The sequence below is a fragment of the Sinorhizobium sp. 22678 genome, from assembly GCF_052044265.1.
GTDB lineage: Bacteria > Pseudomonadota > Alphaproteobacteria > Rhizobiales > Rhizobiaceae > Sinorhizobium > Sinorhizobium meliloti_A.
The window spans coordinates 1-57,090 of sequence record NZ_JBQEMS010000019.1; the positions used below are offsets into that span (position 1 = coordinate 1).

Genomic DNA, 57,090 nt, shown 5'->3' on the forward strand with positions numbered 1-57,090 from the left:
CAAGTTCGCGCGCCATTTCTTTGATCGGCACTTTGCGTTCGACAAAGTGGAAGAGGCGGCGTCGATCAGTCAGATTCAGCTGCGAATAGCGTCGGGACATTCCAAAATCTCCAATTCCCACCGTGCGGCCGAGTTGATGTCCTCAAGGCTCATCGTGTGAGTAACGAAGCGCCAACTGGATTTCGCCCTTCATCGCGTCCTCGGCTCCGCACCTTGACGCCGTCGAATCCCATTCCGTGTCCGACCGCCACAAGCTGGAACGGCCGCGTCGAATCTCCTGTCCCGCACCGAACACGCCGATGATAACGGGCTGCCCCATCCGCGTGGGGATGACATTGACGTTGCCGATGCCCTCAAAGGGAATGGTCGACCCAATCGCGACCGCCGCCGGCCTGCTCCGGCTCGGCAGTGACGGCCCATAGGTCGCGCGCCATCTGCCGGAGCAGCAGCGCCTCCGCCCAACGGTCGGTCGTGTCGTTTCCATCCCTCCCGGTGATCGCATATGGCTTAGGACCGAGTTCGCAGGTGAAGACGAGCTCGGCGTCATCGGCCGCGCGGGACCGCCAGTTCCGAAAACCGTAGCTCCACCACTCCAAAAAGAGATCGACCCAGGGACGGTGATGCGCAAAGGAGATCTCGATCTGCACCTGTTCGCGCGAGGCGACGCGACCATGGAAAGCCTGAGCATTCCGGAGGATGCGCCGGATCATTGCGTGATTTTCCGCATCAACCGGGAAGGCAAACTCGCGGCCGACCAGGAAATGCGAAAGATCGGCCAGAAGCGGCAGATCGGGCCTGTGGTCCAGCAGATCCAACGTGAAGAACAGGTCCGTAGTCATCCGGTCTCGATGCGTTTCGATGAACACCGGAAAGCCCGCATCTTCGGCCAGCCGCATCCACCCGTCGAGCAGCGGCAGGCAGTCCTCGATCCGGCGGAGGCGGATGTCGGGCTGGAGATTGATGTGGCTTGTCGGGAACTCCGCGGCAAGCTCCAGCGGCAGGCGCAGATCGTCGACGGAGCGGGGGAAGCAGACGCCTTCGATCTTCAGGCCGCTGCCGCGGATGGCCTCGTTGAGGCGCACGACATCGCGTCGATTGGTATAATGAGCGCTGATCCCATCGAACCCAGCCCCCGAAATCGCTGCGATGTTTTCATCGAGACTGCGCTCGTGTCCGTCGGTGTGCCGGCGTTCCATGGCCCAGAGCGACTGGAAAATCAGCAGCTTCTGCATCATGCCGCCCGTGCGCTCTTCAACAGCGCCTTGAGGTTCAAGCCTGGGTCAGCCAATGCTGCGAGGCCCGGCTTCGTTCCAGAGGCAATCAACATCTCGGCCAGTTTGATGTCCTTGGCCAAGCCATTGCCGATCCCAAGGCCCGCCGCAGCCACAAGGCGCCCATCGTCCAGGTAGAACTCAAGCTCGCCCGCCGCGGCTGAACGAACGACGCTCTGGTGCGCAGGCTGCGGGAGCCCTGCGACCTGGAGCCCAAGGTCGTACTGATCGGACCAGAACCACGGGATGGCGGCAAAAGTCTCGGTGGCACCGGCCATGTTCCGGGCCGCGGTCTCGGCCTGCGTCCTCGCGTTCCGCCAGCTTTCAAACCGAGTGTGTCCGCCATCTGGTTGCGCCACCGCCGCACAATCGCCTGCGGCGAAAACATTTGGTGCGCTGGTGCGGAGACAAGCGTCGGTTAGGATTCCGTTCTTCGTGGCCAACCCGGCCGCCTCCGCCAGGGCGGTTTCAGGCAAAACGCCGATGGCACTGACAATAAGATCGGCGGGCACCATACTTCCATCGGTCAGAGCAACCCCATCGTCGCTGATTGCCACGACCCCCCGACCCAGGTAGAACCGCACGCCTTCGGCCGCATGCCTAGCATGCAGCTTTTCGGCAAAGCGCGGAGGGACGACGCGGCCCAGAGGTTTCGGCGCGGCTTCGATCACGCTAACCGCGACCTCTTTTCCGCGCAGTACCGAGGCAAGCTCCATTCCGATGAGACCGCCGCCGATGATCGCAACGCTACGCCCTGGCGCAACATTGGCGAAAATCGCCTCGGCGTCGGCATGGGTTCGGAAGTCGTGCGCGAGTTCCGCGCCTGGGCATGCGAGCCGTCTCGGACGTGCGCCCGTGGCGAAGAGCAGCTTCTCGAACCTCGACACCCGCCCGTCGCTTAAGGTCAGGGTTCCGGCGTCGGCATCCAGCTTCGAGGCCGACACACCCTGAAGATAGTCGATGCCGGCCGCCTCTAGCGCTTCCTTCGCGCATATCAATTTCATCTGCACCGCACCACTCATGGGTTTCGACAGCGGCGGCCGTTCATAGGGCAGATGGGGCTCGGCTCCGATCAGCGTGATGGATCCGGAATAGCCTGCTTCGCGCAGCGCGAATGCTGCTCGGGTGCCGCATTCCCCGGCACCGATGATGAAGATACCGTCCATCGCATTCTCCACGTGAAGATGAACCGGCGCATACAGGGCAGGTGCGCCGGTCAGGGGGATCAGTTCTTCTGGCTGTACCGGTCCATGTTCTGGGGCGTGACCAGTTCGAAGGGCACCCAGACCTCCCTGTCGACGCCCTTCCCCTGAGCGAGCGCGACGGCAGCATCCACCGCACTTGCCGACTGTCCCTTGGCATTCTGGAACACCGTCACGTCCAGATCCCCCGCCGCCATTGCCGCAAGCGCATCCTGAGTCGCATCGATGCCGACGACGATCACATTGTCCATCGACACCCCGCGGCCTTGAGCGCTTGAATCGCGCCGATCGCCATCTCGTCATTGTTGGCGAAGATCACGTCGATCGGGCGACCGGCGGTGACCCAGTTCGTGGTCAGATCCATCGCATTCGTGCGCGTCCAGGCGGCGGACTGCTCGTCGGCGATAGTCACGCCCTTACAATCGCCTGCTGCCAGCGTCTCCTTGACCGATGACGTGCGATCGCGCGACGCTTGGTGAGCCAGGTCGCCCATTAATATGTAGGCCTGCGCATCGCTCGCCTTGCCATTTTTCTTCAACAGTTCACAGGCGGCTTCGGCACCGAGCCTTCCCGAGTCGGTCTCCTTCGAACCGACATAGACCTGCTTCTCAGGCAGCTGATCGAGATTTTCCGGCTCGAGATTGAGGTAGACGAGCGGAATCCCTGCTTTGCTCGCAGCCTTGCTTATGCCCGCGGCGGCTGACGTATCCGCCAAGGTCATGATGATTGCGTCCACCCCCGAGGCGATGAAGTTGTCCACCTGGCTGCGCTGTTTGGAAATGTCTGTCTGAGCATCCTCGATCTGAAGATTGACCCCGCTCACCTTGGAAGCTCTTGCATCGAGCCCCTCGCGCAGCAGCGTCTGAAAGTTGTTGTCGAAGCTCTGCATCGACACGCCGATCGTCTCGGCCGATGCCGTACCCGCGATCAGGGCGGTCAGGGCAGCCGCCGCAAAACTCGTTTTCATCTCATCCTCCCATCGGGCGCCGGACCACCCAGTTCAATCCCCGGAGGCCGGTGCGGCCCAGCCGATGACGCGCAGCTAAGCGAGCGCGACGCGAACCTCTCCGTCGATCACTTCCGCCGGATAGGTTCTCAGGTTCTCGCAGGCGGGAAGCCGGATGGCCTCGCCCGTGCGATAGTCGAAGGCGCCGGAATGCTTGGGACATTCCACCTCGAAATCCATGACCAAGCCGTCCGCGAGATGGATCGCCTCGTGCGTGCAGAGCCCTGCCGTGCAGTAAACGCGGTCGTCCGGCCCGCGATAGATCGCGTAGGTGCGCCCGCCATGGTCGAAGCGGATGGCCCCTTCCTGTTCGATATCGTCAAGCTTGCAGGCTGAAACCCAGGTCATTCGGCAGCCTCCCTGATTCCGACGCGCGCCTTGCGGGCCGCGAGTTTTTCCTTCCGCCTGCGGTAGCGTTCCTGCATCCGTGCCTCGCCCTCCGCGGAGCCGTCGTGCCAGGTGCCGAACCACTTATCGAGCGGGATCAGGGCATCGCCGTAGTTCACCTCAAAATACTTGTGGTGCAGGTAGTGAGTATAGGCGTGGCTATCGACCAGCTTGTCCTCGCCGATCTCCACCTTGTCGAAGCCGACATGGCCGGGAATGGCTCCGAAGCCCGCATAATGGAGTTGATAGAGCATCAGCACCGGATTGGAGGGCAGGATCAGGTGGTAGAAGGCCGTTCCGAAATAGAGCAGATGCTCGACCGGATGCATCGATAGCGAGGACCAGGGCGAAGGGTTGACTGAATTGTGGTGGACCGAATGCACCCACTTGTAGAGCAAAGGAGTGTGGATGAGCCGGTGAATGCAGAAGAAATGGAACTCGTGCACGATCGGCACCACCAGCGCGACTAAAGCGAGCGTCCAGGGATTTTCCGTAAAGTCGAGCCAGGGCGCATAACCGTTGGCATAGGCCCACAGCATGGCGACCTCGACTGCGGTCCAGATGGTCACGCCCGAGAGGAATGTACGCAGGATGTTGTCGAGGTTCTGGTTTTCGAACAAGAATGCCTTGCTTTTCTGATCGGCCGGGAACCTGCCGTTGTACTTGAAGCGGTTTTCCTGCCGCTTCAAGACATAGAGATGCAACTCGAAAGCGCCGTAGAATAGAAACACGGAGACAGCGTTCACGACGTAAAGCCAGGCGATCCAGTCGATGCCGAGTGTCTGGATCCTTTCCACCGGCGGGATCACCCAGGCCCAGTAGGCCACTGCCGATGCAGCGAAGATTATATTCCAGGGAAAGAAGTAGTGCGGCAGCCACTTCAGGACTGCCATGAGCTGCGGCGGAAAGACGAACAGGGGGGCGGTTTCGACCGGTTGGTTCGGCGCCCAGTCACCGCGCTTGTTGCGCGTTCCATAGTTGAGATCGTCCATAGAGCTCTCCTTCGGGCGGTGGATTGAAGGTCCCGCGCCCGTTCGAATTTTGGCGGTGGAAGGAGAGATGAAGTCGCGCCTTGATCCATGCGCTGCTTGCAATTCCGGCTCCCCTTCTTGCCAAGAAGTTAGCAGGAGGGTTTCCGAGCTCCGAAACCTTCTTTGATCTAATTAGATCAAAGGCCTTCAGGGGTGATGGTGATGAAGCGAATGGGGGCGTAATCCGGTTCGATCGCCGTCAAGCCGATGCGACGCAGGATCAGATCGAGCGCACGTTGGGCCTGGACCTCGGGCGCTTGATCCAACACGACATCCATAATGCCCTCGCGCAGGGCGGCGCGCGTGTATTCGGTCAGTTCGTGCCCGACGAACAGTACATCCCGGCCGCGCCGATGACGGCGAAGCACATCGATCAGGGCGGAGTTCGCGCCGCCGGCATTATAGAGGCCGACCAGATTCGGATAGATTTCAAGTGCAGTGGACAGGGTTTCGGCGCTGTAGTGTTCTTCGTCGCGGGTGAAGCCGAGCCATTCGAAGGCAATGTGGCCGGGGTTATCGCGAAAGTAGTCGGAGAACCCACGGATGCGATCGCGGTGTACCTGATAGATGGGATGGCATAGCGCAACGGCCGGCCCCTCTGCCCGCGCCATGCGGGCAATGAAGTGAGCCGCAGTCCGCCCGGCCGCGTAATTGTCGATGCCGACGAACTCCCCCTTGTCCACGGAGGCTCGGGTCACGACATGGACGACCGGCAGGCCCCTCTCGACAACCGCCTCCACGGCCGCGCTGATTACCGGACTGCTGGGTACGGCAAGGATCAGACCGGCGCGCGTGAGGTCCGCGGACAGGATCCGCCTTGCGATCTCTTCCGGCTTCATCTCTTCGGCGAAGCGGCGGTGTACGACCACCAGAGGATCGAGCGTGTCCGCAATTCTTTCGAACGCCTTGGAAAGCCGCCGATAGAAGGTCGTCTCGGGGCGAACCAGCAGCACTTCGATGCGCAGCAATCCTCGATGAACCTCGGGAAGCGTGCGCGGGTAGTTCAGTGTGCGCGCGGCAACGACCACCTTCTCGACCAGTTCCGGGCGAACACCTCCGCGCCCGTTCAGGACCCGCTCGACCGTTGCGGTCCCCACGCCCGCATGGCGGGCGATGTCGCGATAATTCGGTTTGCTCACTTTCCGGCACCCTCTAATAGGCTGACACGGCCATGGTCGATTCCATGCGCGTGTCCGGTTGCTCATACACGTGAGCCCGCAAGCCTCACAGAGGTATGCAGGGAAGTCAAAAGCGGGGGGCGAATGGAGATGGCCGCGGGAAATTTGGTCACGTGACATGTCTGCCTTATTGCAGATGCTAGCGGCGAGATCTCCTTGGGTCGAAGGCAGCCGTTCTTCAGTTCTTCCCGAGGCGTGTGCAGGAATTGTTGCGAGGATTGTCACGCTTCTGGGCTGAAAAGATCGCATAATGTATCGACTGGAAGAGGAACCAGCGAAGTCGTTTCGGGCGTGGCGCTGACCGTAACAACATCATTTTTTTCACGCGAAGGTCGTAAGCGTGGCGTGATGGCAGCCTACCGGCACTACCCTCGAGTGGGTAGCGTCCACCAAGTGCTAGGTGGACACTATCGCAGTACCAGATGTGGGGAACGATTGAAGCGGTCGACAAAACTGGTCGCTGGAAGCGCAGCTGTCCAGCAGTTCGTTAACGGAGGTGGCGCGCCGGCGATCGTCCCCGAACGGATCAAGGCAAAGAAAACGAGTTGATGCGACCACCTAGATCCCGCTTCAATCCAGCATGACCATGTGCGCCGGAGCCTGCTCCTCAAAGAACTTGGAGAAGGAAGCGATCCGCGGCGGAAGGGCCTGGTAGGGTGGATAGTAAAGGGTTAACCACAAATCCGGCGGTGCCCAGCCCCTGAAGACGGGTACGAGTCGCCCTGTACGAAGATGCTCGAAAATGTGAAATCCTGGCAGCATGGCGACACCCGCGCCATTCGCGGCCATATCGGCGAGCACTTCACCATTGTTGGCGCTGAATGCCCGGCCAGCCGAAATCGTTATGCTCGATCCGCCGTCCGACAGCAACCAGTTCTCACGTCGGCTATCGCCACTGTAGGCGAGGCAGTCGTCCGGGGTCAGTTCGTTCGGGTGCCGCATGTCGACGAACCTGCTCCCGGGAGCGGCAACCAGGATGCGCGGCACAACCCTGATCTTACGCCAGATGGTGAATTTGTCCGACGGCTGCGACGAGATGCGGATCGCCAGATCGTAGTCGTCATCGACGATATTCACCATTCCATCCGAAAGCGAGATCTCGAAACTCATCTTAGGATACCGTTCCTTGAACGCTGAAAGGATCGGCGGCAGCACCGCCTTACCGAACCACGTCGGCGCGCTGATCCGGAGCCGCCCCTCATCGGCTTTGTGGGCGTTCATTACTTCACGCCGTGCGTTTTCGATCGTTTTGACAGCGGGCTGGAGCTGCGCGGCAAAGATCGCGCCGTCCGTCGTCAGAGATACCTGCCTCGTCGTCCGGACGAACAGTTGCACGCCAAGCTCCGCCTCGAGCGCTGCGATGGCGCGCGTGACTGCCGCCGGTGTCATATCGAGCTCGCGGGCAACCTGGGCGAAGTTACGCTTCTCGGCGGCGAGGAGGAAGGTTCTGAGGGCTTTGTAGTCGTTCATGGTATTGTTTCAAAAACTGCAATTCAATCGTAAGGAATATTGCAATTCCTGGCAGCGATCAACGGGTCTAAATTCATATCAACACCTAAGCATCAACGCTAATTCAAAGGCACCGATATGATCAAGGACATCAAGGGACTGCATCACGTGACTTCGATGGCATCGGACGCGCGGCAGAACAACCGCTTCTTTACTGACACGCTTGGTCTGCGGCGCGTCAAGCAGACGGTCAACTTCGATGACCCGAGCGTCTATCACCTGTACTACGGTGATGAGACCGGGTCGGCCGGGACAGTGATGACCTACTTCCCGTTCCCGAACATGATGCTAAGCCGCCCCGGCGTGGGCGAGGTCGGCGAAATCCAGTTCTCGGTGCCGAAGGGCTCGCTGAAGTTCTGGCAGGATCGCTTCACCGCTCAAGGCGTGGACGGTCTGGAACTGGACACCGTCTTCGGCGCGAACCGGCTTCGCTTCATGGGTCCGGACGGCGATGCTCTTGCCCTCATCGAATCCTCCGACGACAAACGGGCTCCTTGGCTTGCCGATGGAATTCCCGACGATGCGGCCATCCGCGGTTTTGCCGGTGCTCGATTCAGCCTTCATGACACTGCTGCGACCGAGGAGCTGCTTGGCTTCATGGGCTATCAGCGCGCCGAAATGAAAGGCGATGTGACCCGCTTCATCATCCCCAATGGCAACGGGGCGGATACCATAGATCTCGCAGCATTGCCGAAGACGCCTTTTGCGCGCCAGGGCGCAGGTTCGGTGCACCACATCGCGTTTGCCGTCGACAATCGAGAGAAGCAGCTTGCGGTGCGCAAGGCCCTGATGGAGACGGGATATCAGGTCACGCCCGTCATCAATCGCGATTACTTTTGGGCCATCTACTTCCGCACCCCTGGCGGAGTGCTGTTCGAGGTCGCCACGAACGAGCCCGGGTTCAACCGGGACGAGGATACCGCGCATCTCGGGGAGGCTCTCAAGCTCCCGAGCCGATACGAGGACTACCGGGATGAGATCCAGGCCAACCTTGTGCCGCTGGCGGCATGAGCAGCAATCTCCCGACAAAGCCGCGGAGCGCCGCGAACCACTGTGTTTGCGGCGCGTTCAGTGCGTCCTGCGCGAACGGCCATAGCAATGGGCGATGTGGGCGTTCAGGGCGAGTGCGATATGTGCGACGAGCGACTGGTCCACCTCATACTCGCCAATCAAGGGAAGTAGTGCCGCGCCGATGTCCCGCACCGTCGGATCGTCGATGCCGCGACAGACAGCCAGATCGTCGACAGGGGGTTCACCTGTCTGCTCCGCAAGCTCGGCCAGATGCTTACGTGGGAGATGGATCACGAGTGCTTCGAACTGTCCGCGCACGGCGATCGCAGCGCCATTCGCCAGGTTGACGAGACAGATGGATCCTTCGGGATAGATCCTGAGCGGAGATGGCGGTCGATCCTGCCAGATGTCGGAATGCTCGACATCGGTCAGGTAGAGCACGATGAGAAACGCGTCGTGGGCCGGGATTACGACAGCAGGATCATGCTCCGCGTAGTCGCGAGCGACGTGGGCCATCGTCATCTCGGTGTCGCGAAGAGGTCGCGTCACGAGAGTGCGAGCACTGCCTGCCTGGAACCATTCGCGCATCTTGTCGGCGACCGCCGATGTTTGACTCACAATGAACTCGTTTGAAAAGGGCCTGAAAGTCGGAAGGAGGTTCCGGCCGCTGGTTTAGCCGTTTTCCGTTCAATCCACCGTTGTGGCGCGCCCGGTCATATTAGGATAGTGAAGTACCTCGATCTTTCCGGGAGGTGGTGGGGAAAGAAACGGTTTAGTCGAACTGGAAGGTAGCGTGTTTGCTGAGGAAATCCACCACTCCCTTGGAAAATCCCGCCAACGAATCGACCGACAGCTTCGGCTGCCCGTTCGACAAGCTCTACAGGAACCAAACAATTCGCGGCGCGGGCCTGACCGTCTTGCGCAAGGGGTCACGGGACGCCTTCCTGCAGCAGGTCTCCACCCCCGCCAGCGACCGCGGATTTGCGGTTGGCGTCTCGACGCTTCCAGGCCATACCCGCCGCATTTTTCATGAGCACCACGCGACAACGCATGTCTTCGACCACGACTCTATCTACATCCGCAGTCTGGGAGAGGACTATAAGGCCGATCTCGCTGCTCCCTTCGATTTTCTTCTCCTCGAGATTTCTCCCGACTCTCTTGCCCTGATCGCCGAGGAAGCCGATATCCCGACAGTATCGGCGCTGAACACTATCACCGCCCATCCGGATCCCGTTCTCGCCAATCTGGTGCGCGCTCTGATTCCTGCGCTCGAACATCCGGAGAAGGCCAGCAGGCTGTTTGTCGATCAACTGACGGCAGCCATCGGAACCCATGTCGTGCAACAATATGGCGAGCGTGTCGTCTCAAGCGGATTGAGATCGCGAAAACTGTCCCGCGCGCAGGAGAATGTCGCCAAGTCGCTCATCCTGGACAATCTGCACGGCAGCGTGTCGATCGCGGAGCTCGCGGAGGCTTGCAGGCTTTCCCGCGGTTACTTCATCCACGCATTCCGCGAAACGACGGGCATGACACCTTATCAATGGCTGCTACGCGAGAGGATTAACCGGGCACGGACGCTGTTGCTTGAGACGGACGCCTCTCTCTCCGAAGTGGCGATTTCCTGCGGCTTCTCGGATCAGAGCCACTTTACTCGCGTGTTCACGAATGTCGTTGGCACGACGCCCGGTCTCTGGCGGCGAACCGCGTGACGCATGGACCTGCTTGGCCCACGCCAGATTTGCCTGTCTTTTGTTCTACGCATCTGACTATCTGACAAGACCTTCCCCCAACGTCGCGCGAAAATCCGTTGCATCGGGTGAGCGGCGGGCGCTTCCCGTGACAGAAACGGGGAAGGTGACCCGGTGGGGATTATTGCAACATCCGCAATTCATTCGCAATTAATATTGCAATTCCGCGCTTACGGCCATCGCGATAGATTTCTATTCAGCAGCCAAGACAACGCGTGAACGGTCCACAGAGAGCCAGAGACACTCGAAGGATTGCAGAGCGAGCGTCGTACCGCGGCGTCCGATCAACCGCTGCTGCCCATTTCTGACACCGCGGAAGCGGTTCAACCAACCGAAGAGGAATTGACCATGTCCAAGCTCGAAGTCCTTACCCCGGCAAACAGCCAGCTCATCTTCATCGACCAGCAGCCGCAGATGGCGTTCGGTGTCCAGTCGATCGATCGCCAGACGCTGAAGAACAATGTGGTCGGCCTCGCCAAGGCTGCCAGGATCTTCAACATCCCGACCACGATCACCACGGTCGAGACGCAGTCCTTTTCGGGCAACACGTTTCCGGAGCTGCTTGCCGTCTTCCCGGAGAACGACATCCTCGAGCGCACTTCGATGAACTCCTGGGACGATCAGAACGTCCGCGACGCGCTGGCGAAGAACGCCGCCAACGGTCGAAAGAAGATCGTCGTCTCCGGTCTATGGACTGAGGTCTGCAACACCACCTTCGCCCTCTCTGCCCTTCACGATGTCCCCGAATACGAGATCTACATGGTCGCAGACGCCTCCGGTGGCACGTCGTCTGACGCGCACAAATACGCAATGGACCGCATGGTGCAGGCAGGCGTGATCCCGGTCACCTGGCAGCAGGTTCTGCTCGAATGGCAGCGCGACTGGGCTCGCAAGGAGACCTACGATGCGGTCACCACGCTCGTGAAGGAACACTCCGGCGCATACGGCATGGGCATCGACTACGCCTACACGATGGTCCACGGCGCGGAAGAACGCGTCAAGCACGGCAAGCGCATCGGCCCGAACCCCGCAAAGTAAGGGTCTGATCAGGCCGCTCCGATCACCTCGTCGGAGCGGCTTTTTCGCAACAGGAGATCATCCCGTGAAAGTTTACTTCCTATCGCTTGGCGCAGGTCTGCTTGTCGGCATCGTCTACAGCCTGCTCAACGTCCGATCACCCGCGCCGCCCGTTGTTGCTCTGGTCGGTCTCCTCGGAATTCTTGTCGGCGAACAGGTCATCCCGCTCGCGAAGTCGCTCTGGACCAAGGAGCCGGCCGCCAGTTCCTGGATCTATCAGATCAAGCCACACGTGTTCGGTCACCTGCCAAAGGGCAGTGACCGCATCGACATCGCCCGTCAGGCAAAGTCGAAAGTAGAGGAGTGGAGCTGATGACGACGCGTCGATCCTTTCTCGGAGGCGCGTCGAGCTTGGCGCTTTCGAACCTATTCTCGCCGGCGAAAGCCGCTAATCCCGACCAGACCGGAGTAGACATCATGCATCCCGACCTGATCCTCCACAATGGCCGCGTGACGACCCTTGACCGGACCAATCCGAATGCGACGGCAATCGCCATCAAGGATGGGCTGTTCCTGGAAGTCGGATCCGACAGCGAGATCATGGCGCTGGCTGGTTCCAGCACGAAAATCGTCGACCTCAAGGGCAAGCGTGTTCTACCCGGTCTGATCGACAATCATACCCACGTCGTCCGCGGCGGCCTAAACTACAACATGGAACTGCGCTGGGACGGCGTGCGCTCGCTTGCAGATGCGATGGACATGCTAAAGCGCCAAGTGGCTATCACGCCCGCGCCGCAATGGGTCCGTGTCGTCGGCGGCTTCACCGAACATCAATTCGCGGAAAAGCGCCTCCCGACCATCGAGGAGATCAATGCCGTCGCGCCCGACACGCCGGTCTTCCTTCTGCACCTTTATGACCGTGCGCTGCTCAATGGGGCAGCTCTCCGCGCGGTCGGCTACACCCGTGACACGCCGAACCCGCCCGGCGGCGAGATCACCCGAGATGCCAACGGCAACCCGACCGGCTTGCTGCTGGCCAAGCCGAATGCAGGCATTCTGTACTCGACGCTGGCCAAAGGCCCCAAGCTTCCCTTGGACTACCAAGTCAACTCGACCCGCCATTTCATGCGCGAACTGAACCGCCTTGGCGTGACGGGCGTGATCGACGCGGGTGGCGGCTTCCAGAACTATCCGGACGACTACGAGGTCATTCAGAAACTGTCTGACGATAACCAGATGACTGTTCGGCTGGCCTACAACCTGTTCACCCAGAAGCCCAAGGAAGAGAAGCAGGACTTCCTGAAGTGGACGCAGTCGGTCAAATACAAGCAGGGCAACGATTACTTCCGCCACAACGGTGCGGGCGAGATGCTGGTCTTCTCCGCCGCCGACTTCGAGGACTTCCGCCAACCCCGTCCAGAGATGGCTCCGGAAATGGAAGGTGAACTGGAAGAGGTCGTCCGCGTTCTGGCTGAAAACCGCTGGCCATGGCGCCTGCATGCCACCTATGACGAGACGATCTCCCGCGCGCTCGACGTGTTCGAGAAGGTCAACAACGATATCCCGCTCGAAGGACTGAACTGGTTCTTCGACCATGCCGAAACCATCTCGGACCGCTCAATCGACCGTATAGCAGCACTTGGCGGCGGCGTCGCTACCCAGCATCGCATGGCCTATCAGGGCGAATATTTCGTTGAGCGGTACGGTCATGGTGTTGCGGAAGCGACACCTCCGATGCGCCGCATGCTCGACAAGGGAGTAAACGTCTCGGCCGGCACTGATGCAACCCGCGTCGCCTCCTACAATCCGTGGGTCTCGCTGTCGTGGATGGTAACTGGCAAGACGGTCGGCGGCATGCAGCTCTACCCTCGGGCAAACTGCCTCGACCGCGAGACGGCGCTGCGAATGTGGACCGAAAAGGTCACCTGGTTCTCCAACGAGGAAGGCAAGAAGGGCCGCATCGAAAAAGGGCAGTTCGCCGACCTCGTGGTGCCGGACAAGGACTTCTTCTTCTGCGCCGAGGACGAGATCTCCTTCATCGTCTCGGAGCTGACCATGGTCGGCGGCAAGATCGTCTATGGCGCGGGCGACTTCAAGACACTCGACGAGAACGACATCCCGCCGGCGATGCCCGACTGGTCTCCGGTGCGCAAGTTCGGCGGTTACGCGGCCTGGGGCGAACCGCAAAAAGCGGGTGCCCGCTCACTCCGCCGCACCGCGATCTCCACATGCGGATGTGCAAGTGATTGCGGCGTGCACGGCCACGACCATGCTGGGGCCTGGACCTCGAAGCTTCCGATCGCGGACCTCAAGGGCTTCTTCGGGGCTCTCGGGTGCTCCTGCTGGGCAGTCTGATCAGCTTGTAGCTCGGGTGGCCCACCGACACCCGAGCGTCACTCCATAATTGCTGATTTTGCAATTAAATCGAAACAATTGCTGCAATTGTTGGCATGGCGGCTCCCAGCCAATATCGCTCCATCAAAAGCAGCCGCTCGACGGCGAACATGCAGGAGCTGAAATGACCTACCAATCTCACACGTCAAGTCCAATCCGGAGCAATCTGGCACGCGTCATCGGCTCTCCGGTTACTCGGACGGTGTCACTGTCGGCTCTTTGCGCAGCCTACGTCCAAGGCCCGCTCACCAAGATCTTCGACTTTAATGGTACCCTGGCCGAAATGGACCACTTCGGTCTCCACCCAGCCGCTTTTTTCGCAGTCGCTGTCATCGTCTTCGAACTGACGGCCTCCGCCATGGTGATCTCGGGCTTTCTGCGCTGGGCAGGTGCTCTGGCGCTGGCTGGCTTCACGCTTCTCGCGACCTTCATCGCTTTGCGCTTCTGGGAGATGGCACCGGGAATGGATCGCATGATGGCGACCAACGCCTTCTTCGAGCACCTCGGCCTCGCAGGCGCATTCGTCTTTGTTGCAGCATTCGACCTCACCAAGGGAGCAGGCAAGTGAGCGCCGCAAAATCATTCGGGGGAACCTTTGCGCCCCTTGCCCAGCCAGTCTTCGCAGTTCTGTGGACCGCGACCGTCCTCGGCAATACCGGAAGCTTTATGCGCGATGTCGCCAGCTCTTGGCTCATGACAGACCTGTCCGCATCGCCGGCCGCCGTGGCCATGGTTCAGGCGGCGGGCACCCTCCCGATCTTCCTGCTCGCCATCCCTGCAGGCGTTCTCACCGACATCCTCGATCGCCGCAAATTCCTGATCGCGATCCAACTCCTGCTGGCATCCGTGAGCATCTCGTTGATGGTTCTCTCCCAGACAGGCATGCTGTCGGTGAGCGCCTTGATCGGACTGACGTTCCTCGGCGGGATTGGCGCCGCGTTGATGGGGCCGACATGGCAGGCGATTGTGCCGGAATTGGTGAAGCGCGAGGACGTGAAGAGCGCGGTGGCGCTGAACTCGCTCGGCATCAACATCGCCCGCTCGATCGGGCCCGCTGCGGGCGGCCTGCTTCTCGCAGCCTTCGGAGCCGGGATCACCTATGGCGCGGACGTTGCGAGCTACATCGTGGTCATCGCAGCTCTCGTCTGGTGGCCGAGGGCCAAGAATGCGAACGACGCGCTCCAAGAGAACTTCTTCGGTGCGTTTCGGGCCGGACTTCGCTACACTCGCTCGAGCACGCCACTGCACCTCGTCCTCTTGCGCGCCGCGATCTTCTTCGCCTTCGCCAGCGCTGTCTGGGCGCTCCTCCCGCTCGTTGCCCGCCAACTGCTCGGTGGCGATGCCAGCTTTTACGGTATCCTGCTCGGTGCCGTCGGTGCGGGCGCGATCGGTGGTGCTCTGGTGATGCCGAAACTGCGCGGACGCCTGAGCTCTGACGGCCTGCTTCTCGGCGCCGCGCTGATTACCGCAGCCGTCATGGGAGTCCTTGCTCTCGCTCCACCGAAGTGGGTCGCCATCATCGTCCTCCTCTTTCTCGGTGGTGCATGGATCACCGCACTGACAACACTCAATGGCACTGCGCAGTCTGTGCTGCCGAACTGGGTGCGCGGCCGCGGTCTTGCCGTCTATCTCACCGTCTTCAACGGCGCGATGACGGCCGGAAGCCTCGGCTGGGGTGCGGTCGGCGAGGCTGTCGGCATCCAGTCCACCTTGATCATCGGAGCCATCGGCCTTCTGATCGCCGGGTTCATTATGCACCGCGTGAAGCTTCCGGCCGGCGATATCGACATGGTGCCGTCGAACCACTGGCCCGAGCCTCTTGTCGCCGAACCCGTCGCATATGATCGTGGCCCAGTTCTCATCCTGATCGAGTACAAGGTCGAGAAGCAGCACCGCAGTGCTTTCCTGCATGCCATCGACCATCTTTCCAAGGAACGTCGCCGCGATGGTGCCTACGGATGGGGTGTCACCGAGGACTCGGCCGAGCCGGAGAAGATCGTCGAGTGGTTCATGGTGGAATCCTGGGCTGAACATCTTCGCCAGCACAGGCGGGTGTCGAATGCCGACGCCGATCTACAGGGCAAGGTTCTTGCCTACCATACAGGTCCCGACAGGCCCGTCGTCCGCCACTTCCTGACCATCAATCGTCTTGGCGCTGCGTAACGAAACAGGGAGGCGGACCAGTACGACTGTCTGATAATTGCAGAAACGGCAATTGATTCGAAATCGTTACTGCAATTGTTGATCGGCGCGCTTCAAGACAACATGGATCCGTTAGAAGAACACAGGGTCTGCGATACAAGCAACGATGATGCCGCTTTCCGTAGTTTCCGTAGCCCCGCTTTCGAAATGCCCGCCTCCCTTCCATTGTAGCCAACGCTGCATCCCCCGAAGCCAATTCAAAAGGAAACAAGCAATGAGCACTGTAATCACCAACGACGGCGTCGAAATCTTCTACAAGGACTGGGGGCGCAAGGACGCACAGCCCATCGTCTTCCACCACGGCTGGCCGCTGTCATCCGACGACTGGGATGCCCAGATGCTGTTCTTCCTTTCCAAAGGCTATCGCGTCGTCGCTCACGACCGTCGTGGTCACGGCCGTTCCGCCCAGGTCGCTGATGGTCATGATATGGACCACTACGCCGCCGACGCTTTTGCTGTCGCCGAACATCTCGACCTGAAGAACGCGGTTCATATTGGTCACTCAACGGGCGGCGGCGAAGTCGCTCGTTACGTTGCTAAGTACGGCCAGAGGGCCGGCCGCGTAGCCAAGGCCGTTCTCGTTTCCGCAGTCCCGCCGCTGATGCTCAAAACCGAAGCCAACCCGGAAGGCCTGCCAATGGAAGTCTTTGACGGTTTCCGCTCTGCGCTTGCCGCTAACCGCGCACAGTTCTTCCGCGACGTTCCTGCCGGTCCATTTTACGGCTTCAACCGCGAAGGCGCCCAGGTTCAGGAAGGCGTGATCCAGAACTGGTGGCGTCAGGGCATGATGGGTGGCGTAAAGGCGCATCATGACGGCATCAAGGCCTTCTCGGAAACCGACCAGACCGAAGACCTGAAGGCGATCACGGTTCCGACGCTCGTTCTGCACGGTGAAGACGACCAGATCGTCCCTATCGCAGACTCTGCGCTGAAGTCTGCCAAGCTTCTGAAGAGCAGCACGCTCAAGACGTATCCCGGCTTCTCGCACGGCATGCTCACGGTCAATGCCGACGTGCTGAACGCCGATCTTTTAGGCTTCGTCCAGAGCTGATCCACTACAGACGACGGTTGCGGCTCTCTTGCATCCGTTGTCTGAGGGATCAACCACAATTTAAGCTGAGGTGACCATGACATCGCCACGTGAAGGCACGGCAAGCCTGATTGCCGCGGTACTCGAACCGATGGCGGTGCGGCTCGAGTTCCTCGGCGAGGTGACCGACGCAGAGCGGCCGCGAGCTTTTAAGAACTCGCGCCTGTCTTGCTCGGCGATAACATGTTTTTTCAGTGGCTCATGGACCCTCATGTCCATGGCTGCGTACTCCAATATTAACGCAGTTCAAAGCACCTGAGAATATCGCTTTCTCGTCGGAGAACGGGTGTCCCCCCTGGTCTATCGCGCCATCAGAGGCGTAGTAGGTGCGTAAACCGCGCTACTTCGGCTACTCTCGTTCTCCACGAGCGCGTGCCCGACGATCAGATAAAGGCCAATCATCAACATCGATAGAAGCATGATGCTCAGGGGCAGGCCGGTGGATGCTCTCTGCTCCGGCAGCGCAAAATCGTCTCTGTCGCCCATCACCAACTCCTTTTCGACATCACCTCGCAAGGGATTGTCGTAAGGCGAGCGAACCCTCAGCGCGACGACGCGAGGTAGCAGCGCTGAGGAACTCACTCACACGAGCGGCTGACGAGGGGGCCGCTCGGGGGGCAACTCCAATTTACGTCGATGGTTTCCGTCTGCTACCTGCTTAGGACCTTTGCGCCTACGAGGCTCAGACTAAAGTCCTAGCGCGCCTAATTCAAAAGAACGAGGAACCGCAGGATACCGTTCGGCGTTCGATATCATTCAGCTGCGCAAGGGGGGATAATGGAAGCGGTTACGATACTACTCGCCGACGACGAAGCGATGTTGCTCTTGGATTTCGAAAGTGTGCTCACCGACGCCGGATTTCTCGTCACAGCGGTATCGAGTGGATTCAAAGCCATCGAGATATTGAGGGCTGGGACCTCAGTCGTCGATGGCATAGTTACTGACATACGCTTTTGCCAACCTCCTGACGGCTGGCAAGTCGCGCGTGTTGCTCGCGAGATCGATCCGGACATGCCGATCGTCTACATCAGCGGGCACGCTGCTCTTGAATGGGCGTCAAATGGAGTTCCGGGCAGCATCATGCTCGAAAAGCCATTTACGTCAGCGCAACTGCTAACGGCCGTGTCCCAGTTGCTCAACGCCAGACCACCCCGTGCTGTTCAAACTGACCTCTGATGAGCAACCGACAATCAGCACGAAGTTATCCGCCGCTTGGCGCAACGAACTATGCCACGTTCCTAGGCTGCCGCTTTTAGCCGGTCCCCCTTTGATAAAGCTCTACCAGCCTGGCTGCCAAATCGGCCGCCTGGGGGCAATCATAGGTCATTCTTCTGGCTTTGATCTCCTCGTCGAACAGGCTCTGCAACAATTCAATATCGCTCGGCGTCAGAACCCTAGGATCGATTGCATGAAACTGAGAGGTCATTAGCCGGTCTCCTTTCTCGGGGAAGGAATGCGGAACTCGGCGAGGCACCCGGGTAATTCCGGCAGCGCGGCAAGCATTGTAGGCGGAAGAATGGCGATTGCGAGTCGCGAAAATTCACGGCGAACTCGTGATATTCCGGCGCCTAAGCGCGGGTGGTGACGCCGGCTTCATCGGATAGCGGTGCGGCCGCATGCGGGTGGCGGGCAAGCTCAATGCGCAAAGTGCTCAGATCGATGAAGTGATCGGCCTGCCGACGCAAGTCATCAGAGATCATCGGCGGCTGCGTGGACATGGTCGAGACGACAGACACCTTACGACCTTTTCGTTGCAAGGCTTCGACTAGCGTCGTGAAGTCCCCGTCCCCCGAAAAGATCACCAGGTGGTCGGCAGTTTGGGCCTGTTCGATCGCATCGATGGCAAGTTCGATGTCCATGCTCCCCTTGATCTTGCGTCGACCTTGGGAGTCGGTGAATTCCTTTGCCGGCTTGGTGACGACCGTGTAGCCATTATAGTCAAGCCAATCAATCAAGGGCCGGATCGAGGAGAATTCCAGATCTTCGATCATCGCCGTGTAATAATAGGCACGCAACACGTAACCGCGTTTGCGAAAAGCTTCGAGCAATTTGCGATAATCGATATCGAAGCCCAAGCCCTTGGATGCAGCAAAGAGATTGGCGCCGTCGATGAAAAGTGCGATTTTCTCGCGGGTATCGAACATGGCGATTTCCTTTGTTTGCATTTGTTCAATTTGTGGCCGCCTCGGTTGCGCCGAAGCGGAAACGCGCTGACCGCCAGACGAGCAGCAACACCTGAATGCCATATTGATAGTAGTGCTCGTTGGCTCGGCGACAATCTGCAGGTGCGTACTGCGGATCGAAATTCGTGAACTGATAGTTGATTGTCTCGGTGTTCAATCGATTGGGCCATCGGCGATGTGCGCGCGAACAGCCGACATGTATCGCGAATTGCAACACGGCGTGGACGCATCGACTGTCGCGACGACACGGCGGCCATAGGGCACGCTGGGCTGTGAGCCGATCGTGCAGCTCTTCGACGAGTGGGCGAATATGTTGCTGTCTCGGTGCGAGCCGGGACAAGGTTGGTCCCGATCTCGTCCCGCTCGTTCACCACGGCCCAGAGCTGGCCCGTTCCCGGCTGGATGGCGAGCGCGGTCGATTGCGAAGACCGGTCGCATGAGGCTTGTGTGCTCCCGTCTGCAAATCGATCTGCCACACCATTGCCCGATCGACAGGGCAAGGTGCATCATCCCACCAGCGCTGACGATGCCGCAAGGCGGTGGTGCAAAGCAGCATCAGCGTCACAAGCATTCCGGCTTCTTGCAACCACCGGCTCAGGCCGGGTGGAACTTCCAGCCTCCAAGCTTGTTTTCTGAGTCACGCCCCGTTGACACAGTCGCTGCCTAGGGAGGGTATATGAGGAAGCCAGAAGAAGCTGGTCAGCGCCCCGAGATGCCCGGCAGCACCAGTCTGATTCTCATCGGCGATCGTTGCGAACTGTCCAAAACCGCCGCCTGCAAGGGCGCGTCCGTTCGCTCCCATGCCGACGAGGCAGGTGTGTGATGGAGGCCCTGCAAGGAACCTTCTGCGGCCCCGCGCCCGCGCCGGCGGACATCTGGCTGCGCTGGAATCTCGACCCGTCGTTGCTTCTCGCGCTGGGTCTCCTGGCCCTTGCGGTGGGGAGGAGCAGAGCGGGGGCACTCGCCGTGGCGGTGCTGGCAACAGCCTTCGTTTCGCCGCTCTGCGCGCTCTCGGCGGCGCTGTTCTCGGCGCGGGTGGTTCATCATGTCCTGATGGTGGCGGTGGCCGCTCCACTCCTAGCGCTCGCCTGGCCCGGACGCAGGCCGGGGTCCCCGTCCGTGTCGTTTCTCGTCTCTACGGCGGTGCTCTGGGCCTGGCATTGGCCCCCGGCGTACGACTTGGCGCTGTCGAACAAAGCCGCCTACTGGGCAATGCAAGTTACGCTCCTCGGTTCGGCCTTCGCCTTTTGGCGGGCGGTCCTCCACCGCGGGCAGGCGGCGGGCACGGGCCTCCTCTGGGTGCTGGGGGGCTACCTGCAGATGGCCCTCCTCGGGGCACTGCTCACCTTCGCGCCCGAGGCTCTCTACGCGATCCATGCGGTCGCGCCGCTGGACTGGAACTTCACGCCGCTCGGCGACCAGCAACTGGGCGGGCTTATCATGTGGGTTCCGGCAGGCCTGCCCTTTGCCGTCTGGGGAGGTCTTGTCGCGCGCCGGGGATGGCAGGCGGTGACGAAAGGGCTCGCATGATCCCTTGGCTCGAGGGCGCGATTCCCTATCTGAAGGCACTCCATATCGCCGCCTTGGTGATCTGGTGCGCAGGGCTGTTCGCGCTGCCTTTGATGCTGGCCCGTCACGACCCGGCGATCGGGCAGGCGGACTACAGCAAGATCAGGCTGGCGACCCATTATGCCTACACGGCCGTGGTCACCCCCGCCGCCCTGCTCGCCATCGCCGCGGGAACTCTCCTGATTTTCCTGCGCGACGTTTTCGTCGTCTGGATGTTCGCGAAGCTTGTCTTCGTGGCGATGCTTATGGGCTTTCATGCCTGGGTGGGCGGCACGATTGTCGCCGTCGCGGAGTCCGAGGGCAAGCACCAGACGTCCGAGCCGCTGGTGCCGATGCTGATCCTGCTGATCCCGGTCGTCGCGATCCTGGTCCTGGTGTTGTCCAAACCTCCGCTTGAGGCAATTCCGCTGCCGGCCTGGCTGACGACGCCGAGGGGCGGTCAGCTTCCGTTCGACGTGCCTCCCAAGTTGTAATCGAAGACGAGCTTGCCGCCATGCCACCCGGTCGCCCCTACCATGAGGACGCAGAAGCCCGACAGCAGGATGCCATAGGGCAAGACGGCCGTCTCGTAGCCGTGAAGCCGGAAGCCCCAGTTCGCACCCAGAAGCGACAGGAGCACCGTCGCCACGGCGGCGTGGGTCCAGGCGGAGGCCCTCGCACGGATGCCTGGGACCAACAAAAGCTCTGGCAAACCCGTGGCGGCTGCGCCGAGGCCGAAGAGGAAGGCCGTGCCGCCGGCCCATGCGCCGGCCCGCGCCCAGAACATGTCGCCGGTCCACCAGTAGAGCGCGTCCGTTCCGAAGTTGCAGAAGGTCAGCGCAATAGGGAAGGCCACCGCCATGGCATGGATCGGATGGCCCGCGACCGCGATCTTCGACGCGGTCTCTTCGAAGCCGGGAGTTTGGGCGATCGGATCGATCGGCGTCTCGTCGTTCGTCTGCCTCTGGGCCTCGGTCATCGGTGCTGTCTCCTGCGGGGTGTGGTCGGGACCTTAACGCTCGTCGGCCTGACTGGTTGCGAGCAGAGGCTATCGACTGTGCATCCGGCGGGCCCGGCTGCGGCGGCGATCGCTACGCTGTGGTGGGTCATGCTGATCGGGGCGACCGCAATCTTCGTGCTCGTCATGGCGCTTCTCATACTGGGGCTACGCCGCCGCGGATCCCCGGACACACCCGAGGCGGAATCCCGCCGCGAACGGGTCTTTATCCACGGACTTGGCCTCGGCTTCTCGCTCACCATTCTCGCCGCACTCACCGTCTATGGGCTCGTGATCGGCGAGCGGCTGCTGCCGAGGCCCGAGCCCGGCCTCGTGACCGTCCGCGCCGAGGGGGCGCAATGGATGTGGCGCTTCTCCTATCCCGACGTGCCCGGCCGCGTGACGGAGGGCGTCCTCCACATTCCCGCCGGCCGCCCCGTGGACGTGCAGATCACGACGACCGACGTGATCCATAGCTTCTGGGCGCCGCGTCTTGCGGGCAAGCTCGACGCAATTCCCGGCCATGTGAACGTCTTGCGGATCGAGGCCGATACCCCCGGCGACTATGCCGGCGTCAGTGCCGAATTCAGCGGCCCTGGGTACACCGCGCACCGCTTCACCGTGCGGGCGCATGACGAGGCCGCCTGGGACACCTTCCTCCGCGGAGAGACTGAATGAATGCCCTGCGCCGCCACCGCGAACTCGAGCGGATCTGGGCGTCCCGTCCGGGCTGGCGCGGCAAGCTCACGACCGTGAACAACAACGATATCGGGCTGATGTTCCTGGGCCTTGCGGTGACGTTCTTCGTCATCGCGGGCATCCTCGCGATGATGATCCGGGCACAACTCGCCACCCCGGGCTCGGTCTTCATGGGACCTGAGATCTACAACCAGGTCTTCACGATGCACGGGACCATCATGATGTTCCTGTTCGCAATCCCGCTCTTCGAGGGGCTGACAATCTATCTCCTGCCCAAGATGCTCGGCACGCGTGACCTGGCGTTTCCCCGGCTCAGCGCCTTCGGCTTCTGGTGCTACGCCTTCGGCGGCTCTCTCCTGATCTTCTCTCTCATCGCAGGGATAGCGCCGAAGAGCGGCTGGTTTATGTATCCGCCGCTCTCCTCGACCCTCGGGTCGCCGGGCATTAATCCCGACTTCTGGCTCCTCGGCATAACCTTCGTGGAGATCTCCGCCATCTCGGCGGCTGTCGAGATCATCGTAACAGTTCTCCTCTACCGTGCGCCGGGCATGTCGCTCGACAAGTTGCCGATCTTCGCCTGGTACATGCTGGTGGTGGCGGTGATGATCCTGACCGGGTTTCCGCCGCTGATCCTGGGCTCGATCTTGCTCGAGCTCGAGCGCGCCTTCGGGATGCCCTTTTTCCAGGTCGAAGCTGGGGGGGACAGCTTGCTTTGGCAGCACCTCTTCTGGCTCTTTGGCCACCCAGAGGTCTACATCATCTTCCTGCCGGCCGCGGGGGTGGTCTCCACGGTCCTGCCGGTGATGGCGCGCACGACGCTCCTAGGCTACGGCTGGGTGGTGGCGGCGGCGGCATCGCTCGGCGTGCTGAGCTTCGGGCTCTGGGTGCACCACATGTATGCGACCGGCATCCCCCATATGGGGCTGGCCTTCTTTTCGGCGGCTTCGACGCTGGTGGCGGTGCCCACGGGGGTGCAGATCTTCGCCTGGATCGGGACGATCTGGAAAGGCCGGCCCGAGATGCACCTGCCTATGCTCTGGATTCTCGCTTTCTTCGCGACCTTCGTCATGGGTGGGCTCACCGGCGTCATGGTGGCGATGGTGCCGTTCGACTGGCAGTCGCACGACACCTACTTCGTCGTGGCGCATTTCCACTATGTGCTGGTCGGCGGCTTCGTGTTTCCCATGCTCGCAGGGCTCTATTACTGGCTGCCGCATTTCACAGGGCGCAAGCGCTATTTTAAGCTGGGCGAGACGGCGTTCTGGCTCATCGTCCTGGGCTTCCACGGAACCTTCCTGCTCCTGCACTGGGCCGGACTTCTCGGAATGCGGCGGCGAATCGATCATGTCGACGCCGGGCAGGGGTGGGAACTCATCAACCTCCTCGCGTCAATCGGAAGCTTCGTCATGGCGATCGGCTTTGCGCTCGTGCTGATCGACGTGGGGGTCAACGTGGCCGTCGCAGCTCGTGGGCGGCGCAATCCCTGGCGGGCCGGAACGCTGGAATGGGCCATGCCCGCGCCGTCGCCCTCCTACAACCTCGCCTCGATTCCCGAGGTTCGCAGTCGCTATCCCCTCCATGATGACCCCGATCTGCCCCTGCGGATCGCGCGTGGCGAGGGATACCTCGGCACTCCCCCGAGCAGCGGTCTTCGTGAGATCCTAACGGTGGAAATTACCAGCGGACGGCCGAACTACCTCGTAATCTTCCCGTCCAACTCGGCGCTGCCCATCATCATGGCCCTGGTCACGGGAGGTTTCTTCGTCGGGATGCTCCTCAAGGCCTACTGGCTCTTACCGCTCTCGGGGCTGGGCGTAACGGCGCTTGCGGTCTGGTGGGCCTGGAGCCTGGGGAGCCTCGAGGACCAGGTCCCGCAGAATGTCGGAAAGGGGGTTGCCTTACCGCCCGCCTCCGAGGTCGACGACCCGCCCGGCTGGTGGGGATCGCTGTTCCTGCTCCTCGCCAACGGGGTGTTTTTTGGCTCGCTTCTCTTCGGCTATGCCTTCCTCTGGACCGTGGCCCCGAACTGGCCACCGCCGGCGTATCTCGAGCCTGGCCGTCTGGGCCCGGCACTGGCGCTGGGCGGCGCGGTCTTGGCCCTGGCTGGCATCCGCATGGCCATCCGCGCGCTCCGCCGCAGTGCAGGGCCCTGGCTTGGCCTTTTCCCGTGCTTCGCAGGCACAGCCGCACTCGGGGCCGCCGCGGTCACGGTGCTAACGGGAATGCGACACAACGCCCACGCTTACGACGCCACGCTCTGGGTCGTAGCCGGCTACGTCCTGTTCCACGCGGCCGTCGCGGGGCTCATGACGGCGTTTCTCGGGCTGCGGGCGGCCGCCGGCTACCTCTCGGCTCGGCGCGTCGGCGAGGCGCGGGTCGTGCAGCTCTGGTCAGACTACGCGGCCGTCACGGCGCTGCTCGGTCTCGGGGCTGCCTGGTTGCCGGGAGCATTAGTGTGATAGATATCCTCCGCATCTCGGTCCCGCTCACGGCCTGGCTCGCCGCCTTCAGCGCCCTCTATGGACTGCAGGGTCTCGTCTGCTCGGAACGTTGGACGGAAGCGGGTCTCGACCTCGCCATGGGCCGAGCAGCCATGACGGCGGTCTGGGCCGTTGCGGTAACGCTTCAGCTGGCTTTCCTGCTCGCCTTGCGCTCGCCTCACTTCGTCGCGCGCTCGGCCTTCGTGCGGGCTCTGAGCCTGATGCTGGCCACCGCTGCCCTGGTAGCCACGCTCTGGACCCTCTTGCCGGTCGTCACGACCTCGGCCTGCCTGTGATGCTCGCTCCGCTCACTTAGATCTCACACCAGAAGCTGCCAGTCCGCTTGCGTGAAGGGGTTTCGGGCGCCGGGAGGCCTACGAAACCCTTCACGGTTGCTGTCGGGCAGCTGTTGGTCGTAATCCAATGAGAAGCGGACATCGCAGTGGATACCCGTCGCGCCCTGGCGTTCCGCCGGTTCCTCTCGCACCTTCGAGGCACTGAAATCAATGTGCGCGCCGGCGATACTCTCTGGGGGTGGAATCGGAGTTTAGGGATTCCGGCAGCAAGCTCCCGCGCTTTGGCCAGAATCACTGGCGACGGGTCCAACCCGACTATTTCACCGACATTCGGGCAATGGGCCAGTTCCCGGGAGATGGCACCTGATCCGCACCCAATCTCCAACACCCGCGCCGCCTCCGGAAAGTCGACGGAGGCAAAGAATTTCTCCCGTATCGTTCGCGAGCGAGAATCGGCAGCACGCAGCTCCATCGCCTTGATGAGGACGCCCAGTAGGCTTGGGTCTACCGTTGTAGTTTGAGAGTAGGGATCGGGCATCGTCAGCAGCTCCGAAGTGAGAGACGGTTGCCGCTCGTCACGATAACAGCCGCGGCTCCCGTGGAAGCGGCTTCCCGCTCTTCGATCGATTGAACAGACTTGTGCTCGCCGCGGCCGGTCGCCTCCCGAGATACTCGAACGCGCCCGCGTGATTTCCGACGCTGCCGTCGCCGGGGAATGTCGTGCGAATGGGATCGATGGTAGTATGAAAAGCCCAGGCTAGCAGTAAAGATTGGATTAGCGTAAATCGCGTTCGGCGTGTCGACATGATGCAGCACCACTATGCTTCGGACACGTTTCTGGCAACCGTTCGCCGGGCAATGCGTTTTGCGCGAACGCACGGGCGAGATTTTGATCGAGAGCACGGATGGCGCAAAGCGATGCCGCGTCGAAGATTGGCTCGGAGAGCCGTCAGGCAGAAAAAGCTGAGCCGAGCCGAGATCGCCCGGGTCGCGCGGACGGCGCCGCATTCGTAAAAACTCGAAGGGCACTTGCCGGCGTGGGCCGAGCGCTGGTGAGGCTTGGCCGGGCGCTGCGCGCAGAAGTGCCCGTTGCAGCACGTCAGGCCTGGGAAAAACTGCGCACGGCAGCGCTTGGCGGGTTGGAGCGGCTGAGACGGGCCTCGAGCGGCAAGGCCGCGTTCTCCGCTTTGGTGGAGGGCTTGCCAATCCACTGGTCGTTTCCGCGCCGACGCGCAAGGGCCGCAGACCACCAGGTCGAACGAAGTGGCCCGAGCGACAGGCGCTCGATCCTGCAGCGGAGTGCAGCGGCGACGGCCTTGGCTGGCTCCGTGCTGCTGGCCCTCGTCTTTGCCTGGGCCCTGCGCGATGTTCCCTGGGACGAAATCGCCGAGGGCTCGCTGAAGCCAGTTGTCCTGCTAGAAACGGCCGCCGGTAAGCCTCTCTTGAACCAGGGGCCGTTTCAGGGTTCCTATGCGGCACGGACGGACTTTCCGCCGCATCTTATTGAGGCTGTGCTCGCCCGAGAGGATCGCCGCTTCTACGAGCACCTCGGCATAGATTTGAAGGGCATTGCCCGTGCGACCTACAGGAATTTCGTAGCGGGTGAAGTCGTCCAGGGAGGTAGCACGATCACGCAGCAACTGATCAAGATCCTCTACCTCGAGCGCGAGCGCACCTGGAAGCGGAAGATACAGGAAGCGGTGATCGCCTTCTGGCTGGAGCGGAAGCTCGGCAAGGACGAGATCCTCACCCGCTATCTGAACAACATCTATCTCGGAGCGGGCGCCACGGGCGTGCCGGCCGCCGCCCGGATCTATTTCGACAAGGACGTCAAGGAGCTCGACATCGGTGAGTCGGCGATGCTCGCTGGCATTATCCGCGCCCCCTCGCAACTCAATCCGTTGACCAATCCGGAAAGCGCGCGCCAGCAGGCGGAGGTGGTCATCGATGCGATGCTCTCGGGCGAGAAGATCACCCCGGAACAGGCCAAGGTCGCGAAAGCGGACTTCGTCAAACTCCAGCCGACCCAACCGGCGACGAGGTCGGGAAGCTGGTTCGCCGATTGGATCATACAGGATGCGCGCGAGTTGGCTGGCCCGTATCGCGGGACGATCAAGGTCAGGACGACCATGGTGCCGCGGCTGCAGGCCATTGCCGAAAAGGTTGTCTCCGACGCGCTGAAGCGAGAAGGCGGCACGGCTGGCGCTTCGCAGGCCGCCCTGGTGGCGATGACCCCGGAGGGCGCCGTCGTCGCGATGGTCGGTGGTCGCGACTATTCGAAGAGCACGTTCAACCGCGCCGTCTCGGCCATGCGCCAGCCCGGCTCCGCGTTCAAACTCTTCGTCTACTACGCCGCCCTGAAGCGGGGCCTGACGCCGTTCGATCCGATAGAGGATGCACCGATCGAGATCAACGGCTGGACGCCGGAAAACTTCGGCGGCGGCTATAGCGGCATGGTCAGCATAGCGGAAGCCTTCGCGCGCTCGCTGAACACGGCCACCGTTGCGCTGGCAATGGAGGTCGGTATCAAGGAGGTTATCGCCGCGGCGCGCGAACTCGGTGTCGATACCAGTCTTGCCGAGACACCAAGCCTTGCGCTCGGCTCGTCGGAGGTGAACCTGCTCGATCTGACCGGAGCGTATGCCTCGGTCCGGGCGGGCCGGGCACCAATTGAACCCTGGGGCATCGAGTCACTGCATGCCGAGGGCCAGCCGCGGGCCTTCCGCGTCGGCCCCTCCAAGCAGGCGACAACCGATATCAGCCGGTACCAGCGGGACCTCGTGGCGTTGCTGCGGCTCGTCGTCGAACGCGGAACCGGCCGTGAAGCCGATATCGGCAAGCTTGCCGCGGGCAAGACCGGCACCAGCCAGAACCACCGCGATGCGTGGTTCGTCGGCTTCACCGAAGCGCTGGTCGTCGGCGTCTGGGTAGGCAACGACGATGAGACGCCGATGAAAGAGGTGACCGGCGGCAAGCTGCCGGCGCAGATATGGCGGAACTTCATGACCGCTGCGGTCGCCGAAGGCACTCCGCGGGGCGACGTGCAAGCGCCAGGCTCTGCCCCCGCCTGCAACTTCAGGGCCTGCGCGCGGGCCTATCGGTCCTTCCGGCCGGATGACTGTACGTTTCAGCCGTACTACGGGCCCAGGCGTTTATGTGAGAAGTAGGGTTAATGCGGAATTTGCGAGAAAGAAGCAGGGCAGGCGGAAAGATGCGAAAAGTACTTGCAACGAGGGAGTTCGAAACCATGTAGACGGCCCCCATAGCTTCGACGGCCCAAAGCAGCGCGTACTGCTCCGACTCGAATCCTGACATCCCGTCGAACCTGTCCTGGAATCTCTTTCTGCAGCTGCGGCCATCACGATTGCTGTAATTCTAACAACGAATGCTGCAACCCAACCACAGGGCAAAGCTGGCGCGTATTCTGACCGTCGTACATCGAGGGTCCCGTATCCATTCTTTCCTTTTTGTCGGTGCGAGGCTAAGAAAGGATCTTTTTCGGGAGGGCCATCCACTCGGCAAAGACGATTGGCTGCTGCTGGATCTCTATGGGACGACCCACGACGCACGTCTCTTCCCTCGGCCGGCAGTCTTCAATCCCAAGCGGGAATGGGACTTCCGCTTCATTCCACAAGGAGGAGGTCGACCCGAAAACCAGCAGCCATGACTTCCGGACGGGGCATGATGCCGACTTCTGATCGTCTAGGAAACGACGTCAGGTCACTAGCTGCCCACGGCACGTTTGCGCCATGAGCGGACAAGAGGCCCACCCTTGTTTTCCCTAAGGTGGATAGCTCAACCGGATTTCGCCACCCCTGCGTATAGTCTCCGCAACATGGCAGCGCTAATCCTTAAATCCCTGATCCGTCGAGCTCTCTCTCGTCTTCGCCCTCCCAGGGTGAGGGCATCGAGGTGCGATCGAGATTGGCCGAGGGCATCGGCATCCAACACTTCAATTCCGGCTCGGCGTATTCGATGATGCGGCCGGGCGAGGAATCAGAGGCGCGCCAGCCATCTGCACCGAACTGATCGCCATTCGACCAATATACGAGGTCAACTTCTGCCGCCCCCTGCTCGGACGGGCGGATCGTGACCAGAATCCGACTGCCGTCTTTCGGCGCGCTTGCCATGTGTCGCCAGGGGTTTGGTTCGGCCATTATTTTCTCCTCCTGCCTCGCTGCAGGTCGCAAGTGTCGCCTCGCCATCTAGAACGGTCAACTCACACTCTGCACAGCTCATGGTCTATCACTGTTCGGCCAGGCTGACTAACAATCTCCGAGATCCTCCTCGTCCGGTGCGCATAGGGGTAAGCAATCGTCGGCGGTCGGCCGGTGAACGTTATCGGTCACAACTCTCATCTGTGCACCGCCAGCGCTCGATCCCAAGGCACGGTCGCATCGCAAGGTAAGATCGTCACGGATTCTCGCCGTCGCAATTCTTACCAGCCGAGCCCCTCGGATATCTTCCTTGCGGCGTTCTTCAGTAGGGCAATGTAACGCGAAATGTCGCTGTCCTGTGTCCGAAACGCTGGAGCGGCGATGTTCACGGCAGCAATGACCGAGCCGTCGAAGGCGAGCACTGGGACGGATACCGACACAAGCTGATCACTGACCTCGCCGCGGCTGACGCAATGACCGGCCTCGCGAACGCGTTTCAGCTCCGCCTCCAGCCTGGCGCGGGTCGTGATGGTCCGGGCGGTGAAGCGTTCGAGCTTTTCGGGAATCATCTGTGCCTGGATCTGCGGCGGCAGGTAGGCGAGTAGAACCTTGTAAGAACCCGCATGAAGCGGTCGGCGCCTTCCGATCATGGCATGCACCCGAAGATCCCGGGTCGGCTCGAACTTGGCGATGCAGAGCGACTCGCCGTTGTCGATGATCCTTAGCTGGGTCGTTTCATTTACCTTCTGTCCAAGCTCTTCCAGGATCGGGTTTGCGATTCTGACCAGGTCGACCTGCGTTGATGCAGCGGTGCCGAGCACGATGGCGGTGTTTCCGAGGCGATAGGTCCCGCTCCGACTCTTCCTGATCAGCCCCCGTCGTTCCATTGTGCGTAACATTCGCAAGATTCTCGGCTTGGTTTCGCCAATGTTCCTGGCGACGTCGGCCAGCCGGCAGTCCGGATTCTTCGCGACGTTGAGCAGGACGTCGATGCAGACGTCAACTGATTGAACAGTCGAGCTTCTTTCTTGTTTTCCCCCATCGTTCATGACGAGTTTCCTTCGGAGGTGGTCGCCGGATTCCGGACCGTAGGTGAGCGTTACGAGGAGCGTAACACGCTCGTTTTCCGTTTGACAATGGGCATCCGGGAAACCTACGTTTTTTCCAAGAGAGGCTCAGAACCGCTCGTCAGGCTGGCATCAGACCGGCAGGAACCTCCAAATGGGATTTAGCAACATGACCGCAAACATATTGACGCGAGCAGCCGTCGCTCTGCTCGGCACGATCGCCATCCCTGCACTCGCCGTCGCGCAGGAGAAGACTCCCCTGACGATCGGCATGTCGACGACGCCCACCACCCTCGATCCGCATGAGGACAGCTCGGCGCCCAACAACGCGACGTCCCGGCATATCTGGGACAGTCTCGTCAACCTGACGGGCACGTCGGTTAACGCTCCGGAACTTGCCACCGAATGGAAGGCCCTCGATGACACGCACTGGGAATTCAAGCTGCGTGAGGGAGTGAAGTTTCATGACGGAAGTGAGTTCGACGCCGACGACGTCGTCGCCTCGCTGCTGCGGGCCCGGGACAAGCCGAGCCAAGGTTTTGCGTCTTACACCCGCAACATCGCGAATGTCAGCGTCAAGGACCCGCTGACCGTCATCGTCGAGACCAAGGTTCCCGATCCGCTGATCCTCAATTCGGTCAGCCGCATCCGCATCATCAGCGCCGACTGCAAGGACGCGCCGGTTCAGGATTTCGACAGCGGCAAGTGCGCGATCGGGACCGGGGCCTATTCCTTCGTCTCCTATACGCCGGGCGGCGACCTGACGATGAAGCGCAACGAGAACTATTTCGCCGGCGCGTCGCACTGGTCGAAGGTCACCCTGCGCTTCCTGCCCGACGACGGCGCCCGGCTGGCGTCGCTTCTGTCGAATGAGATCGACATTATCGAAGCCCTTCCGGCAGACGGCATGGCGCGTGTCGAGGCGAGCGAAAACCTCCAGGTCATCAACGGCCAGTCCTCGCGTCTCGTCTATCTCGGCATGGATGTGAGCCGCGATGCCTCGCCCTTCATCAAGGCGACGGACGGTTCGGACCTCGGCAAGAACCCGCTCAAGGACGTCCGCGTCCGCCGAGCCATGCTGATGTCGATCAATCGCCCTGCCATCGTTGACCGCGTCATGCAGAAGAACGGCACCGTTGCCGACCAGTTCGTCGCCGAAGGCTATGCCGGCCATAGCGACAAGGTCGAGAGCATTGCCTATGATCCGGCCGCCGCGAAGGCGCTCCTGGCAGAGGCGGGTTATCCGGACGGCTTCACCCTGACGCTGCACGGCCCCTCCGGCCGCTACGTCAAGGATGCCGAGGTGCTCCAGGCCGTCGGCCAGATGTTCACGCGCATCGGCATCCAGTCAAAGGTCGAGGTGATGCCCTGGGCCATGTATTCGGAGGCCTATGCGGAAGGCCAGTACAGCACTTATCTCGGCTCGTGGGGCGTTAACACCGGCGAGACGACCAATCCAACGGTCGCACTGGTCGCCACTCGCGACGAGGCGAAGGGAACCGGGCGCTACAATGGCGGCGGTGTGTCGGACCCGAAGATCGATGAGGTGCTCGCCCGCGCGAGCTCGACGCTTGACGAGGCGAAACGCGTTCCGCTGCTGCAGGAGCTGTCGAAACAGACCTTCGACAATCTCTGGATCCTTCCCATGCACTACGAAAACGTCGTGCTCGGCGCCCGAAAGACGATCGCCTACACGCCGCGTGGCGATAAGTACACGCTCGCCTATGAAGTGAAGCCCGCAAATTGACGGCGGACCCGGGGAGCCGTGTGAGGCGGCTCCCCCATTTTGACTTTCCAGGAGACAATCATGCACGAACTCGGAACGGGCGATGCCAATGCCCGGGCGAAGGCGATCTATGACTATGGCCAGACGGCGATTTTCGCGTCGCAGGTCGACCCGCGCCTTCATATGCTGCTCTACGTCCCGCCGACGGCCGCCGATGGCCGCAAACTCGACCTCCTGGTCGCCGTGCACGGCACTGGCCGCACCTCGGCCATCGATTTCCGGGACGGTTTCGCCGAATTCGGCCTCTACAACGATTGCGCCATCCTGTGTCCGATCTTCCCCGTCGGCGTGCTCGGCGACGGTGCTCGCTCCGGCTACAAGTTCATCGAGGAAGGCGAAATCCGCTATGACCGCGTCGTCCTCGCCATGGTCGAGGAAGTCGCTGCCAAATACGGACAGGACTGGTCGACCTTCGCCATGTTCGGCTTCTCCGGCGGCGGGCATTTCACCCACCGCTTCGCCATCCTTCATCCGGAAAAGCTCTGGGCCGCGTCGATCGGCGCTCCCGGCTCGGTTACGCTTCTCGATCCGACGCGTGACTGGTGGGTCGGCATTCGCGACCTGGAGGCCCGTTTCGGCCGGCCGTTCCAGCCGCAGGAACTTGCGAAAATTCCAGTGCAAATGGTCGTCGGCGACGCTGACCTGGAAACTTGGGAAATCACCCACCAGCCCGGCGGGCGGTATTACATGGAGGGCGCGAACGATGCCGGCGCGACGCGCCCCGAGCGTCTGGCGGCGCTTGCGAAATCGTTCCGCGATGCCGGCGTGAATGTAAGCTTCGAGCGCGTGCCGGGCGTCTCTCACGACCGGATCAAGGTGCTGGGCCACGTCAAGAGCTTCCTCGCAAAGGTATTGAAGGACCGTCGCGCAAGATGAGAAATGCAACCATTGTCGCGCCGCAGCCCGAGGCGGTCGAAGCGGGTGCTCATGTGCTCGAGCGCGGCGGGAACGCCATCGACGCCGCGCTCGCCTGCGCCTTCGTCCAGGGCGTTGTCGATCCGCAAATGGCAGGCATCGGCGGTTTCGGCTCCATGCATGTGCACATGCCGAAGAAGGGTGTGCACGAGATCCTCGAATTCTACGCCCGCGCCCCTTTGAAGGCGACGCCGGACATGTGGTCGGGCGCGATCAAGCATCAGAGCCGGGACGGCTTCGGTTACGTGCTGGAAGGCAATGTCTCTGACATCGGCTACCTTGCGGTCTGTACGCCCGGTTCCCTCAAGGGCTATGAGACGGCGCTCAGGGACTACGGCACGTTCGACTGGGCGGATCTCATCGCGCCGGCGATCCGCTATGCCCGCGACGGCTTCATGATCCGCAGCCACATGCACTGGTACTGGACCAAGGATCAGTCGAACGACGGCTTCGCCAACACGTTTGAAAAGCTGCGCTATTCCGCCACTGGCCGGCGCGTCTATTTCCATGAGGACGGAAATATCCGCAATGTCGGGGAAACGCTCGTGAACACGGACATGGCGCAGACGCTCGAACGCATCGCGCGCAGCGGCGGATCCGACATCTTCTACCATGGCGAGATCGCCGAGCAGATCGCTGAGGATTTCAAGATCAATGGCGGCCTGATCGACCGGCAGGATCTCGCGCGTTACGAGCTGTCGCGCGTGAAACCCGTCTGGGGCGAATATCGCGGACATCGGATCGCCACATCGCCTCCGCCGGGTTCCGGCTTCCCGATGCTCGAACTCCTGCACATCATGGAACAGTTCGACGTCGGCGCGATGCGTCACGGCAGCGCCGAGCACATTCGCGTTCTGTTCGAGGCCATGAAGCGGATGACGATCGACAAGGACGCCCATATGGGCGATCCCGCCTATGTCGAGGTGCCATACGAGAAGCTGTTGTCGCGCGATCATGCAGCCGCCCTGGCCGCATCGATCAAGGCCGGTGAAAGAGCCAATGTCTCGCGCCTCGACCGGTCGCAACGCGATACGACCCATATCTCGGTTATCGACAAGGACGGCAATGCCGTCGCCATGACCCACACGCTGGGCAGCCCGTCCGGCGCGATCACGGACGGCCTCGGCTTCATGTATAACGGCACCATGAGCCGCTTCAATCCGGTTCCGGGAAAGCCCGGTTCAATCGCTCCCGGAAAGCGCCGGCCGAGTTCCGCCGCGCCGACCATCGTCTTCAAGGACGAAGAACCCAGCATCGTGATCGGTGCGCCGGGTGGCAGCTATATCGCTCCGGCCGTCGCGCAATGCCTGATGAACATGATCGACTTCGGCATGCCGGTGCTCGAGGCGGTCGTCGCGCCCCGAATCGTTGGCGTGTCGAACACCATCGACATCTGCAACCGCATCCGCCATTCGGTCGAGGACGAACTGCGCGCGGAGGGGTATCAAGTGGCCCGCTCGCCCCAGACCTACGCCTTCGCGGCGGTCCACGCGATCAGGATCGAAAACGGCGTCTCCAAGGGAGCCGCCGATCCGCAACGCGACGGGATGGCGATCTCGGTCCCCTAGATCACGACGATTTTAGCTCGGCTCGACCTAAAATTATGAGGGTGATCGAATCTATTGGGTTAGAGCGGCGTGCGGGCGGAAAGCCGCTTTTGGCGAAACCGCTTCGGCATTGGACAATGCGGTAAAGAAAGGACCCTGGAGAAGGCAATGGTCACATCGATAATCAGGCGGTTGATCCAGGCGGTGTTCGTCGTCGTCGCGATGACGATGATCGTGTTCATCGGCGTGAACGTGATCGGCAATCCGGTGGATATCCTGATCAACCCCGATGCCAATCAGGCCGAGCGCGCCCGTGTGATTGCTCATTATGGCCTCGATCAGCCGCTCTGGCGGCAATATGTCCTGTTCCTGCAAGGTCTGCTGCACGGTGATTTCGGCGACAGCTTCGTCTATGGCCGCCCGGCCATGGGGCTCATCCTGGAACGGCTGCCGGCAACGCTCGAGCTGGCAATCTCGGCTTTGGCGATCGCGCTCGTCTTCGGCCTGCCACTCGGTCTTTACGCCGGTCTCTACCCGAACCGGGTCTCGTCGAAGCTGATCATGAGCGGCTCGATCCTCGGATTTTCACTGCCGACATTCTGGGTCGGCCTGATGCTGATCATGGTGTTCTCGGTCGAGCTGGGTTGGCTGCCGACCAACGGGCGCGGCCCGACGCTGGAGCTGTTCGGCGTGCAATGGTCGTTTCTGACCGGCGAGGGGATCAGGCATCTCCTCCTGCCCGCCTTCAACCTGGCTCTGTTCAAGACGTCCCTCATCCTGCGGCTGACGCGCGCCGGGGTGCAGGAGGTCCTGCCCCAGGATTATGTCAAGTTCGCCCGGGCGAAGGGTCTGCGCGAGCGCCGGGTGATCGCCGTACACGTGCTCAAGAACCTGATGATCCCCGTCGTGACGATCATCGGCCTCGAATTCGGCTCGCTCATCGCCTTTTCGGTGGTTACCGAAAGCATTTTCGCCTGGCCGGGCATGGGCAAGCTGATCATCGACTCGATCAACCTTCTCGATCGGCCTGTCATCGTCGCCTACCTGATGATGATGGTCCTCCTCTTCGTCGTCCTGAACTTCATCATCGACGTCTGTTACACCATCCTGGATCCGCGGGTCCGGCTGGATTCAAAGGCTTAGACGCATGGCCGAACACAATACGCAAGAAACGGACAAAGCGCTTCCGGAACCCGGCCGCCTTTCCAAGAGCCTAGCCGATTTTTTCGCCTCGCCGGCGGCGGCGATCGGCTTCGTCACCCTCCTCGTCATCTGTTGCCTGGCGCTCCTTGCGCCCTGGATATCGCCACAGAACCCCTACGACCTGATGCAATTGGACATTATGGACGGGCGCCTGGCGCCGGGTTCGGAGTCCATGACCGGCTTGGTCTATCACCTCGGCACCGACAGTCAGGGCCGCGACATCCTGTCCGGCATCCTCTATGGCCTTCGCACGTCGCTGCTGGTCGGCGTGCTCTCTGCCTTCGCGGCCGCCATCATCGGAACGACGGCGGGGCTGTTTGCCGCCTATATGGGACGGCGGACGGAAATCGTGATCATGCGCCTGGTCGACTTGCAGCTGTCGTTCCCGACTATCCTGATGGCTCTGATGATGCTGGCGGTCCTCGGCAAGGGCGTGCTCAATGTCGTCATCGCGCTGATCATCGCCGAATGGGCAACCTATGCCCGCACCGTCCGCGCCACCGCCCTCGTCGAGCGGGAGAAGGAATATATCGAGGCCGCGCGCATGCTCCGTTTGCCGGGCTGGCGCATTCTCTTTCGGCATCTGCTGCCGAACTGTCTCGCCCCCGTGATCGTGATCGCGACGATGCAGGTAGCGCGCGCCATCGGCCTGGAGGCGACGCTGTCCTTCCTCGGTCTCGGCGCCTCCGTCACCGAACCCTCGCTGGGCATGCTGATCTCGACCGGGTACCAGTATCTGCTGACGGGCCTCTACTGGATCAGCTTCTTCCCCGGAATTGCGCTCCTGGTCACCATCGTCGCCATCAATCTGGTCGGCGATCGCCTCCGCGACGTGCTCAACCCGAGGAACGCATCATGACCGCGCTCTTGCAGGTACGCAATCTGGTCACCGAGTTCGGCGGCGGCAAGGGGCGGTCCGGCATCCGGGCTGTCAACAATGTGTCCTTTTCCGTTGAACGCGGCCGCGTGCTCGGCCTCGTGGGCGAGTCCGGCTCCGGAAAATCCGTTACCGGTTTTTCGATCATCCGGCTTCTGGAGCGGCCCGGCCGTATTGCCTCGGGCGAGATCCTCTTCGACGGCGTGGATATCAGCCGGCACTCGGAAGAGGAGATGCGTCGTCTCCGCGGCAAAAGGATCGCGATGGTGTTCCAGGACCCCACGATGACACTCAACCCCGTTCTGTCGGTCGGCACGCAGATGATCGAGGCCGTGCTCGCCCATGAGAGCGTGTCGAAGGGTATCGCCCGGCAGCGCGCCCGGGACGCCTTGGGCCTTGTCGGCATCCCGAGCCCCGAGGAGCGGCTCGCGGCCTATCCCCACCAGTTTTCCGGCGGCATGCGCCAACGGGTGGCCATTGCCATCGCCCTCCTGCACAGGCCGGACCTCATCATCGCTGACGAACCGACGACGGCGCTTGACGTGACGATCCAGAGTCAGATCATCGCAGAGTTCCAGAAGCTCACCGAGGGGGCAGGGACTGCGGTGATCTGGATCACCCACGACCTCGCCATCGTTTCGCGGCTGGCCGACGACATTGCCGTCATGTATGCCGGCCGGCTGGTGGAGACCGGCCCCGTCACCGAGGTTCTGAACGATCCCCGCCATCCCTACACCGCGGGCCTGATCGCCTCCGTTCCGTCGCAGAACGAACGCGGGGAGCGCTTGCGCCAGATCAACGGCATGACGCCAGCCCTCAACCGCCTTCCGCAGGGCTGCAGCTTCCGCACGCGCTGCGGGCGGGCGGAGAGGGGCTGTCTCGTCATGCCGGAGCTGGCACCTGCGGGCGACCGATCCTTCCGCTGCATCCATCCCGTGACGAAAGTATCAGCATCATGAAGGCTGCCGAGACCCCCTTGATCGAGGCCAGGACCATAACGCAGCGTTTCGGCGCTAGGCCGGACCTTGCCGCGAGGATCGCCCTTAGCCTGAAGCTGGCAAAGCCCGCCCCGGTCGTTCATGCGCTGGATGGCGTCAGCCTGAGCGTCCGCAGCGGCGAGGTCGTCGGCCTCGTCGGAGAGAGCGGCTGCGGAAAATCGACCCTCGGCCGCGTCATCGCCGGGGTCGCAGCGCCAACCGACGGCAAAGTCTTCTGGCAGGGGGTGGACCGCGAGGCAATGTCCGCCGCCGAGCAAAAGGAGGCCGGCCTCGCCACGCAGATGATCTTCCAGAACCCGATGGCCGCCCTCAATCCGCGCATGACGATCGAGGAGCTCGTCTGGGAAGCGCCGAAGACGCACGGCCTGGCAAGCGCCGCGGAACGCGCCTCCTACGTGGACAACTACCTGACGCTGGCCGGCTTCGACCCGTCCATGAAGACGCGCTATCCGCACCAGTTCTCGGGCGGTCAGCGCCAACGGGTCAACATCGCGCGGGCGCTGGCCGTGCAGCCGAAGTTCCTCGTCTGCGACGAAAGCGTCGCTGCCCTCGACGTCTCCATCCAGGCTCAGGTGATCAACCTGTTTATGGACCTGCGGGACCGGTTGGACCTGACCTACCTCTTCGTCAGCCATGATCTCGGCGTGGTGGAGCACATTTCCGACCGCGTCGCGATCATGTATCTTGGCCGGATCGTCGAGGAAGCGCCCGTCGAGGATGTCTTCAGACGTCCAAACCATCCCTATACGAAGGCCCTTCTGTCGGAAGTTCCCCGCATTGAAACGGGCAAACGGCGTTTCGAGGCCGTGAAAGGCGAACTTCCCAGCCCGCTCGATCCGCCCAAGGGCTGCCATTTCCATCCCCGTTGTCCGTTCGCCATGGAGCGCTGTCGCGTGGAAGTCCCGGCGCGTAAGGAAGTGGCGCCGAAACACCTGTCGGCCTGTCATCTGAATGGGTGACCGGCGCCGGAAGCGCTCGATCAGGACGCGGTCGCATCCACAAAATTCAACCCGAGAGGCAGGAGTTCAGCCGTGGCCGAGAAGCTTTCCCATTCCGGCATCAATGACGTGGCGTCGCTGATTGCGGCGATCGTCGATGAAAACGAGGCGCGTTTCATCGGTATCCGCAGGCGCATCCACGAATATCCCGAAATCGCCTTCGAGGAGGTACGGACGGCTGCCCTCGTCGCGGAGACCCTGGCAAGCCTCGGGATCGAGCATCAGACCGGCATCGGTCGCACCGGAGTCGTCGGGCACATCCGCGGCAAGAGGCCCGGTCCCACCCTGCTGATCCGGGCGGACATGGACGCCCTGCCGATGCAGGAGGAGACGGGGCTTGCCTTTGCGAGCAAGATCCCGAACCGCATGCATGCCTGTGGGCACGATCTCCACACCGCGACGGTCCTCGCCGTCGGCGCCGTGCTGAAGCGCCTGGAGGACCGGCTGGCGGGCAACGTCCGCCTTATCTTTCAGCCGGCGGAGGAGGCCGTCGGCGGCGCCAAGGAAATGATCGCCGACGGAGTGATGGACGGCGTCGACATGGCGCTGAGCCTGCATAACCGGCCCGAAATACCCGTCGGCCAGTTCGGCATCGTGCACGGCTATGCGAATGCCGCGGTCGATTCATTCGACATTACTGTGCATGGCAAGGGCGGTCATGCGGCCCGTCCCTATGCCGCCGTCGATCCGATCGTCGTCGCGGCCCAGCTGATCGGCCAGTTGCAGACCATTGTGTCGCGGGATGTGCGGGCGCTCGACGCCTGTGTGGTGACAGTCGGCTCAATCCATGCCGGCGAGGCCCGCAACATCATCCCCGAGCGGTGCGAACTGAAGGGAACCGTACGCAGCCGGCAGCCGGAGGCGCGCGATGCGGCGGAGGCCGGTCTGCGCCGGCTCTGCGAGGGCGTCGGGTTGAGCTTCAGGGCGGGCTGCGAGCTTGCCTATAGGCGCGGCACACCGCCCATCTTCAACGATGCGGGCATGCTCCAGCGCACCGTGAGCGCGATCAATGCGCAGCTCGGCGATGTGGCCTTCGACTTTGAACCGAGCATGGGAGGTGAGGATTTTGCGCTGATTGCGCAAATGGTCCCGTCGTTCCGGCTGCTCGTCGGCTCATCCCAGCCGGGCCGGTCGGACAAGGTGCATAATCCGGACTATCAGCCCGATGAGCGATCGATCGCCTTCGGAACGCTGGCTCTGGCGCGAACCGCGGTCGATTTCCTGAGCTGACTAGCCATTCCAGATTGCTGCGAGATGTTCACGTTCTGTGCCCAAGAAATCGCATAATGTAGCATCGGGGGTTTGCTCATCGAATCTAGCATTGGGAGAGGCGCCGCCCAGTCGGACGGGAGAACGAGCTTCCACATTTGGTGGGTCAGTCCTCCGATCTCTGATGCTGCGGTGGCCCACCCCGCGAGATTCCTCGTCTCGTGAACTCTCGGCAACCGCAAGCTGTTCGCGCAGATGCTTGCAGTCGAGCAACAGTGTGGCGGCCGTTGCCCGCGGATCTTCATCGTGCCAGGCGAGCAAGTAATCCTCCGAATTTGAGGCGGAATGATTTCGGACTGAGATGCCGGCTTGAGTCCGCACGGGGTCGAATTCACGCTGCTGAATAGCGGTTGCGTTTCCGACTTCGCCAATTTTTCACGACGACAGCAAAGCCATTTTGCGGGCGCACGGCCGGATGTAGTATCATCTTTGCTATGTCGTGAAGGGGGAAGAACACCGATGAACCTGGAAGACCTCTACCGCCTCTTGCGAAACGGCCACGTCCAAGCGCAGGGCATATTCGACACCGTCCCCGAGCCGCTGCTTGTCCTTGACCAGCATCTGTGTGTCCAGAGCGCCAGCCGGGCCTTCTATGCGGCATTCAACGTCGGCCGTGACGAGACGGTCGGACAACACCTCTACGAACTCAGCGATCGCCAATGGGACATCCAAGCCTGATCCTGCATGAACTCGCCACCAACGCGGTCAAGCACGGAAGCCTTTCCGTGCCCAGCGGACGGGTCCGCGTCCGATGGGAAGTCGGGGAGGCGAGTGCTTCACATTTGAGGCTCGTTTGGCAGGAGACTGGGGGACCGCCAGTGGCGGCTCCAGCTTCCCTGGTATTTGGCACGAACCTCGTCGAGTTCGCGGCGAGCCACGAACTGGGCGGACAGGTGGAACTGAACTATGCGTCGGCGGGTTGGAGGAGATCGTCGCCCCGTTAGGATCGGTCTCATGACATCGAGGCCGGTGGTATGCCCAAGACGGTGCTTGTCGTTGAGGACGAGTTCCTGATCGCGATGGATCTTAAGCTTCTGCTTGAGGGTCGCGGCCGGCGGGTGCTCGGGCCAGCCGCCACCGTGAAGGAGGCGCTCCGGCTTCTGGACGGCGAGCTTCCTGCCGTCGCTCTTCTTGACGTGAGAGTGAAAGACGGTGCGGTGACGCTGGTGCCGGAGGCACTTCGCGCGCGGAACGTCCCTTTTGTCGTGGCGCGCGCCTATAGCAGACCGGAGCTCATCGGCGGGGACGCCTTGGTGGGGGCGCCCAATGTCGGCAAGCCGACCGAGGAGCGCCGTTTGTTCATAGTCCTGGATCAGTGCATTTCATCGTGACCCGCTTTTTGCTTGGCTTCTTCGGAGCTTGCGCTGGCCGAAAGGTTACTCGCCTCGGGGCCGTGGTCACTATTGTCGGCCGATCGTCGGAACGGCTCGCCCGCGCTCGTGAAAACCTCGGCACCGCGCCGGTCCTGCGGACGGTCTCGGCAGATGCGACGCGCGAGGGAATGGAAACGCTCACGATATTACTTGTCGAGGATGAGGGCTTGCTCCTGCTCGATTTCGAACATGCGCTCGCCGAGGCAGGATCCAGCGGCCTCCATCCAAGGCATCATCACCGACATCCGGTTTGGCGAACCTCCAGACGGTTGGGATGTTGCGCGTGTCGCCCGCGAGATCGATTCCGAAATGCCAATCGTCTATGTGAGTGGAGACAGTGCCCCCGATTGGGCGTCAAAGGGAGTCCCCAATAGCCTGATACTCGCCAAACCTTTCGCAATGGCGCAGTTGGTGACGGCAATCTCTCAACTGCTTAGCGCCCGGAAAATGGTCTCGAAAGGGTGCCACCTGACGAGCCGTCGGGCTCAGTCGTCTAAACGCCAACAAGCGACGCCGGAAAAGGCATTGCCGCCTGGTGCCTAGCATGGTCAGTCTCCCACGACTGAGTTGAAGAACAGCTGAGGATCGCATGCAGAAGGACCTGATAGGTTCGGTGAGCTATTGGGGCGGTTGCTCGCCTGGTCGCGATAGGATGGGAGATCTGGTGCGTTCGCGGGAACGGGGTGCGCTCGCAGATCGGCAATCAGTGATTTCATCTCATCGATCTCGCGCAGCTGAGCCTCGATAATCTCGTCGGCCAGCTTTCGCACCCGAGGATCTCTGATATGGGCACGCTCGCTGGTCATGATCGCGATCGAGTGATGCGGAATCATCGCCTTCATATAGCTGATATCGTAGACGGTTGCTTGGCTGCGCACGAGCGAGAGCGACGCCGCGAAGACGATTGCACTTGCGACAATGATGGCGGCGTTGACCACCCTGTTCTTGTACATGGACCACATGAAGCCCATCATGATTACGGCCATGACCGCGCCCATCAAGAGCGCCATCCAGACCCGCGTTTGGCTGTAAGCCACGTGGGTGAGGGCATAGGTGTTGAGATACATCAACCCAAACATAACGATCGTTGAGGTGACTATCATTGCGGCGAAGCGGCCGTAGGACATGCTCCTCTCCTTCCGTCATCTTACGAGCATCCAGATCGCCATCGCGATCATCATCAGGTTCTCGGTCAGGGAGATGAAGCCGAGCGGAACATTACTATCACCTCCCACACAGGCGCATTTCAATTCGCGGCGATCGATGTAGACGGCTTTGAACACGGAGACTGCCCCAATCGAACCGATGAAGAGTGCGACTGGAATCGCGAGCCATAGCAGGGCTCCAGCGATCATGAAGACGCCTGCCAACGCTTCCCCGAGTGGATAGAGATAGGCGTAGCGCACCCACCGCTGCGCCAGAAGGTCATATCCCAGGAACATATTGGAGAAGCTCTCGATGTCGCGAAGCTTCAGGATGGCCAGGATGCACATCGAGATGGCAATGATCCATTCGCCGGCGCGCTCCGTAAACACCGCCCCGAACGCAGCCCAACTCGCCGCCAGCGCCATAAGTGCCGCCATGAGGAAAACGGCAATAACGGGCTGGTAGGTAAGCTGCTTCGGATCACGCACTGGCTTTTCGAAGTAGCGTCGAAGATCGTCGTAGCCACCAATACGCTTGCCGCCGATGAACGTCTGCGGCGTTGTCTTTACTCCGTGCTCATCCTTGAAAGCATCGGTTTCTTCGCGAGTCTTCAGCCAGCGATCGTCAACGACCAAGCCTTCACGCTCGAGCAGATCGCGGGATTTCAGGCCAAATGGACAAATATGGTCATCCATGACCATTCGATAAAGCGTGGCTTCGCGCGGATGTGCCGCCATCGAACGCCTCCGTACTCTCCTAGGCTTTGAGCGGCCGAACGGATCGACGAGCTCCTTGCACTTCGCGGTGGAACGGAGGTGTCGGCTGCGCCGACACGATGGGTGGTATGATGGCACCACCCCTCTCCGCCCGCCGAGGCGCTGCCTCACCGCGTTGTTCCGATACGGGTGTCGATGAAATCTCGACTCTTCGTCCGCGCCGAGCCCTGTCCAACATTCGATCGAAGCGGGCAATCTTTGCTTTCTCCCGGTCTTCGAACATTGCGCTGGTTCCGAAACTTGGGACTATGCGAACCTGGGATGACCGCGTTTGTTCCATCATGAGGGTGGAAAGACGCAACGGCGCGCGCGGGACGAAGCGCAGCAAACGCACCGAGATGCCGAACAGGAGCAAATGCCTCTCGTCCGACGCCCACGCGCAAGGCAGTGCGGGGAGGACGGTTCCGTCGGGGGCTGGCCCGCGAAGGCGCATCAGCGGCAAGTATCCTATTGCCGGAGGTCGTTTCTATGACGGGCAGTCGAGGAGCAGTGCCATCACCAGGAGCCTGAACGCGATCCCGGATATGTGCCGGTAACAGAATGCTAACCGCCTGATCGCCGAATCGATCGGCCGCCGCATCTGCAGATCGCCGCGAGCCCGTGGGGCTCTACTATTTATCGATTATTGGCCCGCTGCTCGCGCGCGGCTGCGTTTCGATCTGCTTCCTCGGGACGAGCGATACCGCTCGGCGGCCCGAGCGAAGAGGAGGGTCCGCCAGCCTAAGAAGGAAGCACGCATGTTCGATCCGCGCGAGAAAACCGCCCTTTTCATTGACGGCGCCAACCTCTTCGCTACATCGAAAAGCCTGGGATTCGATGTCGATTACCAAAAGATGCTGCAAGCTTTTCGGAAACGCGAGATTGGCCGCCACCCTGCGCAATCCATTCCGCGCCGCGCCGCGCTGGCTTCGGACAAGGCAGACGTCGACGTTGAGATTTAGTCACGCAAGGAAGTCTTGGAAGGTCACTCGGGTCTCGGATCCTATCCAATTCGGATCACCGCATCGGAGTTTGAACTCGAACTCGGGAATAACCGTAGTACGGCATGGCATAGGGGCCGCGGGGGCCATAGCCGACATCCCGATCGATGATGGTGGCGAGCACGCGCCCCTCGCTGAAGATCAGGTCGCTGACATAGCCGTAGCCGCGATACTGATTATTGTCGCGAATGCGGGCGAGGTCGCCGATCAGTTCGGAGGCGCGCCATGCGCGGGGACCCAGCTCCTGATTGTCGAGTCCGGAGACGACATTCTCGGCCAGTTCAGCCTTGGTCAGCCGGTCGTTGAAGAAACCATATTGATCGACGGTATCTTCGGTCACGGGGATCTGGGCAGTACCGTCCTTGCGGATCGTCACCTTGTTCCAGGGCACACTGACATGCGTATCGCCTATGTCCCAGAATCCGCCCACCTCTGCTATGAGGGAGATGAGCTTGCCGTCCGAACTGACAACCAGATCTTCGACGTCGCCGATGCGATCGCCGGTGGTCCCGTATACGGGCGTATCGAACAGCGCCTCGGCTCTCCAGCCAGTGGTGTGGATCTGGTCCATCCCCCAGCTCTCGAGGGGAATGATGTCGCCGGCCGCGATGCCGAAAGTGGCGTCGGGCGGCTGTCCCGCATCCGCCGACCTGCTGCTGGTTTGCTCCCCACCCTTTACTGTGATGGCTGCAAGGGTGTGCGAATATTCGACCTTGTCAATCGATCCGTTTTCGTCGGCATCGCCAGCGGCCTTAAGTCCGGCATCGAATTCTTGAGGCGTCAGATAACCGTCGTCGGCACCTTGCCAGCCTCCCATCAAATCGGCTGCGTTCACGACCTCATGGAGCTCGTCTTCCGATAGGCGGCCGTTGGAATCTTCATCGGTCTTATCGAAATCCGGTCGCTCCGCCTCGAACCAGTTGCGCCATCCCATCGTGAAGGCGCTCTCGGAATGATCGCTTTATCGATCGGAACGGCGCTGCTGTTCGTGTCCCGGGGGGATTTTGTCGGGTTAAGCGTTGCTCAGTTGTTCTTGATTTGCTCGACTGCAGCCGCAAGCAGTTCATCCATGATGCTGCGAATCTGAGTATCTGATAGGACTACGCCGGCCACATCGAAATCGGTGCGCACCTTGCGGAACACATCATTGTCTCCTACCTCTTCGAAGTCTGCCTGCACCACCTCCTTGGCATAGGTGTCGGCATCCGTGCCCGTTTTGCCGAGCTTTTCGGCGGCCCATAGGCCGAACAATTTGTTGCGCCGGGCCATGGCCTTGAACTTGGTTTCCTCGTCCATCGCGAACTTTTTTTCGAAGCCTTCCTGGCGATCTCTTATGCTCACGGCTTAACCTCCCAGTTCCGGTACGATTTCCGACGTGCCCGATATCCACCGGATCACGGAGCTCGTCGGAACCGAGCATGGCGCGGTTGGACGACACTCGCAAGTCCTGATCGTGTCAGCCGGTGGACGCAAGCTCGTGGCAATCCTTGCGGGGCGACTGCGAAGTGGGCGCGACCCAGAGCACTCAACTCGTCAGACCGAAGAGGACCTTTTCGAAGAACTCACCCAGCTTTCATCCATGGCAAAGGCTGCAGAAATGTAAGGAAGGCCGATGTGACCGTAGCTGACCGACAGCTGCCGGTCCGCGATCTCTTCATCAATGCCAGCGATCTGCTGAAGATAGAGCGTCGAGGCCAACCCCGTTCTATCAGCGCCGGCTTGGCAATGGATGAGTATCGGCTTGGGTGCGGTTTGCAGCAACGCGATCAGCTGCCGCGCCTGCCGCAGCGACACCCGTTTCGAAGCCGACAATCGGAAATCAAAATGAGCGATGCCGTCCCGGTTGGCGGCATCGACCTCCCGCAGATACCAGTCATCGCTGCTCTCGCCCCGGAGATTCACGATGGATTTGATGCCGTATTGCCGTGCATAGCTCGCGACGTCCGCGGCAGAAGGCTGTGCCGATCGGTAGAGCTCCGCCGGCAGCACCTCGTGGAAATTGCCGGTGAGTTGGAGAGCACCCAGATAGGCGCAAAGAATAAGCGCGGTTGCGCCGGCCGAGCCTGCGACTGCCTTCAAGAATCTGTTCATATTCAACCCTGTTGTTGCACACGAAAGTGGGCGAAGTCAGCACACCTGGCTTTCCGCCTGGAGCGCTAGGCGCGTTTTCTGCCGCCGTAACGGCGAGTTCCGGTCGGCCTCTTGTCATCCGTGATTGCCGTCGGATCCATGATGGTCCCTTCGGTTGACGATGCCGAGATCAATCCACAATAAGCAGCCAATAAGGCTTAGGAAGCCAAGCCAGAGCCAAACCGTCTGTCCCGCAAACTCAATGGAAAAGGAGTTCAAAGGGCCGCTCCTTTCACCGCCGAGACTTAATCGCGTGCTATGAAAGGACTGCGGGTGGAGAAGCACCACCGCCTAAGCGGGGGCAAAATGTGCGCTCACGCCCACAATCCTCCAGTCCGACATCGCGATCGCTCTACGACCGCCAGAGGGGCCCGGTCTGGCACCGATAGGATAGGATTTCCGGTAAGCTAGTCAATTCCTCCGATAAGTGTACGGGCGCGTATCGGCGTCAGCTGGTCTTCCTGTTTGCCCCTCGCAGAGGGATTGGAACTTGTCGCGACGACAGCCCGACCAATTCCAGAGCTGTGCCGGGTCAAAATCATCGAACCATCATCACGGGCACAACCTGTGCGTCGATCATCGCTTGAGTAACGCCGCCGAAGACCTTTTCGCGAACACGCGAATGCCCGTGTGCGCCCATGACGATCAGATCGGCCGACGTTTCGACCGCATGCTCGTTGAGGACGTCTTCGACCCGACGTCCGGCACCTCGAAGCCGATCGATCGTCACCGTGATGCCGTGGCGAGCCAGATAGGAAGCGATGTGATCGCCCGATTCTTCGGTTGCCGCCGCGACCGCTCGAGACTCGACCAGGACAACGTTCACGCCGTCGGCACCTCTCATCATCTCCAGCCCTTCTCGTGCGGCCCGCACGGCTTCGACGCTGGAGTTCCACGCCAGAAGAATCTTCCTCGGTTTCAAGTTTGCTGATCGGAGATCGGGCGCAAGGAGGATCGGGCGCGCCGAATGGAAGAGGGCACCTTCTATCATAAGGCGCCGCAGACGTTTATCCGCTCTCAGGCTTGGACCGATTAAAGTGATGTCGGAATATCGAGCACATTCTCCGAGATCGTGTTCTATCCGCATCGAATCTGCGTATCTTCCGAGGACATCGAAAGAAATGCCGGTGTTGTTAAGAGTTTCCCGAGCTCGCTCCGATCGCCTGGCCGAGTTCCTCTACGTGACTGGTCCAGTCGTAACCCATGAAACAGCCGCAAAGTCTCTGATCGGAGGCAGCGTTGCCATTGCCGCGGGGATAACTGTGAGGTGCACATTGTGCGCAGAGCAAAGATGCGCAGCTGCCCGAAGATCACCTTCGAACTGGTTGACACCAACCACAAGGAGAAGGGTTTTGTAGGTCATCATCTGATCTCCCGAAACCGGTGGGTGGAAGACAGTTTGCGCTCACCTAATGACGGGCACAAGAACCTCGCTCGGAATGGAGGCACAGCTCTTTGGACATAACGTTTACCGAGTGCTTGAAGACCGACCGATATTGGCGCTGCCGGCGGCGGTTCAAATGGCTGTACCGCGGGTTCCTTGAATATTTTGGCCCTGGAAGAGTCGTCACGCATCATGTCGCGGACATGAGGAAACAGCGCCGGACGTCACCGCTTTGGGCTGCCGAGCAGGAATTTCCCGCACTACCGATTTCCTCCTGCCGCGGATCCGCAATTCGGAAGTGATGTTGTGCCTGCTCGCCAGGCAACAAAAAAGGCCGGGCAAACCCGACCTTCCTCACATCGCTTCAATTCCAGTGCCAGTACATCCGTGGTCAAAGTCTCAAGCGACTTGCGGCCCCGGGAACATCCTCAGACGCTCGCCAGCAAGGCCGATGGGCAGACATATAGGGGCAGATTGTGTTCGCAACAAGTCCATCATGCTCCTTGCGGCTATGTTCTTACCGCATCAGACCCGCGGCCCGAAGCGCATCGTTTATGACCTTGGCGATCCTGCCGTCCGAAGCGGTCCCAGCGGCGCTCGATCGCGACCTTGCGTAGTGCAATGCCTTCTTTATCGTGGATGACGCCGAATTGGGTTCTTCTCGGCGGACGAGACTGCCGGCTGCCTCAGCCTCCTCTACATCTGCCACAGTGGCCAGACCCCATGAATGGGCGATACGCACAGTCGAGGAAATCCCAGTCTCAAGCATGTGCGGACCGGCTCTCCCGATCGGTACATCGCTGCTCGTCGCCAGAGGAACGCCGTGGGCCATGCCTTTGACGGAGTAGGCCTCGACGACCTGCCTGCCTTTCGCGTCGAGCCAAACTTTGCGGGTATGGCCGTGTATCAACTCGCTCCGAGTTGGCTCCGTGGCGAGGCCGTGAACGCCGGACCATTGCTTGACGATCTGGTCCGCGTTCCCGGGTCGGACCGTCTGGTCATGCGTCCCGTGCCAGATCGAAATCGAAGGCCAGAGCCCCTTGTGGTTCGATGCGCTCTTGAGTACGGACTGAAGCTTGGAGACAGTCGGCGGATTGCGGCCTTGCATTCGCTCGAACGCCTCAGCGACCGTGCCTGCCACACCATAAGGCAGCCCGCTGATGATTGCGCCGCCCGCAAATATGTCGGGATAGGTCGACAGCATGACGTTCGCCATTGCGCCGCCTGCTGACAGGCCTGTGACAAAGATGCGCTTGGGATCGATGCCTTGCGACTGGACGAGATGGCCGATCATCTGCCGGATGGACAACGCCTCTCCCGCATCCCGCCTGATGTCGCCTGGCTCGAACCAGTTGAAGCAGAGGTTGGCATTGTTCGATCGCTGCTGCTCGGGATAGAGCACCGCAAATCCGCGTCGCTCTGCGAGTTGAGACCAGCCGGATCCAGTTGCATAGCCCTCTGCCGTCTGTGTGCAGCCATGCAGCGCAACCACAAGCGGGGCGTCGGGGGCCATGATCGACGGCAGAAACAGCCACGCCTTCAATGTTCCAGGATTTGAGCCGAACCCGGCGATTTCGACCAAGCGGTGATTTTGTAGGGGCTTGTTGAGCAATGCCGTCTCCTGGGCCGCCAATTGGGCCTGAACTGTGTTGATGTGGGGACGATTGCTGCGTCGCACAATGGGAGTCTCAGGTTAATTCGCGTGCACATTTTTCTGAGGCGTTACAGGCGGTGCAAATTCCAATGGAACAGCAGAGCCGCCGACACAACAGGGGCAGGGATGCCATGCGCCCCGCGGATTATCTCACGACGCCATGGTCGCGCCGCAGTTCCCCGCGAAAGATGACCGTACGCCTGAGATCATCTGCCAGTATGACTCACGATCCTGACCTACCGCGATGGCGGCTGCAACATCGCAAGATTACTCCCTGCAGCGTTGCCAAGCGCCTTGGAGAGGCGGTGGTTGCCTCGATCTGGCGTGAGCCAAGGTGGGCGTAGCTCCGCCTAGGAGCTATGCCCCCTCGCATGTAAGGCCAGTCGACCGACGCTCATCTCCGGCTTCTTCAGAGCCAGCCGCGCCTCTTGAAATACGGGAACGGCATAACGGCCGAAAGAATCATCAAGCCGATCGCGAACGGATAGCCGATCTGCCATTGGAGTTCCGGCATCACATCAAAGTTCATGCCGTAATCGGGGCGACGAGCGTCGGCGGGAGAAATGCGACCGCCGCCACGGAGAAGATCTCGATGATCATGTCGGCATCGCCGACGGAGCAGATGGTCCGTACGCATTACTAAGTCAGCAACCGCTCAGACGCTGGCATTCAATTCTGACAGCTCACACACGCTATCGCCGCCCCCCACGCATCCGGTGAACCCCGATTGCGTCAACGACAGTTCCGGCGTGGTGGCCCGGTATTCCTACGGCAGAACTGCCGCGATCGTCTCGGCAAGACGGTCGACATTCTCGATCCGAGGACGGAACATGATGCCGACTTCTGATCGTCTAAGGGAACGACGTCAGGTCACTAGCGCCCAACGGCACCTATGCGGCCACAAGCGGAAATCAACCCAACGTACCTGCGAACCGTTCTGGCCACCGCTCGCGTTGGAAGACCTCGCCTATGAAATCGATAAACACTCGGGTTTTGGTGGGCAGCAAGGTCCGATTCGCATAGTAAATCGAAATTGGACCAGCGTCCGCGTACCATGCAGGTATCAACCGGACGAGTTCCCCGTTCTCCAGGTAGGGCAACGCGTCCGGTTTCGCGATCATGGCGACGCCAAGCCCCAGAACCGCAGCCGATCGCATTGCGGCCGGGTCGTTGACGACGACCCTTTCCTTCAGCGACGCCGACTGCTCTTCACCTGCGACGTTTCGCATCTGCCATTGTCGAATTCGACCTGTCCGCAATGAACGCATGACGATCCCGCCTAGCTCAGTCAGGCCGGATGGGTCGTGAGGCGGAATGCGGTCCTGCATGTAGGACGGTGAGGCGACCGCGATGATGTGGGCCGAGGCAAGGGTTTTTGCGATGATGCCCGGCGTCAACTCGAATCCGCCACCGATCGCCGCGTCGTATCCCTCGGCGATCAAGTCAACCTGCCGATTCTCGAACATCCATTCCGGCCTTATCAGCGGGTATCGGCTCATGAACTCGGGCAATTTGGGGAGAATGTACTCAATCCCAAATGTGGGGCTCATGCTGAGCCTCAGCAGGCCCGCTGGTTCGGCCTGTTCGTTGGATGCCTCGGCAATCGCACCTTGAAGGCTCTCCAGGTGATCACGGACCGAATGGAGGAAGCGCTCGCCCGCCTCCGTAAGTGCCAGACTCCGTGTGCTGCGCTGGAAGAGCCGAAGCTTCAGGTTGGCTTCGAGCGCGGCGACGTTCCTACTGACTGCGGCTGGGGTCAATCCCATCCTACGGGCTGCGGAGGAGAAGCTGCCAAGCTCCGCGCTGCGAACGAAGCATTCCAGATTTGCCAGTGTTTCCATGAGGCATCTTTCAACGATTGCTTGAAATTAATAACAGTCAATTCCGCCTAATCATAGAGGAATAGGAAGGCGATATTCGCTCCATCGAAACCAAGCAATGGAGTGAACGCAATGACCAACACCTCTTTGGAACTGTCCGGCAAGACCGCTCTCGTCACGGGCGGTTCGCGCTCTATTGGCGCGGCCATCGCAAAGCGCCTCGCGGCAGATGGAGCCGCAGTGGCCATCACCTACAGCGCATCGCCGGAAAAGGCAGCCGCGGTCGTGACGGAAATCGAAAATGCAGGCGGTCGTGCCATCGCCATTCATGCCGACTCCGGGAACCCTGTATCCGTACGGGCCGCGGTGGCCAAGACGGAGGAAGCGTTCGGCTCCCTTGACATCCTCGTCAACAATGCCGGCATCGCGCTCGGCGGTCCGATCGAGGAGATCAAGTTCGAGGACTATGAACGTATGATTGCGGTCAACGTGACGGGTGTTTTCGTCGGAACCCAGGAAGCCGCCCGTCGCATGAAATCCGGCGGACGGATCATCCATATCGGCTCTTCGATGGTCCGTTATGCGGCCTTCCCGACAGCCTCTCTCTACACGCTGACCAAGGGAGCCGTTGCCGGCTTCAATCGCAGCCTGGTCCGTGATCTCGGTCCCAAGGGGATCACCGTGAACACCGTGCATCCCGGCCCGACCGACACCGACATGAACCCCGATGGAGGTCCGGTCTCGAAGATCGTCGGCCCCGGCATGGCGATCGGACGCTACGGGAAGGACTACGAGGTCGCCAGTGTCGTGGCCTATCTCGCCAGCCCCGAGGCCGCTTTCGTAACCGGCGCTGACATCGTCGCCGACGGCGGCTTCACCGCCTGATCAGCAAGCCAACCTGGAGACTACCAATGTCTATAGGCATCATTGGAGCCGGGGAGATCGGCTCCGCGTTCGCCCGCGCGCTTGCTCGGTATCGCTGCAACGATCGCGAACCGCCGTGGTCCAGACACGCTTCATGACCTCGCACGTGAACTGACGCCACACATCACGGCAGGCACCATCGAGGAAGCGGCCAAGGCCGATCTCGTCCTGGTCGCCGTCCCGTGGTCGAAGTTGCCAAAGGCATTGGCTGGTCTTCCGGATTGGGCCGGGCGCATCGTGATCGACGCCAAAAACCCCATCGAGCGTCCTCTCTTCCAGCCAGCGGAACTCAATGGTCGACTGTCGACCGAAGTGTTCACAGACCTGGTGCCGGGCGCTCGTGTCGTAAAGGCGTTCAACCATCTCCCTCCGCATCTGCTCTCTGGTGATCCGCGCACTGAGGGTGGAAGCCGGGTCCTTTTCTACTCGGGAGACGAGGCGAGGTCGAAGGCCGAAGTTGGTGCACTGATCGCCAAGCTGGGCTTCGCGGGGATCGATCTCGGTCTGGTCTCGGTCGGTGGAAAGCTCGTGCAGTTTCCAGGCGGTCCGCTCCCCGCACTCAACCTCGTGAAATTTGAATGACGAGGAGATTTGCCGGGAGCGAGAACGCTTGCTTCTGGCTTTCCCTTGCATCCACAAAGTCGCCTATTTAGACCGCTTTGGGCCGGGAGCGGAAGCTGGCTTTGACCGAGCTAGAGGCGCCGCGAAAAGGTGAGGACGGTGAGGCCATGCGGGCCGACATTTTCTTCCAGGCGACGCCAGCCGAATGCCTCATAGAATGAGCGCTTTTCCGGCAAGGCGCATAGATAGGCAACATCATGGCCTAGGTCGAACGTCGCTTCTACTGCACGGCGGACAAGGGCCCTGCCAATACCCCGACGCCGGTAGTCGGCATCGACCCATACGGCCGCCACCCATGGAGCGTATTGCGGACGCTCCTCCAGGTCGCAGGAGATGATCAGGGCCGATCCGAGATAGGTCGCGCCCTCGTGCGCAACGAGCCCGAAAGGCAGGGGTCCTTCGTCCAGCATTTCCTGCATGTGGTCGGCTACATGCTCGAGCGGATGGCCGGCGCCTTGCCACCAAGTCCGCCAGACACGATCTGCAATCGTAGGGCAGAAGCCCGGCTGATCACGCAAGTCCGAGATTGCGTAGGGGCGCGACTGTGATCGTGGCATGCGTCCTCATGAGCTTCGGTTGCTGGAATGGGCCCAGCGCGGATAAAATTGTGAGTTGCAGCGTACTTCATGGCTGGTGTACTTCAACGGGTAGTGATCGTAAAGCGCTGCAATTTCTCGTGGCCCCCGATGAGAAGCGTCCGCGATGCTGGGTTTAAAGCGCAACGTCAACTGCTGGTCGATTATGACTCCGCTTGGAGAACGAGTTCGCTGCCAGAGGCGAGCATCGGGAATTCCAACAGTCGCGGGCGAATGGAGGTCAAGTGAAGGTCTTCTTTGATGTCGATGGCGTGCTGATTGATGGCTGGCATGCCGATATTGCCCGTCGCAAGCCGTGGGATGAAACAATCGAGGTCGACCTGGGCGTCGACCGTGACGCTTTCCAGATCTTGTTCTTTGGCACGCCCGGCAATCGATCCGCTTCGCCGATGTTTGAATGCGTCACCGGACGCCGTGACCTGAAGCAGGCCTTGGCGGCCATTCTTCCCGATGTCGGTTACAAGGGGGTGTCGACGACTTTGTGCGTTACTGGTTCGAGAAGGACTCCAGGCTCGATCCCGATGTATTCGGAATAGCTCGGGAGCTCCGTGAGCGCGGCAGAGCCCAAATCTTCGTTGCGACCGGCCAAGAGCACTATAGAGCGGCGTACCTGTGGGACGAACTGGGTTTCTCCAGCCATTTCGATCGGCTATTCTATAGCGCCGAAATCGGCGTTCCAAAGAAGGACTTGCGCTTCTTTGGTGCAACCGAGAATACGATGAAGATCGCCGCTCTTGCATCGGCTGGCATTCTGATGGCTGCTGCATCCGACGCCGAAGCGTCGAATGGCATCGACATTGAGCGGTGATGCGAGAATGATCCTGCCGTCGCGCTGGCCTACATCGAAGGAGTTATCGATGCGTATGCGACGGTAGGTCCTCCGATTGACTATTGCCTATCAGAAGCCGCGACATACGGGGACGTTCGCGACGTCGTCTGCAAATGGGTCAGTAACTATCCAGAGGAGAGACACAGGGCAGGCGCTTTGCTCGTGCCTGTGGCGTTGCGCGAGGCTTGGCCCTGCAAGGGCTAGTTGATCGGCAAGCACAGGATCAGGCGAAAAGGAAATCGCCGCTCGAAACGTTCGCAGCGCCGTTCGGACTCCTTCCCCACCCATGTTGCCGCTGGGAACCGATCATGTCCGGGCTCTCCTCTGCGCATGTCTCGGTGGTTTCGTGCAAGACGCCTCGCGGGATATGTTGCGTCGCTCGGTCATGGTGAGGTGCGGCCATCCACTGGCATGCCGGACACGTAATGCGCCTGCACCCAGGGCGACCCATCTCCGTCGGCCATACGATGGTGCCAGGCCAGCTACGTCTCGCTGCAGTTTTCGACGTCGCCCGTTCCGGCAAGCGGGACGCGACAAGGCAATAGCGGCGTCAGAACCCAGGAGTTCAACCCTTCTCCTCGCTTGCTTCCGGGTGGGTTCCATCCGATACGGAGCCTGGATGAGGATCGCTGACGACCTTGTCGTCTTTGCCGTCTGTGTTTTCGATGGGCCTTTTAGGCGGCGATCGCCGCTTGCTTGTCTTCGATTCCGGTTTGGTCCGTTTCAAAGGCACCTCCTCTGGCATCAACGTCACTCCGCTGCAGTTGTCCAATAAATTAGGCTCGAAAACGTTCCGCCAAGAGGCGCCGGTATCTTCGAAGGTCGTTGTCGCTTGACCGCCGACATTGGGAATGCGGCATCAGCTGCAACTGCGAGGAATGCCTTCGCCTGTATGGTGGCCGCAAGGCCCCACGCGTGTGAGGTAGGCGATGATGGATTTGTGAAGCTGCCCCGCCTCTGAAGCTGCGGGAGCGGAGTCGGCTCGGTGACGAGAGCATGGCCCAGTTGCCGGAGGAGAGCGGCAACTATCGCGTGCTTCTCAAGACAAGTCAGCGCTCGCGCGTGCGCATCTTCGCCGAACACAGCCGGTTCGACATGAAAAATCATCTAAAGCTTGGGGATATCGCTGGTCGGATGGCGACGGACGCCCGAAATCGTGGTGGATTGAAATCGACGAGGAGCAGCGTGCCGCGGAGCTCGCTTCCTCAAATCGGAGATCAATGGGAAGAGGCGACCCACCCCTAAAAAGGCTGACGGCGTTTCATCGATACAAGGCCTGATCGGCATGGCATTGACGAGCATGCCACGGCAAGCAGTTTGCGTAGGCTCGTTACCGCGATGGCGGTGCAGTCTCGAAAGGCGTGAGGAAGGGACAGCGGCAGCAGGATCACCGTCCGGCGTGCTCAAGGTTGGATCACTATGAAATCACCATGGAAATTCATTGCCCAACTGACGTCGCGTCGAGCGTCGGCAAAAGCGCAGGACAGTTCGACTGGCAATGACACCGATCCCAAGGTCCTCGAGAGCGAAGTGGAACATGTGTCCGCACTTCTACCCAGTTCGAATCTAGTTGATCAAGATTCGAGTGCATCCGATGAGGCGAAAGGTGGTGACAGTGTTGCGCAGATAATAAGACCGCCGATCGATGATGCACAAGCTCACGCACCGGCGCGTCGTGAAGCTGACAATACGGTTGGCGAAGAGCCTTCGTTGGTACGAAAATACGCGGTAAGCACAAAGTCGCAAACGAAAGCACGGATTAAACGACGAGAACGTGGGGAGAAAGCCAATGCGCAGGTGGCTGCACAGACCCCTGTCACCGCACCGGATCGTCGAAGCATGCAACTCCCGTCTTCACGGGATCTGTTCTTTGATGAAGTGGCAACACTCGATGCAGAAATCAAAATGCTGAGGAGTCAGCTCGCTCAAAAGCTTCGTCTGCAGAACGTTCAGCTCAAGAAGATGCTCGAGCGCTTCGATGTTTCGTGAGCGTAACGACGCTCCGAGTCACGTCATTGAGACGACAGCTCGTAGCCTTTACTCGCCGTTGATCGACACACTGCAGGCATGAGCCCAATATCAACCATCCGTAAAGCAGAACTCTTTTGCTTGAGTTGACTCTGTGGTGCTCTCAGCAGAAAACAGGCAATGACCACAGGAGGAAATTGTTGATGGCTGACGAAAGTAACACGGGACAGATTGCTGCAACTGAAGCGGCGAACGCAGAAGTGAAAGCACCGACGACCAAGAAGCAGAGGTCGGCACGGCGTCCAAAGACGGCTGCCGAACCAGTGCAAGCTTCATCCAAGGCGTTGGCCGCGAGACCCAGGAGGTATAGCGAACAGGAGAAGAGCGAGAAGCTCAAGCTGATTGAGACGCAAGTCCAAGGCAACAGTACCCTCAAAGACGCTATCAAGAGCGCCGGCATATCGGAGCAAACCTACTATCATTGGAAAGGCGCTGCGAAGGCCGTCAAGCAAAACGACACTAAGGGTATTAAGGGCACCAGGCCCGTGCCGGCCGGCGATGAGTTGGCAGACCTTGTCCAACTCGAAGAGGAAAACCAAAGGCTCCGCAAGCTACTGGCGGAGAAGCTGCGGGCGGAAAACGCCGAACTGCGCAAAAGACTTGAGTTGGATTGACTTAAAATTACAGGCGTTGGTTCTTCAGCGGCCATCCGGTCCTGCGGTACGCCGGAAATAATTTCTCGATAGACCGGGCATGGCCGCAAATGGCCCCCTTGGACGGCTAGTGGCACGCACGTAAGCTGCGAAGTTGGCGACGCGAAGGA

At 60.9% G+C, this 57,090-nt stretch carries 53 protein-coding genes and 7 pseudogenes; 35 read left to right on the forward strand and 25 right to left on the reverse strand.

Going from position 1 to position 57,090, the window contains the following annotated elements:
* Positions 1–353: 353 nt before the first annotated feature.
* From ACTJKL_RS23655 to ACTJKL_RS23685, 7 genes and pseudogenes are all read right to left on the reverse strand, one after another.
* On the reverse strand, positions 354–1,235 hold the full coding sequence (locus ACTJKL_RS23655) for a sugar phosphate isomerase/epimerase family protein (protein ID WP_440853956.1): 882 nt from the start codon (positions 1,233–1,235) through the stop codon (positions 354–356).
* A complete protein-coding gene (locus ACTJKL_RS23660) occupies positions 1,232–2,437 on the reverse strand; it encodes an NAD(P)/FAD-dependent oxidoreductase (protein ID WP_440853957.1) in 1,206 nt (401 codons plus the stop codon). The genes ACTJKL_RS23655 and ACTJKL_RS23660 overlap by 4 nt, the downstream gene beginning before the upstream one ends.
* 59 nt (positions 2,438–2,496) lie before the next feature.
* A pseudogene (locus ACTJKL_RS23665) lies at positions 2,497–3,440 on the reverse strand (substrate-binding domain-containing protein).
* A 75-nt stretch (positions 3,441–3,515) separates the two neighbouring features.
* Entirely contained in the window at positions 3,516–3,827 is a 312-nt protein-coding gene (locus ACTJKL_RS23670) for a Rieske (2Fe-2S) protein (protein ID WP_440853958.1), read from the reverse strand.
* Positions 3,824–4,858 carry a sterol desaturase family protein gene (locus tag ACTJKL_RS23675; protein ID WP_411934298.1) on the reverse strand — a complete coding sequence of 345 codons (1,035 nt, stop codon included), beginning with the start codon at positions 4,856–4,858 and terminating at the stop codon, positions 3,824–3,826. The genes ACTJKL_RS23670 and ACTJKL_RS23675 overlap by 4 nt, the downstream gene beginning before the upstream one ends.
* A 176-nt stretch (positions 4,859–5,034) precedes the next feature.
* The gene (locus tag ACTJKL_RS23680) at positions 5,035–6,036 is read right to left on the reverse strand and encodes a LacI family DNA-binding transcriptional regulator (RefSeq protein ID WP_411934297.1); all 1,002 of its coding nucleotides are present in this window, start codon (positions 6,034–6,036) and stop codon (positions 5,035–5,037) included.
* 609 nt (positions 6,037–6,645) lie between these two features.
* Positions 6,646–7,545, reverse strand: coding sequence for a LysR family transcriptional regulator (locus ACTJKL_RS23685; RefSeq protein ID WP_411934296.1), 900 nt, complete (start codon positions 7,543–7,545; stop codon positions 6,646–6,648).
* A 117-nt stretch (positions 7,546–7,662) separates the two neighbouring features.
* Between ACTJKL_RS23685 and ACTJKL_RS23690 the strand changes: the two genes are divergently transcribed.
* Positions 7,663–8,595 (forward strand): VOC family protein, encoded by a 933-nt coding sequence (locus ACTJKL_RS23690; protein ID WP_411934295.1) that lies wholly within the window; start codon positions 7,663–7,665, stop codon positions 8,593–8,595.
* Between the two features lie 57 nt (positions 8,596–8,652).
* On the opposite strand, the gene ACTJKL_RS23695 is transcribed toward ACTJKL_RS23690, so the two are convergent.
* Positions 8,653–9,213, reverse strand: a complete 561-nt coding sequence (locus tag ACTJKL_RS23695; protein WP_411934294.1) for a hypothetical protein — start codon at positions 9,211–9,213, stop codon at positions 8,653–8,655.
* 203 nt (positions 9,214–9,416) lie between these two features.
* Here ACTJKL_RS23695 and ACTJKL_RS23700 point away from each other — a divergent pair, with 203 nt between their 5' ends.
* From ACTJKL_RS23700 to ACTJKL_RS23735, 8 genes are all read left to right on the forward strand, one after another.
* A complete protein-coding gene (locus ACTJKL_RS23700) occupies positions 9,417–10,304 on the forward strand; it encodes a helix-turn-helix domain-containing protein (RefSeq protein ID WP_440853959.1) in 888 nt (295 codons plus the stop codon).
* 387 nt (positions 10,305–10,691) lie between these two features.
* Positions 10,692–11,381, forward strand: coding sequence for a hydrolase (locus ACTJKL_RS23705; RefSeq protein WP_411934292.1), 690 nt, complete (start codon positions 10,692–10,694; stop codon positions 11,379–11,381).
* 64 nt (positions 11,382–11,445) lie between these two features.
* Positions 11,446–11,733, forward strand: coding sequence for a XapX domain-containing protein (locus ACTJKL_RS23710; protein ID WP_411934291.1), 288 nt, complete (start codon positions 11,446–11,448; stop codon positions 11,731–11,733).
* Positions 11,733–13,715, forward strand: a complete 1,983-nt coding sequence (locus tag ACTJKL_RS23715) for an amidohydrolase (protein WP_440853960.1) — start codon at positions 11,733–11,735, stop codon at positions 13,713–13,715. The genes ACTJKL_RS23710 and ACTJKL_RS23715 overlap by 1 nt, the downstream gene beginning before the upstream one ends.
* Positions 13,716–13,878: 163 nt before the next feature.
* Positions 13,879–14,322, forward strand: coding sequence for a DoxX family protein (locus tag ACTJKL_RS23720; protein ID WP_411934289.1), 444 nt, complete (start codon positions 13,879–13,881; stop codon positions 14,320–14,322).
* Complete coding sequence (locus ACTJKL_RS23725; RefSeq protein WP_440853961.1) at positions 14,319–15,917, forward strand: MFS transporter; 1,599 nt, start codon at positions 14,319–14,321, stop codon at positions 15,915–15,917. Before ACTJKL_RS23720 ends, ACTJKL_RS23725 begins: the two co-directional genes overlap by 4 nt.
* A gap of 253 nt (positions 15,918–16,170) precedes the next feature.
* Positions 16,171–17,007 (forward strand): alpha/beta fold hydrolase, encoded by an 837-nt coding sequence (locus tag ACTJKL_RS23730; protein WP_440853962.1) that lies wholly within the window; start codon positions 16,171–16,173, stop codon positions 17,005–17,007.
* Between the two features lie 816 nt (positions 17,008–17,823).
* Positions 17,824–18,222, forward strand: coding sequence for a response regulator (locus tag ACTJKL_RS23735; RefSeq protein ID WP_411934285.1), 399 nt, complete (start codon positions 17,824–17,826; stop codon positions 18,220–18,222).
* A gap of 76 nt (positions 18,223–18,298) precedes the next feature.
* Here ACTJKL_RS23735 and ACTJKL_RS23740 read toward each other — a convergent pair whose 3' ends face one another.
* The 3 genes and pseudogenes from ACTJKL_RS23740 to ACTJKL_RS23750 all read right to left on the reverse strand — a co-directional run.
* Positions 18,299–18,472 (reverse strand): hypothetical protein, encoded by a 174-nt coding sequence (locus ACTJKL_RS23740; RefSeq protein WP_440853963.1) that lies wholly within the window; start codon positions 18,470–18,472, stop codon positions 18,299–18,301.
* Positions 18,473–18,614: 142 nt separating this feature from the next.
* A complete protein-coding gene (locus tag ACTJKL_RS23745) occupies positions 18,615–19,190 on the reverse strand; it encodes a LabA-like NYN domain-containing protein (protein WP_411934283.1) in 576 nt (191 codons plus the stop codon).
* Between the two features lie 371 nt (positions 19,191–19,561).
* A pseudogene (locus ACTJKL_RS23750) lies at positions 19,562–19,719 on the reverse strand (sorbosone dehydrogenase family protein); the annotation flags it as partial.
* A gap of 186 nt (positions 19,720–19,905) precedes the next feature.
* On the opposite strand from ACTJKL_RS23750, the gene ACTJKL_RS23755 reads away from it, so the two are divergent.
* The 3 genes from ACTJKL_RS23755 to ACTJKL_RS23765 all read left to right on the forward strand — a co-directional run bounded on the left by ACTJKL_RS23755 (position 19,906) and on the right by ACTJKL_RS23765 (position 21,271).
* Positions 19,906–20,052, forward strand: coding sequence for a hypothetical protein (locus ACTJKL_RS23755; protein ID WP_164823052.1), 147 nt, complete (start codon positions 19,906–19,908; stop codon positions 20,050–20,052).
* An 80-nt stretch (positions 20,053–20,132) separates the two neighbouring features.
* Positions 20,133–20,759, forward strand: a complete 627-nt coding sequence (locus ACTJKL_RS23760; RefSeq protein ID WP_411934282.1) for a cytochrome c oxidase assembly protein — start codon at positions 20,133–20,135, stop codon at positions 20,757–20,759.
* Positions 20,756–21,271, forward strand: coding sequence for a CopD family protein (locus ACTJKL_RS23765; RefSeq protein ID WP_411934281.1), 516 nt, complete (start codon positions 20,756–20,758; stop codon positions 21,269–21,271). Before ACTJKL_RS23760 ends, ACTJKL_RS23765 begins: the two co-directional genes overlap by 4 nt.
* Here the strand turns inward: ACTJKL_RS23765 and ACTJKL_RS23770 are convergent.
* Complete coding sequence (locus ACTJKL_RS23770) at positions 21,238–21,756, reverse strand: DUF2231 domain-containing protein (RefSeq protein WP_411934280.1); 519 nt, start codon at positions 21,754–21,756, stop codon at positions 21,238–21,240. The genes ACTJKL_RS23765 and ACTJKL_RS23770 overlap by 34 nt on opposite strands.
* 78 nt (positions 21,757–21,834) lie before the next feature.
* Between ACTJKL_RS23770 and ACTJKL_RS23775 the strand changes: the two genes are divergently transcribed.
* From ACTJKL_RS23775 to ACTJKL_RS23785, 3 genes are read left to right on the forward strand one after another with little or no spacing between them, the layout of a single operon-like run.
* Entirely contained in the window at positions 21,835–22,452 is a 618-nt protein-coding gene (locus tag ACTJKL_RS23775) for a cytochrome c oxidase subunit II (RefSeq protein WP_411934279.1), read from the forward strand.
* The gene (ctaD, locus tag ACTJKL_RS23780; protein ID WP_440853964.1) at positions 22,449–24,932 is read left to right on the forward strand and encodes a cytochrome c oxidase subunit I; all 2,484 of its coding nucleotides are present in this window, start codon (positions 22,449–22,451) and stop codon (positions 24,930–24,932) included. The genes ACTJKL_RS23775 and ctaD overlap by 4 nt, the downstream gene beginning before the upstream one ends.
* Positions 24,929–25,249, forward strand: a complete 321-nt coding sequence (locus ACTJKL_RS23785; RefSeq protein ID WP_027993029.1) for a hypothetical protein — start codon at positions 24,929–24,931, stop codon at positions 25,247–25,249. Before ctaD ends, ACTJKL_RS23785 begins: the two co-directional genes overlap by 4 nt.
* Positions 25,250–25,265: 16 nt before the next feature.
* On the opposite strand, the gene ACTJKL_RS23790 is transcribed toward ACTJKL_RS23785, so the two are convergent.
* Positions 25,266–25,787, reverse strand: a complete 522-nt coding sequence (locus tag ACTJKL_RS23790) for a class I SAM-dependent methyltransferase (RefSeq protein ID WP_440853965.1) — start codon at positions 25,785–25,787, stop codon at positions 25,266–25,268.
* Between the two features lie 367 nt (positions 25,788–26,154).
* Between ACTJKL_RS23790 and ACTJKL_RS23795 the strand changes: the two genes are divergently transcribed.
* Positions 26,155–28,416, forward strand: coding sequence for a PBP1A family penicillin-binding protein (locus tag ACTJKL_RS23795; RefSeq protein ID WP_440853966.1), 2,262 nt, complete (start codon positions 26,155–26,157; stop codon positions 28,414–28,416).
* A 684-nt stretch (positions 28,417–29,100) separates the two neighbouring features.
* Here ACTJKL_RS23795 and ACTJKL_RS23800 read toward each other — a convergent pair.
* On the reverse strand, positions 29,101–29,406 hold the full coding sequence (locus ACTJKL_RS23800) for a hypothetical protein (RefSeq protein ID WP_102763017.1): 306 nt from the start codon (positions 29,404–29,406) through the stop codon (positions 29,101–29,103).
* Between the two features lie 281 nt (positions 29,407–29,687).
* Complete coding sequence (locus tag ACTJKL_RS23805) at positions 29,688–30,455, reverse strand: IclR family transcriptional regulator (protein WP_440853967.1); 768 nt, start codon at positions 30,453–30,455, stop codon at positions 29,688–29,690.
* 187 nt (positions 30,456–30,642) lie between these two features.
* Here ACTJKL_RS23805 and ACTJKL_RS23810 point away from each other — a divergent pair, with 187 nt between their 5' ends.
* The 10 genes from ACTJKL_RS23810 (at position 30,643) to ACTJKL_RS23855 (ending at position 41,397) form a co-directional block, all read left to right on the forward strand.
* Positions 30,643–32,220 carry an ABC transporter substrate-binding protein gene (locus tag ACTJKL_RS23810; RefSeq protein ID WP_440853968.1) on the forward strand — a complete coding sequence of 526 codons (1,578 nt, stop codon included), beginning with the start codon at positions 30,643–30,645 and terminating at the stop codon, positions 32,218–32,220.
* Between the two features lie 60 nt (positions 32,221–32,280).
* Positions 32,281–33,135, forward strand: a complete 855-nt coding sequence (locus tag ACTJKL_RS23815) for an alpha/beta hydrolase family protein (RefSeq protein WP_440853969.1) — start codon at positions 32,281–32,283, stop codon at positions 33,133–33,135.
* On the forward strand, positions 33,132–34,742 hold the full coding sequence (gene ggt / locus ACTJKL_RS23820) for a gamma-glutamyltransferase (RefSeq protein ID WP_440853970.1): 1,611 nt from the start codon (positions 33,132–33,134) through the stop codon (positions 34,740–34,742). Before ACTJKL_RS23815 ends, ggt begins: the two co-directional genes overlap by 4 nt.
* 147 nt (positions 34,743–34,889) lie before the next feature.
* A complete protein-coding gene (locus ACTJKL_RS23825; RefSeq protein WP_440853971.1) occupies positions 34,890–35,864 on the forward strand; it encodes an ABC transporter permease in 975 nt (324 codons plus the stop codon).
* Positions 35,865–35,868: 4 nt separating this feature from the next.
* On the forward strand, positions 35,869–36,783 hold the full coding sequence (locus ACTJKL_RS23830) for an ABC transporter permease (RefSeq protein WP_411934271.1): 915 nt from the start codon (positions 35,869–35,871) through the stop codon (positions 36,781–36,783).
* Complete coding sequence (locus tag ACTJKL_RS23835; protein WP_411934270.1) at positions 36,780–37,760, forward strand: ABC transporter ATP-binding protein; 981 nt, start codon at positions 36,780–36,782, stop codon at positions 37,758–37,760. Before ACTJKL_RS23830 ends, ACTJKL_RS23835 begins: the two co-directional genes overlap by 4 nt.
* Complete coding sequence (locus ACTJKL_RS23840; RefSeq protein ID WP_440853972.1) at positions 37,757–38,758, forward strand: ABC transporter ATP-binding protein; 1,002 nt, start codon at positions 37,757–37,759, stop codon at positions 38,756–38,758. Before ACTJKL_RS23835 ends, ACTJKL_RS23840 begins: the two co-directional genes overlap by 4 nt.
* Before the next feature lie 72 nt (positions 38,759–38,830).
* Positions 38,831–40,027 carry a M20 metallopeptidase family protein gene (locus tag ACTJKL_RS23845; RefSeq protein ID WP_440853973.1) on the forward strand — a complete coding sequence of 399 codons (1,197 nt, stop codon included), beginning with the start codon at positions 38,831–38,833 and terminating at the stop codon, positions 40,025–40,027.
* 498 nt (positions 40,028–40,525) lie between these two features.
* A complete protein-coding gene (locus ACTJKL_RS23850; protein ID WP_411934267.1) occupies positions 40,526–40,744 on the forward strand; it encodes a hypothetical protein in 219 nt (72 codons plus the stop codon).
* Between the two features lie 296 nt (positions 40,745–41,040).
* Entirely contained in the window at positions 41,041–41,397 is a 357-nt protein-coding gene (locus ACTJKL_RS23855; RefSeq protein ID WP_440853974.1) for a response regulator, read from the forward strand.
* Between the two features lie 590 nt (positions 41,398–41,987).
* On the opposite strand, the gene ACTJKL_RS23860 is transcribed toward ACTJKL_RS23855, so the two are convergent.
* The gene (locus ACTJKL_RS23860; RefSeq protein WP_440853975.1) at positions 41,988–42,566 is read right to left on the reverse strand and encodes a DUF305 domain-containing protein; all 579 of its coding nucleotides are present in this window, start codon (positions 42,564–42,566) and stop codon (positions 41,988–41,990) included.
* A gap of 15 nt (positions 42,567–42,581) precedes the next feature.
* Complete coding sequence (locus ACTJKL_RS23865) at positions 42,582–43,322, reverse strand: MauE/DoxX family redox-associated membrane protein (RefSeq protein ID WP_440853976.1); 741 nt, start codon at positions 43,320–43,322, stop codon at positions 42,582–42,584.
* Positions 43,323–44,098: 776 nt separating this feature from the next.
* Between ACTJKL_RS23865 and ACTJKL_RS23870 the strand changes: the two are divergent.
* Positions 44,099–44,218: pseudogene (locus tag ACTJKL_RS23870) on the forward strand (LabA-like NYN domain-containing protein); the annotation flags it as partial.
* Positions 44,219–44,357: 139 nt separating this feature from the next.
* On the opposite strand, the gene ACTJKL_RS23875 reads toward ACTJKL_RS23870, so the two are convergent.
* The 7 genes and pseudogenes from ACTJKL_RS23875 to ACTJKL_RS23905 form a co-directional block, all read right to left on the reverse strand.
* Entirely contained in the window at positions 44,358–45,275 is a 918-nt protein-coding gene (locus ACTJKL_RS23875) for a PRC-barrel domain-containing protein (protein ID WP_440853977.1), read from the reverse strand.
* Between the two features lie 89 nt (positions 45,276–45,364).
* Positions 45,365–45,682, reverse strand: a complete 318-nt coding sequence (locus ACTJKL_RS23880) for a DUF1476 domain-containing protein (RefSeq protein WP_102763016.1) — start codon at positions 45,680–45,682, stop codon at positions 45,365–45,367.
* A gap of 192 nt (positions 45,683–45,874) precedes the next feature.
* A complete protein-coding gene (locus tag ACTJKL_RS23885; RefSeq protein WP_440853978.1) occupies positions 45,875–46,432 on the reverse strand; it encodes a dual specificity protein phosphatase family protein in 558 nt (185 codons plus the stop codon).
* Between the two features lie 577 nt (positions 46,433–47,009).
* Positions 47,010–47,834 (reverse strand): annotated as a pseudogene (locus tag ACTJKL_RS23890) (universal stress protein).
* Positions 47,835–48,372: 538 nt separating this feature from the next.
* Positions 48,373–49,533 carry an extracellular catalytic domain type 1 short-chain-length polyhydroxyalkanoate depolymerase gene (locus tag ACTJKL_RS23895; protein ID WP_440853979.1) on the reverse strand — a complete coding sequence of 387 codons (1,161 nt, stop codon included), beginning with the start codon at positions 49,531–49,533 and terminating at the stop codon, positions 48,373–48,375.
* Positions 49,534–49,918: 385 nt separating this feature from the next.
* Positions 49,919–50,106 (reverse strand): annotated as a pseudogene (locus tag ACTJKL_RS23900) (CorA family divalent cation transporter); the annotation flags it as partial.
* Positions 50,107–50,420: 314 nt separating this feature from the next.
* On the reverse strand, positions 50,421–51,350 hold the full coding sequence (locus tag ACTJKL_RS23905) for a LysR family transcriptional regulator (protein WP_440853980.1): 930 nt from the start codon (positions 51,348–51,350) through the stop codon (positions 50,421–50,423).
* Positions 51,351–51,461: 111 nt separating this feature from the next.
* On the opposite strand from ACTJKL_RS23905, the gene ACTJKL_RS23910 reads away from it, so the two are divergent.
* Positions 51,462–52,214, forward strand: coding sequence for a 3-oxoacyl-ACP reductase family protein (locus ACTJKL_RS23910; protein ID WP_440853981.1), 753 nt, complete (start codon positions 51,462–51,464; stop codon positions 52,212–52,214).
* A 26-nt stretch (positions 52,215–52,240) separates the two neighbouring features.
* Positions 52,241–52,835: pseudogene (locus tag ACTJKL_RS23915) on the forward strand (NADPH-dependent F420 reductase).
* A 110-nt stretch (positions 52,836–52,945) separates the two neighbouring features.
* Here the strand turns inward: ACTJKL_RS23915 and ACTJKL_RS23920 are convergent.
* Positions 52,946–53,431 carry a GNAT family N-acetyltransferase gene (locus tag ACTJKL_RS23920; RefSeq protein WP_102765155.1) on the reverse strand — a complete coding sequence of 162 codons (486 nt, stop codon included), beginning with the start codon at positions 53,429–53,431 and terminating at the stop codon, positions 52,946–52,948.
* Between the two features lie 263 nt (positions 53,432–53,694).
* On the opposite strand from ACTJKL_RS23920, the gene ACTJKL_RS23925 reads away from it, so the two are divergent.
* From ACTJKL_RS23925 to ACTJKL_RS23950, 6 genes and pseudogenes are all read left to right on the forward strand, one after another.
* Entirely contained in the window at positions 53,695–54,006 is a 312-nt protein-coding gene (locus tag ACTJKL_RS23925) for a hypothetical protein (protein WP_440853982.1), read from the forward strand.
* Positions 53,952–54,278 (forward strand): HAD family hydrolase, encoded by a 327-nt coding sequence (locus ACTJKL_RS23930; RefSeq protein ID WP_440853983.1) that lies wholly within the window; start codon positions 53,952–53,954, stop codon positions 54,276–54,278. Before ACTJKL_RS23925 ends, ACTJKL_RS23930 begins: the two co-directional genes overlap by 55 nt.
* A 24-nt stretch (positions 54,279–54,302) precedes the next feature.
* Positions 54,303–54,503: a Rap1a/Tai family immunity protein gene (locus tag ACTJKL_RS23935; protein ID WP_440854011.1), complete on the forward strand. Its 201-nt coding sequence runs from the start codon at positions 54,303–54,305 to the stop codon at positions 54,501–54,503.
* Between the two features lie 831 nt (positions 54,504–55,334).
* Positions 55,335–55,579 (forward strand): annotated as a pseudogene (locus ACTJKL_RS23940) (3'-5' exonuclease); the annotation flags it as partial.
* Between the two features lie 139 nt (positions 55,580–55,718).
* Entirely contained in the window at positions 55,719–56,288 is a 570-nt protein-coding gene (locus ACTJKL_RS23945) for a hypothetical protein (RefSeq protein WP_440853984.1), read from the forward strand.
* 182 nt (positions 56,289–56,470) lie between these two features.
* Positions 56,471–56,941, forward strand: a complete 471-nt coding sequence (locus ACTJKL_RS23950; RefSeq protein ID WP_018098169.1) for a transposase — start codon at positions 56,471–56,473, stop codon at positions 56,939–56,941.
* Positions 56,942–57,090 lie beyond the last annotated feature (149 nt).

Coding starts and splice junctions, on each gene's coding strand:
- ACTJKL_RS23790 (WP_440853965.1), bottom strand. CDS start 25,787: ATGCCCGATCCCTACTCTCAAACTACAACGGTAGACCCAAGCCTACTG.
- ACTJKL_RS23740 (WP_440853963.1), bottom strand. CDS start 18,472: ATGACCTCTCAGTTTCATGCAATCGATCCTAGGGTTCTGACGCCGAGC.
- ACTJKL_RS23805 (WP_440853967.1), bottom strand. CDS start 30,455: ATGAACGATGGGGGAAAACAAGAAAGAAGCTCGACTGTTCAATCAGTT.
- ACTJKL_RS23660 (WP_440853957.1), bottom strand. CDS start 2,437: ATGGACGGTATCTTCATCATCGGTGCCGGGGAATGCGGCACCCGAGCA.
- ACTJKL_RS23730 (WP_440853962.1), top strand. CDS start 16,171: ATGAGCACTGTAATCACCAACGACGGCGTCGAAATCTTCTACAAGGAC.
- ggt (WP_440853970.1), top strand. CDS start 33,132: ATGAGAAATGCAACCATTGTCGCGCCGCAGCCCGAGGCGGTCGAAGCG.
- ACTJKL_RS23885 (WP_440853978.1), bottom strand. CDS start 46,432: ATGAACAGATTCTTGAAGGCAGTCGCAGGCTCGGCCGGCGCAACCGCG.
- ACTJKL_RS23830 (WP_411934271.1), top strand. CDS start 35,869: ATGGCCGAACACAATACGCAAGAAACGGACAAAGCGCTTCCGGAACCC.
- ACTJKL_RS23735 (WP_411934285.1), top strand. CDS start 17,824: ATGGAAGCGGTTACGATACTACTCGCCGACGACGAAGCGATGTTGCTC.
- ACTJKL_RS23815 (WP_440853969.1), top strand. CDS start 32,281: ATGCACGAACTCGGAACGGGCGATGCCAATGCCCGGGCGAAGGCGATC.
- ACTJKL_RS23690 (WP_411934295.1), top strand. CDS start 7,663: ATGATCAAGGACATCAAGGGACTGCATCACGTGACTTCGATGGCATCG.
- ACTJKL_RS23825 (WP_440853971.1), top strand. CDS start 34,890: ATGGTCACATCGATAATCAGGCGGTTGATCCAGGCGGTGTTCGTCGTC.
- ACTJKL_RS23860 (WP_440853975.1), bottom strand. CDS start 42,566: ATGTCCTACGGCCGCTTCGCCGCAATGATAGTCACCTCAACGATCGTT.
- ACTJKL_RS23670 (WP_440853958.1), bottom strand. CDS start 3,827: ATGACCTGGGTTTCAGCCTGCAAGCTTGACGATATCGAACAGGAAGGG.
- ACTJKL_RS23705 (WP_411934292.1), top strand. CDS start 10,692: ATGTCCAAGCTCGAAGTCCTTACCCCGGCAAACAGCCAGCTCATCTTC.
- ACTJKL_RS23655 (WP_440853956.1), bottom strand. CDS start 1,235: ATGATGCAGAAGCTGCTGATTTTCCAGTCGCTCTGGGCCATGGAACGC.
- ACTJKL_RS23810 (WP_440853968.1), top strand. CDS start 30,643: ATGACCGCAAACATATTGACGCGAGCAGCCGTCGCTCTGCTCGGCACG.
- ACTJKL_RS23945 (WP_440853984.1), top strand. CDS start 55,719: ATGAAATCACCATGGAAATTCATTGCCCAACTGACGTCGCGTCGAGCG.
- ACTJKL_RS23920 (WP_102765155.1), bottom strand. CDS start 53,431: ATGCCACGATCACAGTCGCGCCCCTACGCAATCTCGGACTTGCGTGAT.
- ACTJKL_RS23865 (WP_440853976.1), bottom strand. CDS start 43,322: ATGGCGGCACATCCGCGCGAAGCCACGCTTTATCGAATGGTCATGGAT.
- ctaD (WP_440853964.1), top strand. CDS start 22,449: ATGAATGCCCTGCGCCGCCACCGCGAACTCGAGCGGATCTGGGCGTCC.
- ACTJKL_RS23910 (WP_440853981.1), top strand. CDS start 51,462: ATGACCAACACCTCTTTGGAACTGTCCGGCAAGACCGCTCTCGTCACG.
- ACTJKL_RS23800 (WP_102763017.1), bottom strand. CDS start 29,406: ATGGCCGAACCAAACCCCTGGCGACACATGGCAAGCGCGCCGAAAGAC.
- ACTJKL_RS23795 (WP_440853966.1), top strand. CDS start 26,155: ATGGCGCAAAGCGATGCCGCGTCGAAGATTGGCTCGGAGAGCCGTCAG.
- ACTJKL_RS23765 (WP_411934281.1), top strand. CDS start 20,756: ATGATCCCTTGGCTCGAGGGCGCGATTCCCTATCTGAAGGCACTCCAT.
- ACTJKL_RS23950 (WP_018098169.1), top strand. CDS start 56,471: ATGGCTGACGAAAGTAACACGGGACAGATTGCTGCAACTGAAGCGGCG.
- ACTJKL_RS23720 (WP_411934289.1), top strand. CDS start 13,879: ATGACCTACCAATCTCACACGTCAAGTCCAATCCGGAGCAATCTGGCA.
- ACTJKL_RS23755 (WP_164823052.1), top strand. CDS start 19,906: ATGAGGAAGCCAGAAGAAGCTGGTCAGCGCCCCGAGATGCCCGGCAGC.
- ACTJKL_RS23770 (WP_411934280.1), bottom strand. CDS start 21,756: ATGACCGAGGCCCAGAGGCAGACGAACGACGAGACGCCGATCGATCCG.
- ACTJKL_RS23855 (WP_440853974.1), top strand. CDS start 41,041: ATGCCCAAGACGGTGCTTGTCGTTGAGGACGAGTTCCTGATCGCGATG.
- ACTJKL_RS23840 (WP_440853972.1), top strand. CDS start 37,757: ATGAAGGCTGCCGAGACCCCCTTGATCGAGGCCAGGACCATAACGCAG.
- ACTJKL_RS23850 (WP_411934267.1), top strand. CDS start 40,526: ATGAACCTGGAAGACCTCTACCGCCTCTTGCGAAACGGCCACGTCCAA.
- ACTJKL_RS23835 (WP_411934270.1), top strand. CDS start 36,780: ATGACCGCGCTCTTGCAGGTACGCAATCTGGTCACCGAGTTCGGCGGC.
- ACTJKL_RS23685 (WP_411934296.1), bottom strand. CDS start 7,545: ATGAACGACTACAAAGCCCTCAGAACCTTCCTCCTCGCCGCCGAGAAG.
- ACTJKL_RS23745 (WP_411934283.1), bottom strand. CDS start 19,190: ATGTTCGATACCCGCGAGAAAATCGCACTTTTCATCGACGGCGCCAAT.
- ACTJKL_RS23675 (WP_411934298.1), bottom strand. CDS start 4,858: ATGGACGATCTCAACTATGGAACGCGCAACAAGCGCGGTGACTGGGCG.
- ACTJKL_RS23905 (WP_440853980.1), bottom strand. CDS start 51,350: ATGGAAACACTGGCAAATCTGGAATGCTTCGTTCGCAGCGCGGAGCTT.
- ACTJKL_RS23715 (WP_440853960.1), top strand. CDS start 11,733: ATGACGACGCGTCGATCCTTTCTCGGAGGCGCGTCGAGCTTGGCGCTT.
- ACTJKL_RS23875 (WP_440853977.1), bottom strand. CDS start 45,275: ATGGGATGGCGCAACTGGTTCGAGGCGGAGCGACCGGATTTCGATAAG.